A 47,111-nucleotide genomic window follows, 5' to 3' on the forward strand; every position below is an offset into this window, starting at 1 on the left:
TTAAAGCTTACAATTGTAAGATTTAAAGAATTTGTGCCGGGGGCATCACCGGATAGATCAGAAATATTGTAATTATTATTGGTAACGTTCCAAGTTCCGGTAGCCAGGTAATAGCCATCCCCGCAATCTTGCGTAATATTATTTTTAGCAAATGAGGCCGTATTCGTTCCACCGCAATAAATACCTGTTTTACAGTTTTGAATTGTATTATTATACAAATACCCTGTTCCAGCATCAAATACGATAGCAGTATTAGTATATGAACCATTAACAAAATCATAAATAATATTATTAAGCAGATAATGAGTAGCATTAAAAGTTCTCAGCCAAAAGGCTTTAGTATTTTCAGTAGTACCTGAAAAACTGTTGCCGCGTATAATATTTTTGTAACTTCTTATCCATCCCACAGTTGCCGGTTGATATTTAATACCAAATCCCCAAGAACCATTTGCGACTTTAATCTGAACTCCTTCTATTTTAGCGTAAAGAGTACTTATATCAAAACCGGTTGTTGCGACTATTCTATATTTCGTATCATCCCACTTTCCTGCATGTCTTGCAGTTGCATCCGTATAAACATATACATAATTTGTCGCGCTTGTCGTCCAATTAGTATTTATTGTAGTCCCTGTTGAGTCCTGGAAGGCGAAACACACTGCAGACGCTATTGCCGTATCCCCTATACTTGAAAGCGTCACGGTTCTTGAGGCATCAGCAGTCTTCTGAACTATTTCTCCTGAAGAAAAAGTACCGACAATGTTCTTTATGAGAATCTGGCTGTTATTGGTAGTTTGGGATACATGGATACACGTCCCGGTAGCTCCTGAGGTCAGACCGGTAACAGCAGCTCCATCTTCTATAGTTGTACCGGAATTGGCAGATATTGAGAATACCTGAGTTGTAGAGGCAGTGAGATCACACCTGACTGCGGTTGACCAGGCATTTACTCCGGCATAATCACCGCCTGATGATTTTATATTACATTTGAATTCAGTTACGGCAAAAAGGCAGGAAGAAAAGGGGAGAAACACAAATAATACTAAAAGGAGGTGTGTTTTTATAATCATGTTTTGCAAAAGACCCTTAAAATCACCCATCATTTTTTTGGCAAAGCTCCCTGACATTACTGTCAGACTTATATCAAAACTAATATACACATGTATATTAGTAAATTCTGCTAACTTTGTCAAGAGGCTATAATGTATTACTATTTATACACTTTTGTTATTCAAAGTAAAACTCATAGGAATATCTATATTTTCAAGAGATGCTCCGTCTTTGCAGATATTATCCGGAAGAAATGTTGCAGTATTCCGCCCGGATCCGTTTTCGCCTCTTATAGTATTATAAGCACCGTATTTTCCTTCCCTTATAAAGATATTCTTTGTGAATTATGATATCCGCCGGAATCCCGTAATGGTCGAAAAGCACAACATTTTGGGTCGTGCTTACAACCATATTATTTTCTTTAGCCCATTCTTCAAAAACAGGTTTATTCTCTTCAGCAAACATTTGGGACAAAAAAGCGGTCAGCAAAACTATAACTGAAACTCTTGTTTCCATTCTTCTTTTCTCCTATTATTTAAACTGCGGCAAATAAGCTTTATGAACCTCATACATTTCTTTTAAGACTTTTTCAAGTGTATCAAGATCCTTAACCGAAGAATGCAGCATGGCAGCCTGGACTACCTTGTTTCTATCCCCTGTTAACGCCGCATCTACAGTCAGCTCCTGATGATCAAGCTGGCTCCTTACAACGGAATAGACAGACTTTGGAAACGCGCCTGCCGCCAGAGGAATCGCTCCATGAGCTCCGACAAAGCAGGAAACTTCAACAATCGCAGAGTCCGGAAGGTTGGATACGGCACCATTATTTATAACATTCCAAATATGCATCTCTTTCGCATCAGCAACCATCGCACGTATAACACTGATAGCCTGATCCCCATGCGCCGCATCCGAGGCATCCATCCGGCCCAAGTCCCCGTTATTTTCTTCGAGTTTTTCACTGATGAATTTTCTGATGTTTACAGCTCTATTTTTCAGCATTTGAGAACGGAATTCGTGACCGGGAGTTTTAAACATCTTCAGCGTAGTTTCAAGACAATAAAAATATCTGGCGTAATAAATAGACCCCGGAATAATCAAGAAGACGGCAGGCAAATTGCTGCATATCATCCATCTTGCTCTTATCTGCTTTTTTTATTAATTTATCCAGTCCGGCATAAATATCCTTTCCTTTGTAAAACATCTTCAATGTCCACGTGCAGTGATTTACCCCCTCCACATAGGTTTTTATCTCGCGGCTCTCTTCTACGGGAAGGCCGAGCAGTTTTGCAATATACCATTTAACGCCGAACACCCCGTCACAAAGCCCCAGTGTTTTTACCGGAGCAATTCTTCTTGCTGCATCACAAACAAAATTTGTAGGATTTGCATAATTTATCAGCCAGGCATCAGGACAGCTTTTTTCCATCTGTTTTACCAGCTTGACTATTTCCGGTATACATCTAAAAGCCATAAACATTCCGCCGACACCCGTTGTTTCCTGGCCAAGAATTCCATATTTCAAAGGAACCGTCTCATCCAGATATCTTCCGTCTAACCCGCCTGTCCTGAAAGTCGTTAAAACAAAATCAGCCCCGTCCAGGGCTTTCTTTAAATCCATAGTATCTTCGACTTTAAAAGGAACTTTCATATCTCTCATGACTATTCTTCCAAAATCCGCCATTGGTTTTAAATTCTCTTTATTAACATCATAAAGCATTATGGTAGATCCCTTAAAATCATCCTTGTACTTTACAAGAGTATTCAGCATTGAAACCGTATACACACTTCCCCCGCCGATTATTGCTAACTTTATTCCTGCCATAATTTAGATCCTCCTAACTATCAATTGTAGTTGCCCAATTCATTGGGCGTTTCTCTAAAACGCCTGATACCTTTTTGCCCTCCAATCTTTAAGGAGGGAATCAGGCAACTACTTTTTCATAAAATCCAAAACTACTTTACTTCAACTTCTTCTTTATCTGTGTACTCCAATTTACAACGTACTGTCCGGTTGGCATATTCATCCGTTATAAAAAGCAGGTCTTTCCATACTGCCATACCCGTAGGCCTTGTCAGAGGAATTTCCGGGTCAATTACTATATTTGTTCCCGCAAGTTTTTTATTTCCGCCGCCGCCTTTGCAGTCTTCATTGCCGTAAACTCCGACCCTGAGCATTAAATTACCCGCGGCATCCAGAGCTTTAACATTATAAACTGCCGCATCGTGGCACCATACTCTATCATCCTCATCTACCGAAATTTGAGCAGTGTGGCATTCATAATAGCCGCAAGACCAACCACCGGTACCGGAAATACCCGCATGCTCCCATTCAGTATCTGATTTACCCGGACTCTTTTGCCCGCCCTTTGGCGGAAATTTTACAAGCTTATCTTCAGTAGAATAACGCCACCTGGAAGGTTCTGACAAATTTTTATTTTCCCAATATTTTCTCACAAGAGGACTTCCATTGTGAGCATGAGCATCTACCGTATAAATACTTCCGTCTCTGGCTACAGCCACGCCATTAGAAGCCCCATGGCCATTATGATACCAGAACAGATATTTGTCACCGCGAAGCATAATATTAAATTCATCTATTAATTTTACTTTGCCTTTTTCTTTTAAATTACCGTCTTTATCGTAAACATCTATACGGCTTATAGTTATAGGCATATTTTTATTTACAAAAGGTTTCATCTCTTCCTGAGGCCTGTCATCAGAGGTAGTAATAGAAAGATAAATATCTTTATTCGGACCTATCCATAGTCCTCTGACCACTAAGACGTCAGGTTCAAGGGTTATCGAGTCTTTACTTCCAAATTTAATACGGTTACCCATGTGATCATATTTTTGTAAAATATCTTGTTTTCTCCAGTCTAATTGAACCCCCACATATAAATTACCTTCACTATCCAGGCAGCTTTGTCCGGATCCTTCCTGCCGTCCATAATTTCCGATAATCTTTTTACAATTTTTTCCATCCAGGTCACTGACGAAAACTGCATTTTCAACGGCACTTGTACAATAAAACTTCCCATCTCCCACACTCGGATATGTCGGAAAAGAAACGCTTAAATCTTTTTTTCCTTTAATAATTTGCAAATCAAAACTTTTCCCCGTATCTAAAGCTCTGACAAGAGTATCCTTACCCGCACCATTCATAACCCACACTATATTATTTACGGAATCAACTGCTATTTGGCTGATTTTTTCCGGAATATTACACTCATATACAACAGCTAGCGTCTCGGATGACTCTATTTTTTGAAGTTTACTTCCTTTACAAATATATACCGCTCCTGTTTTTAAATTGCAGCCCAGCTGACCGTTAATTTCTTTATTATTCTTGATTATTTTTCCGTTTTTATCAAAAATAGTTAAACCGGTTTTATCTGTCACCCAGATATTGCCGTTTGGCTGGACAGCGACTGAAACCGGCGCTTGCATCTTTATCATAAAATCACCGCTAAAACTTTTTACCGGCTCCAAAGTTTCCCCGTGTATATGAGACAATACATTAAGATCACGGTCAATAATATAAAAATCACGGTCGGGACCAATCGCCACACGAATATGTTTTGATTCACGTACTTTTAGGCCAACAGCCCAGGGGAATGTAATAGCAACTCCCTGGAAAGGAAAACCATCTTTCATAACCCAGAACTGAGGACCGCCCCAACACCAGTTTCCCAGAGCAACGCCATAAGGACTTATACCCATTCCTGTTGCTTGTGTATAAAAATAATAAGCCGCCGAATGGTTTATTGATATCGGAACGGTATTCCCTTCGTAGTCAGGAACTCCGGCAGGAACAGGGATTCCTCTGACAAATTTGCTATTGTAAAATTCTACCGTGCCTTTCAACGCGGGACTGTAAGGCCAATCTCTTCTTAAATATTTTCCGTCTTTATCAAAAACGCGCAAGCTTGAATCGTGCACACCTGAACTACCGGATATATACAACTCCCCTTTAGAATTTACCGCAATCGCACCAATAGCAATAAAAGCATCAGGATTGTACAATAAATATTTATCGAATTTTGCGTTCATACCAGCACCGACTGAAACTTTACACTTTTCCGTTACATTCTTCCCTTTATCATCATTTCCGTCCCACACAATGGTTTGAGAAAGAGATTTTGGATGAAAAGGCTTTGCCGCTTTATCACCGCCTACAAAACCGCTGGCTAAATGACGTACAACTTCACCTTTTTCATTAACAATTCGTACAGTAACATCGGTAGCCTTTTTAACACTAAATGACACCTCATACCCTTTATCGGATTTTTTAACTGACGGTTTGTCTTTTATAAGTTTTACGGAAGCGGACTTGCTTGATTGATCTGCTGATTTCTGAGCAAAAATACTTTCACCGCCGGCAACAAAAAAGGACATAAGAACTACCACTGTAAAAACCGTTATTTTTTTCCATATCATCATAGTTTACTCCTCCAGTAATGAAATATTCTCCTATTTATTTCTAATTATTCAGCAGGTTATTTAAAACCCGGATATTTCAAATCCTGCTTTAGTATACAAACAGATATGCTTTTCGTCAAGGGTACTATTACGGTTATTACTTGACTTATAGCGTGATATTTTTATCCAGGGCTTACTTTTGTCTGTATTTGGTGGGATTTAAACCGTACCTCTTTTTGAACAAACGGGAGAAATACGAAATACTTGAATATCCGGTTTTTCTTGTTATTTCTCCTATATGTATATACATTTTTTATTATTTTCCAGGCTGCTCTTTAAAAATTGCAAACCAAACATGGTTTTTCCGGTTCCTGAATGGCCTTCGATAAGAGTAATACTACCCTCAATAATTCCGCCACGCAGCATTTTGTCCAAACCGGGAATCCCAGATCTTATTCTATTTAGTTTGTCCATTTTTATCACCTTAATAATAATAGTATGAAATAAATAATTGATTTTGGGAAGAGATGATTATTCCGTGCGATGCCAAAAGTCTTAAACCTATCGTAGCTGCTCTACTCCCTGCATAAAGTCAGTTTCAATCTGCCTATTCCTCAACTACGACGCCTTCCATTTCAGCAACCAGATCTGTTATCATCTTCGAAAATGCCTGAGTATAAGAAGAACCGGGGTCTGTTGCAAGGTATACAGATAAATTATCAAGAAACTTTTCAGCATTGTCATATTTACTGAGTATCCTGTAATTTGTCAGATAAATATTCATCGGCATATGCTGAGGGGGGGTCCTTCTGAAACTATTTGCATATATAACTCTGGCGCTGCTCGAATTAAGAACTTCATCTGAAAGTTTTTTTGTCAGCGCATCCGCTACGACATTACTATCAATGCAATGATAAAGACTTCCAACAATAGTTGGCGCAGTCGCATAAAGACCTGTATTATAGTTATTGGTGTTAAACTCCGGACGGAATCCGCTAGCCATACCAAGCATTCCCAATCTGTCAGAATCAGAAGTCGATACGGGAGGCGGTTCTCTTAAAGAATGATATATCGCAACTTTATTTAATGTAACGCTGGCTCCTATGCCCGGGAAAAACATACTGCTTGGCGTTGTTCCGGAGACCCCCAGCGAAAAATCATAAAAAAGAATTCCGCTGGTAATTATACCAACAGGATTTGCATCTTTCGAATCTTCAACAAGGTTTGGATCTTTTGGAATCCACCACTTACTTATATCATTCGGATCCAGCTGCGCCGCATTTATCGGACCGACATACAAGTCCTTAGTACATACAATAGTAACAGGAACTTTTGGAGTGCCCCAAACGACCAAAGGAACTTCGGAAAAGATAACACCATACTTTTGCCTGTCTATCGGAATAATACTACTTTTGTATTTTGGATCCCTCGGACAGTTTGCCTCGGTTATAGTATTTAAATCAAGCTTTACTACCTTCTGTTTATCACTTATCCAGGCTTCAACCCCCTGGGAAACATCAAAATCATGGCTATATACAATTTCTATTATATGATCTTTATCAGCATCCAGACACTTTCCACCAGGAATCGAGGAAGAACCAAGTTTTATTGTTCCTGCTGCATAATCAACTTCATAGTAATGATCAACCGGGTGAGTAACTAAAGTGCTTCCTGTTGCACTCAAATCATTATCCGGAGCTTGAGTCCATAAAAACTCGCTTGCCCCCCCGACATCATATACCAAAACCGGATGCTGGCTGGGTTCATTTACTATCCCTTTTCCTATTGGATACCCCATAAGCGCAAGAGGACTTATGACTTTGTTTTGCACCGATAAGACAGTTGCGCCTGATAAGACTGTTGCGCCTACTGAATGGCCTGGGATGCCTCTTTGTTTCCTGCCTCTCCAATCATTTGGGGAAGCAGTTCCCCAATAACCCGGAGGGGATTTAAACTCAAAGGTATCTATAAACGTAGGAAAATTTAGTTTAATCTTTTTGCCTGACCTGTCAATCGTAAAACTGTTATACGTCCCCTGTACAGGCCCAACCGGTCCGAGAAAAACACTCCGTGTGGCTTTTAATTTCAAAAACAAAAGCTTGATATAATTCATATCTCTTTCAGCCGGTACCGGTATATCCGCGCCGTTCAGACCAAAATTTACACTATCTGCTATCTTCTCCCTGTGCGGTGCGTCTTCGGCGGTGCCAATACCATATCCGCCTCCAACGACACCCCCTGCTCCGTAAGGGTCAATTGTATACATCATTTCATTTGTAATATTCGCAACCGTACCTTTCGGATTATCCCAGGTAATATTCCAATCCGGATCTATGACACTCCTATAACTGTCATACGTTATTTCGTTTACTTTGGGAAGTTTAATCTCCCTGCCGCCGGTATCTTTGTCATCTATCAGGTTGTATTCATACTTACTTCCATCCGCTCTTTCCTTTTTTACTACCAGGTCGTCACCAAATTGATTTGCATTATATGGCCATATCGCGCCATGTGTCGAAATCCATCCGGGCCAGCCGCCTGATTGCGGACCTACAGGAGTAACATAATATTTAGCCGTATAATTACTAATATCAAATAAAAATGGTACCGGTATTGTACCTTCTCCAACCATTAAAAAATTATCAATAGAGTCAGGCTCCGAATGACCAGGAGTCCAATCCGCAGCATTGTAAAGTTTGCCTGAAACTTCCAGGGCCGGACCGTATTCATCTTTTGATTTAACAAAAAATTCATTACCCCAGGATCTTCCGATTATACAATCACCATTAACATGTACAGGACCCGCAAACGGTGTTCTATAATATGGACGGGTAACTCCGATATCACTGAAATGCAGATAGTCTGTCGAGGTATTCATCGAAACTTCCGCTATCAGCGCATATTTTGAAATATTCGTTACATCCGTACTTTCAAGCGGATATTGACCTACCGATACAGCTAAGGTATTATGATAACCGCGTCCTATAAGTGTCGCGCTTCCTACTCTGTACTTACCCCCTCCAAATTCCTTTTCACCGCTATACTGTTCGTAAAGATTATAGTATTGTCTCAAATTATATATTAATTCCGCGATACCTGCTTTTGCTATCCAGAATGCTTTTTGCCTTTCACTGTCTTTTTGCAGCAATTTAATATTCCCAACAGTCATTGTAAGGAATATTCCCCCCAATAACGTTACCACCGTAAGCAAAAACATTGACAAAATCAAAATCGAACCTTTTCGTTTACTCATATTACCTCACTGAATCAAAAAAATAACAAGCCGGCTTTAATAATACATGCCGGAACAGCTTATATTTCTTTATTTATTATATATCGGATTTATGTCATTGTCAACTGGTACTTGCCGTTTTGCCCGGAGGTTGTTTCTTCCTATGAAAACGTAAACTGTATGCAGAAAAAACATACCTCACAACCCCTCAAATTAAAACATTTTGATAAGGCGAATTACAACAGGGCCAAATATCACGATAAATATAACAGGGAAAATAAATAAAACAAGAGGCAGCATAAGTTTCACCGGAGCCTGCATAGCCTGCTTTTCAATTCTTTGTACTCTTTTAGTACGAATTTGACGGGTTTGAAGCCTTAGAGTTCCGGCAATACTTGTCCCCAGTCTTTCCGATTGGATTATAGAAGAAATAAAAGATGAGAAATCAGACATGTTGACCCGCAAAGACATGTCTTTCAGCGCATCTCCCCTTTGTCTTCCGATTTTTACATCCTTGAGGTAGTTCTCAAACTCCTCTCTTAACACCGAGATCCTCGCTTTTGAAACATACTTTATTATGGCATTATCAAAGGTAAGACCGGCCTCAACACATACGGTAATAATATCCAGGGCAAAAGGTAATTCTTTGAATATTTGTTTCTCGTAATTATCTTTATTACTTTTAATTTTGATATCAGGGTATACAAACAATCCGAGAGTAACTCCGACAGTATAAATATTTACGGAATCAAAGAGCAGAAAAACAACAAGGAATCCGGAGAGAGCCATAAGTTCTTTATAAGCCAAAAATTCATCAGGATTATATTTTTTATCAGATTTACACTCTATCAGCTTTCTTCTAATTTTCCCGCGATATTTTTCTACCGGCAGGTAAGAATTGAGAGCTGCAATAGTTTTCACTATAAACTTTAACAACTCTGAAATACCGGAAGTTTTGACACCTCCGGTACCGGCAACTCTCCTGCTAACAAGTATAGTGTTATAACCAAACTGAAGATGCCTTATCACAAGAAATATTGCCGCTGAAAATATTATTGTCACCGCAATTACCATTTTTCCGCCTAAATTTTGAAGTGATTCCACTGATTTCCGGTCAAAAGTCTATTTTAGTGATTTTTCTGATGAAAAACGCGCCGATCAGTTCCATTGTCAGGGCTGCTATCATTAATAACATTCCCAAAACTGTATTAAACATTGGAAGAATTAAATCCCTGTCAATCAAAGAAAGAAAAAACAACAAAACAAACGGGAGAGCTCCGACAATAATACCTGAAAGTTTTCCCTGAGAAGTCAAGGTCTTTATCTGCCCCTCCAACCTGGCATTTTCCCTCATATTTTCTGAGACTTTCGATAATACTTCAGCCAGATTGCCTCCGGCTTCTCTTGAGATTATTACAGAAGTTACGAACAACTCCAGATTATCATCTTTATGCTTTTGACTTAACTCAATGAGAGCCTTTTCAACATTAGAGCCCAGCATTATTTTATCCTGTACTTCTTTAAACTCTCCGGCCAACGGTTGCGGCAGTTCTTTAACGAGATATGCCACCGCCTGTTGAAAGGTCATGCCCGAACGAAGTGAACCCGCAATTAATTCCACCCCGTCAAGTAATTGACTTCTAAATTTATCATTGATCAGCTGTTTTTTCCGGTACTCAAGGAATTTCGGCAGGCCAAAAACTAAAGCGGAAATAATGAAAGCAAAAAGCAGATTAGAAATTAATAATAATCCGAAAAATAAAGCTACAGACACGTATATTAATGATCTCCCCTTGAGTATCATAATACATAATATCGAAGTTCATACTAGAAGTCAATATTATTTTTGTTACGGGTGAAAACAAGAACAAACTCGAAATTCTAAAAACCAAAAGCTGTAAATCAACAGGCAGAAACAAGAACACCAGACTGGATCCCGTGTCCTGGCACGGGATGACAGAAAATAGTATTTTCTGTTTTTGCCAAGCCTCTAAGCCTCAAACCATCCAACCTTCGGAGCCTTCGGCTCCCTATCCCAGTTTCTTCCTGAATCTCATCGAGCTTAAAGTAAATATAACTACACCAAAAATAATAAGCGCTGCTATCTCCGGCCAAAGTATTTCAATACCGTTACCTTTAAGGATTATTCCTCTGATTATAGTTAAAAAGTACCTTAAGGGTATTAAATAAGTCAGATATTGGGCCGGCTCCGGCATATTTGTAACAGGGAAAACAAATCCCGAAAGGATCATTGCGGGAAAGATGAACATGAAGGTTGTTAACATCGCCTGCTGCTGTGTCCTGGAAATAGTGGAGATAAATAGACCTATACCCAGCGTACTCATGATGAATATAAGGGAGCATACGGCAAGAAGCCAAACACTGCCAAGAATCGGAATATTAAAGACGACAATACCTCCGGTTATTACCAATACTACATCTACCATCCCTATTATAACAAAAGGAAGCGTCTTCCCGAGTATTATTTCGTAGGGTTTCAACGGCGACACGACAAGTTGCTCAAGCGTCCCATTTTCTTTCTCTTTTGTAATAGACATCGAAGTTAAAAGCATCGTCATAAGCGTAAGAATTAACGCCATAACACCGGGAACCATATAATTCGCGCTTTTTAACTCCGGGTTGTACATTATTTTTACTTCAGGACTTACCCGGGGAAATGAGATGCTTTTCCCAAGTAAACCGGCCCGGCTATTCATTATTTTGTCCCTGATCTCTTTGTTTTTTCTTTGAACAATCTCATTTAAATAATTAAGTCCTATGCCTGTAAGTGTTGCATCGCTCCCGTCCGCTATTACTTGAAAAGACGCTTTTTTATTCATCTTGATGTTCTTACTGTAGTTTGGCGGTACATACAAGACAAAATCCGCTTTTCCTGATCTTAAAGCTTCTTCAATCTCACTTTCTTTTTCAACACCCTGTTTTAAGTCAAAATATCCGCTATTTAAAGCGGCTCCCACCAGTTCCCTGCTTTCAACAGAGTTATCACGGTCTATAACCGCAAGATAAATATGCTTTACATCTGTTGTAACGGCATAACCAAGAAGAATGAGCTGAATTACGGGAGCTACAAAGATAACAGGAAGCATCTTTTTATCCCTGAACGTCTGAATAAACTCTTTTTTTGCAAGATTAAATATTTTTTTCATCTACACTCTCATCCTTAAAATGAATTATAACTATTCAAATCAAAACTTTTTAAAACCTATATTCCTGTTTGATAATCAGTGGAATCCAATAGTTTTGCAATCTCTTCAAAAGATCCACCCGATATAATTGGTGGAAGCGGAATCGAACCCGAAATTCCTTGTTTCTGATTTCGGGTCTCACTTTAATTTCTTTTTGAAATTCTTTGAGGCAATTAACATAAACAGAAAACCAAATACCGTCAATACAACAAGTTCTCCAAAAAGAACGACCAACCCGCTGCCTTTCAGGAAGATCCCGCGAAGCACCAGAAGGAAATACTTGGCCGGAACAATAACAGTAACCGCCTGAATAATCACAGGCATGCTTTTGACCGGGAACATGAAACCCGAAAGTATAAATACAGGAAGAAAGGAAATCAGCATGGCTACCTGATTGGCAACTTGCTGGGTATTTGCCAGAGCCGATACTACAAGCCCTATTCCCAGTCCTGAGAAAGCAAATATTCCGGTCATGAAAAACAGCAAAATAATATTTCCTTTAAGCGGAACCCCAAAGACGAGAGTACCGACAAGAACGACCAGAAACATATCAAACATTCCAAGGACCCAATACGGTATTATTTTCCCTATTATAACTTCATGCGGTTTAACAGGAGTGACTATAAGCTGTTCAAAGGTCCCTTTTTCTTTTTCCCGAACAATAGTCAAAGAAGTAAGGATACCCATTATAACGCTCATTATAACGGCTATCAACCCCGGAATAATAAAATTCCTGCTCTTCATCTCCTGATTGTAAAATATTTTAATATTTGATTCTATTCCCGGAGTCTGCTTAATTTTTGCCAGTCCATTTTTATTAAGAGTTTCTACGGTAAGCTTAGCCGTATAGAGAAAAGAGATACCCCTTACGTAACCGACTGCAATATTCGTACTATTGGTATCCGCACCGTCCACCACCACTTGTATTTTAGTCTCTTTATTTTTTATAAGTTTATCTGAAAACCCGGCAGGAATAATAAGACCTGCCTTTGCCTCTCCCTTATCTAAAGAAAGCACCAGATCATTTTCCCTGTCTGTATAACTGATAATATTAAAGTAGCCGCTTGCCGTGAATCCGGAAATGTACTCTCTGCTCTTTGCCGTCTTATCATGATTACACACTACTATTTTTACGTTATCTATATCCATATTTATGGCGTAACCGAAAAGAACTATAAATATCATAGGCATACCAATCGCCATAAACAAAGATCTGGGATCCCTTATAATATGAAGAATCTCTTTTTTCATTATGGCATATATTTTAGAATTCATCTTACTATTGAGCTCCTAAATATTAATCACTAAAAATATAATCAATTACTAAGATCTAAGCACTAAATTCTAAACAATTACTAAATACTAAATTCTAATAACTAAACTAAATCATTGTAATTATTTTAATAAACTTCCTTACGTTTAGTGCTTTAATCTTAGTCATTGCTTTTCTTAGTGCTTAGTGCTTTAATCTTAGTCATTGCTTTTCTTAGTGCTTAGTGCTTTAATCTTAGTCATTGTTTTTCAGTGTATTTCCTAATTGAATTAACAAAAAGTTCTTCCAGACTGTCTGTATTATTAGCTGCTTTAAGCTCCGCGGGGCTTCCCATTGCAATAATATCTCCGGTATAAACGAGCGCAAGACGGTTACAATTTTCCACCTCATCCATATAATGCGTGGTTACAAATACCGTTGTACCTTCTTCTGCCAACTTTCGAATTAGTCTCCAGAAATCCCTGCGGGATAAAGGATCTACCCCGGCCGTAGGTTCATCCAGAAAAAGTACTTTTGGCCTGTGAATAATCGAACAACCAAGAGCCAGCCTCTGTCTCCAGCCGCCTGACAATAATGAAGTAATGATCTTTTCTCGCCCCTTAAGTCCTGCCATCTCAAGTATCTCAGTTTTCCGGGCAGCAAATTCTCCTGAGGCAACATTATGAATACCCGCAAAAAATTCTATATTTTCTTCCACAGTCAAATCGTTATACAAGGAGAACTTTTGCGACATGTAACCTATTATTTCTTTTATCTTATCGGACGCCGTATCCACGTCAAAACCTTCAACGGTCGCGCTTCCTTTTGTAGGAGCCAAAATACCGCAAAGAATTCTTATGGTTGTGGATTTACCGGCTCCGTTTGGACCTATAAAACCAAATATTTCTCCGCGTCTAACTTGAAAACTTATACTATTAACGGCAATAAAGCTTCCAAAGGTCTTAGTAAGCTTATTTGCTTCTACTGAAAATATACCGTTTTCAATCATTTCTCCAGTCCTTGTATTTTCTCTATGAAATACTCTTCAAAAGAGCCGGGTTTTTCTTTTGGTTTCTCTTCCGAGATAAACTTCCCTTTATATATCAAGGCCACCCTGTCAAAACGGTTAACTTCATCCATGTAATTAGTAGTCACAAGTATAGTTATCCCGGAAATTTTATTTAATTCTTCAAGCATTTCCCATAACTCCTGTCTGGAAAGAGGGTCCACACCGATAGTCGGTTCGTCCAGTATTAATATTTTAGGGAAATTTATCAGAGCACAGGTTAAAGCAAGTTTCTTCTGCATTCCGCCTGACAAAAACTGAGCCTGACGGTCTTTGAATTTTTCAAGATGGCTGAATTTATAAAGCTCTGCTATTCTTTCAGCTCTTGCCTTTTTTTTAATACCGTAAATATCTGCAAAAAAATTAATGTTTTCCTCTACAGAAAGGTCTTCATACAGGGAGAATCTTTGCGGCATATACCCTATAAGATTTCTTGCTTCTTCCAGGTTTTTTTTAATATCTATCCCTGAAATAGAAACCTCTCCGGAGGTTACATCAATTATTCCGGAGACTAACCTTACAGTAGTAGTCTTACCCGCTCCGTCCGGACCCACGATACCGTATATTTCCCCTTCCTCTACAGAGAAGGAAACCTTATCTATAACTTTGATTCCGGAGTAATCCTTTATAATGTCTTTAACTTCAATTATCTTTGACATTTATTACCGCATCCGCAGGCATTCCCGGTTTTAGTTCGTCCTTTACATTATCAAGGAGTATTTTTACCGCAAAAACCAATCTTGTCCGTTCATCTTTAGTCTGAATATTTTTTGGTGTAAACTCCGACTGCGAGGCAATATTCACTACTTTCCCTTCATACTTTTTCCCCGGAAACGAATCATTTGTTACTTCAGCTTTCTGTCCGAGTTTTACTTTACCTAGTTCCGTCTCTGCAATATAAATTTTTAAATATGGCTTTTCTGTGTTCCCGACAGTTGCAACTGCCATTCCGGGGCTAAGCATCTCGCCTTCTTCTGCATTCTTACTCAGTATCACACCGTCTATCGGTGACTTTAGATAACAATTATCGATCATAGCTGAAATATAGGAAACCTGAGCTTCTGTCTGGTTTTTCTGTTCTGTACTTGATTTAAGTTGGGACTCAAGAACTTTGTATTGGGTCTCAAGCTGGTCAAACTGTTGCTTGGAAGCGGAACCGGCCTTTAATAGCTCTCCTGCTCTCTTATAATTATCCTCAGCATTCTTGTACTGCGCCCTTATCTGTACCATAACCTCAGAAGCACCATTCAGGGAGGCTTTGGCTTGTTTAAGCTGAGCATTTAATTCATCGTGCGCCAGTTCAGCTACAAGACCGCCCCTGTTAATCCTTCCTCCTTCTTCCACCGTCATCTTTTCAATCTTCCCCATTATCTTGGATGAGATGTCAACCTGCGTTACCTCAATGGTTCCGGAACCGGAAAGACCGTTACGCCTTGAATTATTTATACCGCTGATTACGAAATAAGCGGAAATACCTAAAACCAGAACTATTGGAACTATTATCCTGCGTTTATCCATAAAACCCCCTTTAAAATCAATTACTAAGATTTAAGCACTAAATTCTAAACAATTACTAAATGCTAAATTCTAACAACTAAACTAATAAAATCAATTACTAAGATCTAAGCACTAAATTCTAAACAATCACTAATACTTAATAATTAAATCTTAAAATAAATCATTGTAATTATATTAATAAACTTCCTTACGTTTAGTGCTTAGTGCTTTAATCTTAGTCATTGCTTTTCTTAGTGCTTAGTGCTTAATTCTTAGTTATTGTTTAGTATTTAGTGCTTTAATCTTAGTCATTGCTTTACCGTAGTTCTCCTGTTGCTTTCAAAAACGCGGCTTTCGCTATCGTCAGATCGTACAGTGCCTGCAGGTATGCAGTTCTGGCCGTAAGAAGGCTCAGGTGCGCATCCATTACGTCATAATTAGTATTTATACCGCTCGTATAGCTGGCTTCTGCTATTTTGTAATACTCCTCCGCCTGCTTTACGCTGTCTGACTGAGAGAGTATCCTTTCATTTGCTTCGTTCATGTTCAAAACCGCCTGTTTAACCTCTAGCTCTATCATATTTTCTATCTGCGCTTTTGCAAGCTCAGAGGACTTTACCGCGGCTTCACCCTGTTTATATTTCCCGGCCGTAGAAAAGCCGTCAAAAAGAGGAATTGTAAGGAACACACCTGCATTCCAGCTCTCCACCCAGGCAAGCTGGGAATAATACGGATTTTGATAATTATAGCTCAAAGCACCCGTAAGCAAGGGTTTATCCTGCGTGGCGGTTAAAGCAAGAGAGGCTTCTGTAATCTCTTTTCTCGCTTTTGCCTTCTTAAGCTCTACCCTGTCTGAAAGAGCTTTTTTAAGTGCAGGCTCAAAGCTCTCAGCTTTAAATTCAACACCTTCGACTTCTTTAAAATCTCCTTCTACTTTTATTTCCTGCGCCAGAGGAACTCCCAGAAGATTTTTAAGGTTCTGCTGCGCCAGCTCATAATTATTTCTGCTTTTCGCAAGGAGCGGTTTAATATTCGAACCCCTCACTTTTGCCCGGAGCGAGTCAAAAGAAGAGCCGGCTCCGGCTTTTAACCGCGAGTCCGCCATTTTAATATTTTCTTCAGATAATGTATATGACTCCTCGTTGGTCTCCAGTATTTTTTTCGAAAGGATAACGGAATAAAATGCCTGGTTGAGATTAAAAAGCGCCTGTGCTTTCACTTGTTCAAGTTCCAGCCTTCCGGCTTCCAGTCCTTTCCCGGCAACTTCGGGAGCTAAAAACATTCTTCCCCAGTCAAAGATGGTTTGATTTAACGATGCTTTAAATATCCAGTTGTCACTCGCACCAAATTGTATGGCTCTGTTTATAGGAGCCGGCATCTGGATAACAGGGACATTAGAGATGTAGTTATAACCTCCGGATAAAGAAAGCTTGGGCAAATATCCGGAAGATGCATCCGTAAATTTCCCCTCAGCATCAAGAACGCTTTGTTTTGCCAGAAGAATCTCGCGGTTCTTCTCAAAGAGAATATTTTTTGCTGCGTTATAATCCCAAGGCAACGTCCCTGCCCAGGCCGCAACCAGCATTATTAACACCATTAAAACAGCTTTCATAATTATACCTCCTGATTGAGAGATCATAAATTAAAGTAACGTCTTTTGTGTTTTGTTATTTTCACTTGCCTTTTTAAGTTCTTTTAGATTCTTTCTGCCTTTATCCGTAAGAACACCCTGAAACATCATGGTAATTATTACATCAAATACTTCTCCGACGCTGTATTCCATCTCGGAAAGCACTTGAGGGTTTATGACATTTTCAATTGCTGCAAGATAAATAATAATAACAAGTTTTTTGTCCAGGTCTGACCTTATTACTCCACTCTCAATACCTTCATCAACAACTTGTGTAAAATACTTAAGTACAAGATTCTTTCTCTTAGCACTGACCTCTTCCCAAAGTTCAGGAGCATTTTTTTTCATATCGCGGATAAAGACAGGCGTAATCTTTAAAGTACTTGCTATCAGGGTTTCACTTAGCCTCTTAAATCTTTCCATTAAGGGTGTCTTTCTGTCTGCAAGTATTTTTGAAACTTTTGCTTCTGTCATATTTATTTGAGAAAATATTGCAACGCGCAGCAGGGTCTTTTTATCCGTGAATATTTTATAAAATGTCTTCTTGCTCATTCCAAATTCCGAGGAAATATCCTCCACTGTCGTACCGGAAAACCCGGAAGAAAGGAAAAGCTCTCTGGAAATATTGATTATTTTCTCTTTAATATTCACTTGTACACTCCGGAAACTATATCGGTACTCCTAGTTTCCATTATAACAAGAGTTGCTCTTTTTGTCAACAGGGAAACATATTTCACCAAAGACTTACTCTATCTGTTTACAAGACTTTTCACTACATCATAAACTTGTTCTACGCTCACATTGTTCATGCATTTCAGATCAGCGCAGGCAGTTTTTTCACATCCTAAACAATCGAGCTTTGCAGATACGCTTATATTATTAGTATAGTCTTTTGGAGTTATCGCACTGTTATTTGTCGGCCCTATTATTGTAACTATCTTTTTGTTCAGCCCTACAGCTATATGCCTGATAAAACCGTCGTTAGTAACCAGCAGCTGTAATCTGGATACTATTTCTGCTATCTTTTTAATATCCGGCTGGGCCAGGATCAGATACTTCCCTGCCGGATTTATTTTATTAAGTTCATCAATTTCTTTTTGTCCTCCACCCAGAAGGGCAACAGTATATCCTTCATTAACAAGCTTATCCGTTAGTTTTAAATATTTTTCAACTGTCCATCTTTTAGTACGCCATGTCCCGAATATATTCACCCCGATTATTTTTTTCCCTGAAAGATCATTCTCGTTAAATATATTATCTATTTCTTTTTTATCAGATTCTCCGACATTAATACTGAATCTTTTATTCCCGGTCTCACAACCCGCTACTCTTACGATACTCAGCATAACATCAGAAATATATGTATCAAGAGGGGCTACGCCTGCTCTCATATTGTAAAAATACTTTCTTATTCTCCAGGAACCGCCGACCCTGTATTTTGCCCCGCTTAGAAATGAAATAAGCGCGCTTCTCATATTTCCAAAAAGATCAATTACCATTTCCGGACGCAAATCCATTATCCTTTCTATTAAATCCAGGTCTCTTATTAATGGTTTTCCCTTATTTTTATCAAAACAAATAATTTCATCAACTAGATCAAGTCCCGACAGTATATCCTCTGCTTCCTTATTGACAAGCATATATATTTTGCTCTTTGGATATTTTTCACGGACAGCCCTTAACGCAGACTGGGTCAAAAGAATATCCCCAAGCGCTTTGAACCTTATTATAACTATCTTTTTTATTTCTTCTTCAACTATCTGCAAAGCTTAAATACCCCCCTTATTATTCTTCTTATCTTTTCTGTCAAGCAGTTCAATAACTGAATTAAATACTCTTTCTCCGGTTATTTCAGTCATACATTTTGGGGAAGCACAGTCACTGCTTTTGCATACTTCACAACCGGTATTATTATCTATTACTTTAAACTTTGGATCTTTGTAGGGGAACCATAAATACGACTCGTCATACCTGTAAATACCCACAGTAGGGATATTTAAAGCGGCGGACATATGCACGGGACCGTGGTTATTTGTCACAAAGCAATCACAAATACTCATAACCGCTAAATCTTCGCGAATACTCCGGGTACTGACTATCACCGGTTTATTTTTCATTGCTTTTACAACCTCATCATTAACAACCTTATCTAAAGGTCCGCCAAAAAGCAGAACTTTGTTACCGGAGGTTATCAATCTGTCGGAAAGCTCTGCATATTTTTCTTTAGGCCAGGTAAACGATTCACCCCGCCTGCATCCCGGATGAATACCTATAATATTTGACGACTCCGGAAGGGAATGATCCTTCTTAAAAGCTTCCCCAAAGGCCTTTTCACTTTCAGACAAATATAACTTTGTTTCCCTTTCGCTCTTTTCTATCCCAAACATCCTGACAGCATCTTCATAGGCATCTATAGAATCACTCTTTAGGGAAGGATCAATAATATCCTTTCTTTCAATGAAAGTATTGTAACAAAAAGCCCTGCCGCGGATATTCCAGCCAATCCTGTATTCTGCTCCGGAAAGAAATGTCAGCAGGGCACTTCTTGGATTCCCAAATACATCTATCACAGCATCGTAACGTTTTTTTCTTATTTTCAATATATTCTTAAAAGTAAACAGGTTCCCTTTTTCCGCCTCTATCATATTATTTATGTCAGGGTTATTTTCCAGCATTTTTAGCGGTATCTTTTCCGCGAGATAATCCAGCTTCATTTCCGGGAATCTCTTTTTAAGGTCTCTAATAATGGCAGTAGAAATTATGACATCTCCAATGAATCGCAATCTTACGAAAAGCACCTTTTTTATATCCTCTGTTTTAAGAAGTTTCACTTTTTAATGTCCTTCAATATCCATTTTACCGCTTCCATCAAATCCTGAGCTATATAATCCGGCTGACATGAAATATCCTTCTTTTCTACTTTGCCGTAACCGGTAAGGACCAAAACACTCTTTCCTCCCGCTTTCCGCCCCATCTTAATATCGCAGACTTTATCACCGACAAAATATGAATGTTCCGTATCAATATTCAGTTCCTTACCTGCTTTTTCTATCATACCGAGCTGTGGCTTTCTGCAAGCGCACTTATCTTTTGGAGTATGGGGACAAAAGTAAACACAGTCAATGACCGCACCGGCTTCTTTCTTTAGCATTTTCGCCAATTTTAAATGAATATTATTAAGCGTTTCAATTGTAAACATTCCACGGCCTATACCTGACTGGTTAGTCACGACTACTACAGGGATCCCTGCATCATTTAATTCTTTTATTGCTTTTGCCGACTTGGAGTAAAGTTCCAGCTGTTTGGGATCAGAAAGATATTCTTTCTCAATATTAATAGTCCCATCCCTGTCTAAAAATACTCCCGCCTTATTCATCATGTCTTCTTCTCCAGGCTCTACAAGCTTCCCTAAAGCCCCTGAACCAAATATACCATGGGGCAATTTTTCTTTTAAAATCAACAAGACTATCGGTAGGTTTAATAAATACTCTTCGTATTTCAAAATAATCCTGAAGAACAGTGCGTTTGGAGGAAGCTATTGCAATCCCGAACATATATCCGGCTTTGGAGGCACAACTCTTCACATTTTCATTATAATTTCCGTAAGGATAAAAAACAGCCCGCACCTTTTTTCCTGTAATACTTTCCAGAGTATTTTTTGAGTTTACCAGGTCTCTTTCAGCATCCTGAACACTACACATTGCAAGATAGGCATGATTTTCGGTGTGTGATTCAAAAGATACTAATGTTCCCGTATATTTTTGTATTTGTTCTTCTGAAATGGTCAAAGAACCGTCAATTTCCTTTTCCCAATTGCTCTTTTTACCGATACATCCGGTTACTACTGAAAACACACTTTTTAGTTTTCGTAAAGCAAGTATGGGGATAACATTATTTATAGTTTCCAAATAAGCATCATCAAAGGTTATCATAACAGGTTTCTCAGGAGACTCTTTTTGACCCTTAAGTATATTCTCTAAATCTTCAAAGTTCAAACAGGTATAACCCCTTTTAACCAGGATATCCATTTGTTTTTCAAACTGAATTGTCTCTACGTGAAAATTATTCCATTTTTTTGCCGTTTTTTTATCTATAACATTATGATACATCAAGACAGGCAAGTATCTTAACTTCTCCATTTAATTTCCTTTTTGTCAAATTTATACATTTCATAGAGCTTAAGTTCAGAAGAGAACACATAAAAGGCAGAGAAAGAGTGAAACAGCAAACCCCGTATGCCGTCTAATATTCCCAGTTTTACTATATAATATTTTAAAAATCTTATCGTCGGACGGATAAACACTCCGTACCAACTTGGTTTTTTATTCCTCCGAAATCGGCCTGAAGCTTCAAGATATGTATAGGAATTGAATTTATGGAAATATGCAGAAACCGAAGTATAGGAATAATGCAATACAGGATTTTTTAATTTAAAAACCATACCTTTGCCGATACTCACTGTTTCATGGACTTCTTTAATACCATAAGAAAACCTGCCTTTGCTTTTTTTAAACATCCTCAAATGGTAATCAGGATATTGACCGCCATACCTGAGCCATCTTCCCAGGAAAAAGTTCTTTATTGGGAATAAATATCCTTCTTTATCAAAATTCAAGGACTTAATTTCCTGTTTTAGCTCTTCCGATACTCTCTCATCAGCATCAAGACTCAGGATCCATTCATTTTTTGCCTTTGAGATGCCATAATTTTTCTGCGAGGCATAACCGTCCCATCTTCGTGTAAATATCTTTTTTGTATACCTTTTGGCTAAATATACTGTTTTATCACTGCTCTCTGAATCGACAATAATAATTTCATCCACAAAATCAAGCGTCTGCAGACAGTCAATAATATTATGTTCTTCATTCTTCGTTATAATAACAGCACTTATATTTGCAATCATTTAACCGCCTTTAAAACAACCTGTAGCACTTGATTCACTGTTATCGCATCAAGACACAGAGGCATATTGCAGTCATTTTTCCAGCAAGGCTTGCAATTCACATCAGCGCTAAGCGTATAATGCTTATCTTTAGAATTGTACGGATTAAATATTTGAGACTCTTCCGGTCCCACAATAGATATCGAAGGAACTCCAAGAGCAACGGCAGCATGCAGCAATCCTGAGTCATTTCCTATGAAGAGATTGAAGCCGGACAAGAGAGCCATAACTTTTCTCAAGTTTCGCTCACAAATCGTAAATGGTTTATTTTTCATTAATTTTATTACTTGTTCTAAAGCTTCAGGATTTTGAGGATCTTCAATAAATATTATTTTAAAACGTTCTTTTATCAATTTGTCTGCAAGATCCGCAAACCGTTCTTTAAACCACATTTTATTCTGCCTGCTGGCAGAAACATTTATCCCGATTATTTTATCACGTATTGAAAATCCAAATTTCCTGATATTAATCAGCTCGTTTTTCAAAAGTTTAACTTCCACTTTCCTTGTTTTAACCGGTATCCCTATTGCCCTCAAACAATCCAGATCTCTGTCAATTGCATCTTCATATTCTTCAGGTTTTCTCACTCTAAAACTGCTGAAATAATTTTTCCCGTTATGATTATTTACAACCTTATAGTCAGCTCCGGAAGCCGCAGCCAGCAATGCTGTTCTTAAACTTGCTTGCGGGCATAAAACCAAATCAAATTTACCGGCTTTAAATATTTTAAAAAAAGCATCAAAAATACCGTCAAAAGTTATAATTGCTTTAATGTTAGGATTGTTTTTAATAATTTCCCTGTTGGCCGGATATACAGCACATGTAATCGCTGCATCTTTATAGTACCTTTTAAGATTTGCCAAAAGCGGCGTCATAAGAACTGTATCACCTATACCCCTTAGCTTTATTACAAGAATTTTTCTAATATCCATTTTCTTAAGCACCGGTTTCAACGGGAACTCAGCCTGAGAGTATTTTCTTATCGAACCGCTAAAGACAGCACTCTCATTTCCTTTTTGCCAGACATACCTTTTATAAATTCTTGTTTCCAAGTCAGATTCAGGAATCCAGATATCCTTATAGTTTTTTACAATTTTAACTTTTACACGATCCTGGATTACACCGGACAACTTAGTTCTCATCTCTATCTTCAGGGGAATAGATATTTCCTCATCAGCATTCAGGACAACAACCCAATCTGCCTTTGAAGTTTTAATCCCCTTTTGTATCATTTTCTCCCGGTTATCATCAAATATCAATACTTTAACTTCATATTTTTTCATAATTTTTCTTTTTATTTTTGAGGATGAACTTGTAACCATTATTATTTCACTCGTCCAGCCATATATTGTTTTCAGGCATCTCTCAATATTCTCTGTTTTATCTTTCATTACTATAACAGCTGATATTTTCATAGAAAACCCTTTATGCCGGTAAGAACCTCGGCTACTTCAATATCAGAGCAGCGTTTTGCCGATATTACCTGAAGCTTACTTTTATCCTGTGGAGTCCAATTGAGATGGTCATTTTCCCCGTACAAACCAACCAAGGGTACTTCCATAGCCATTGCAGCATGAGCCGGTCCGGTATTTCCGCAAACAAGCAATTTAAATCTTTTCATCAAAGAAGCTAACTGCAGGATATCAGTTTCACAAGCCATATAAGCGTTAGCTCCAATATTCTTTACAATTTTTTCCGCAATAGTCTTATCTGCTTTTCCCCACGACACAATTATCTTAGCATTATATTCCGATGTTAGAATTTTCCCAAGAGCAATATATTTTTCCAAAGGCCACTCCCGCCTTTTTCTTCCGGTGCCCGGATTAAAGCCTATAACTAGATCTGTTTTTCCTATACCAACACTTTTAAAATATTCTAAAGACTGCTCAACTTCCTTACTTTCCGGGTATAATCTGCTTTTTATTACACCGGTTCCAAACCCAAGCTTTTCTATAAGATCCAAATTTCTAAGAAGCTCATATTTTGGAGCTTTATTTTTTTCTATTAATATATTAAAAAACTCTTCAGAATACTTATCCTTAAATCCGGCTCGATAAGCCGCACGGCTGAGATAACAAGCATAAGCGCCCTCAAGACTAAAATCATATATAAGACTGATGGCAAGATCATAATTACTATTCTTAAGTTTTTCCCTGTCATTATAATTGTCATACTCCAGGACTTCATCCACAAAAGGATTATTTTTCAATACTCCGGAATTATAGCTTCTGACTAAAGCGGATATTTTAACATCAGGAATTGTATTCTTTATATTTTCAAAAACCGGAGTTGAAAGAATGAGATCCCCTACCTTATCCAATCTTACGACTAAAACTCTCTTTACTTTTGAAATCCGGAATGATTCCGGATTTACTTTTTTTTTAAAATAACGTAAATAGTTAGCTAATAATACAGTCTTTATGCTTTTCCATGAATCCCGAAGTATTGAACTATGAAGTCTCAATTTCTCCTCCGTCGTTCCGGAGCAGCTTTCGAACAAAGGAATAATATCATAGCCGGTTCTCCCTTACCTTATAAAAATCCTTGACTTTATTATCCCTATTTTGGCTAAAGAGAATTTGAGAATTGACAGGAGAGTCTGAAGTCCGTAAACTAAACTGTTTTTAAAATTAATCGAAGACGCATCTTTCATGTATCTGGTAGGACAGGGAATTTCTGTAATTCTAAACCCAAAATATACAGTTTGAACTATAACCTCCGTATCAAATACAAAATTCTCCGAATTATTCATAAATGGAATGGTTGTCAGTAACTTCTTGCTGTATGCACGGTATCCGGTATGAAATTCCGATAATTTCTGACCTAAAAACAGATTTTCAAAAATAGTAAGGAACCTGTTACTTATGAACTTATATAGGGGCATCCCTCCCGAAATAGCAGTACCGCTTAAAAGTCTGGAAGCCAGCACCAGATCGGCTTTACCTTCAACTATAGGCTTAATAATTTCAGGAATTAATTTTGGATCATATTGATAGTCCGGATGCAGCATTATTACAATGTCAGCACCTTCTTTTAAAGCTTCAGTATAGCAGGTCTTCTGATTTCCGCCGTATCCCCTGTTTTCCGGATGAACAAATACTTTCAGCCCGAGTTCACGCGCTCTTTTCGCAGTTTCATCATGAGAAGCATCATCCACAAGTATTATTTCATCTACATATTTCCTGGGGATATCATCAAAAGTCACCTGCACTGTTTTAGCGGCATTATAAGCCGGCATCACAACTACTACTTTTGGTTTCATGTTTACATAATATCATAAAACCGCTTTGTAGTAAAGATTTTACTTACCAGAAATCTATCGAGACAAGCATATTTATCCCCGTATTATTCTATTTTAAAGTAATTAACCACGCCGCTTATTATGCATTTTACGGTAATTGCCCAAGGAAAACATACATAATTCAGAAAGGTCATATTTCTCTAAAAAGAAAAGCTGGCAGTAAAAAATAAAAAAACACCGACTTTACTGTCAAAATTAAATAGCGTGTAAAGGCTTTGGTTCTGAAAGATTAACAGTAATCCTGTGCGAATTTACTCCATCAACATAGCCTATAGGTAAAGTAAAAGAATAATCCAACCTCAAGTCAAGAAGTTTAGAAGGAAACAGGAGACTGAAACCCGCAGAAATATTTGAAAGACTTTTTGTACCCCTGACATAACCTGCCCTGACAGCGATACTTGAATCACCTAAACCAAACGATTCAAAAAACTTCGCATTAATAAAGTATTCTGAACCAACAGAGGCTTTAATTTCTCCGTTCCTCATATCACCCTGTACTGCAGCCGACAAATCTTTCATAATCTTATAAGAAACTCCCATCCTGTATACAGCTGCTACAGTATCCTGATATTTTATTGAGACATCCGGCTGATTCAAGTTTTCCAGAGACACACCCACAGCCATAGCATCTCCTAATTTTGTAAACCCGCTTAAACACAGACCAAACCCTGAAGCGTTCATTGTTGTGAACTCTGAATATGAAGGGGTAGAAACATCGGGAGAATAGCCTTTCATAAAAAATCTCACACCGGCTCCGATGTAAGAATTCTTTGCTAATGGGTAAGAATAACCAAGGGTTATAATATTCTCATTGTAATAAGGGGCAATTGTATCAGTCCAGCCGATACCTATTGCTCCCTTTTTATAAATTGGAACAACAAAAGCAGCATATCCTTCATAAAACTCTGCAAAATAAGAACTATAGGTTGCCGTAAAACTCATCTCTTTCATCTGTCCTATGCCTGATATATTATAGTACATCGCATTTGAATCATCCGCAATACCGGCAAAACTACCTCCAAGCCCTATTGACCGGGCCCCCGCTCCCATATCATAAAAAGCGCCGTAAAAGCAGGACGTAAAAACAAGGAATGCAATAAATATTTTCTTCATAAAGCCCCCAGTATAAAGCAAATTCGAAATTCTAAATTTAAAACTTGCGACAAAACAGACCTTGCTATGCCTTATCTTTTTCTCTTTTCAATTCTCTTTTTCAGTTTATACTTATTTCGTGCTTCGGATTTATTTTTATTTAAGCTCTCGTATTTACTTTGCAAGAACCATAGTGCCGCTTCCGGCTAATGTATTATCAACCGTAATCTGCCACATATAAATACCGCCCTCAACTATGCTTCCGCCGTTATTTGTCCCATCCCAATAAATTATTGTATCCGCGCCGGGAATAGTTCTCACCAGTACTCCGGTAGGCTGATAAACTTTTAACTCTGTCGCAGCACCTGAAGGATTATACACCGTAAATTGTATTTTATTTGCCGCACTATTTGCACTATTGGGCATAAAAGGATTATTTAAAACTTTAACTCCGGGATGCGGATTTGCATTAAGCTCAGCAGCAAATGCCAGAGGCAATTCATCAGTCGTTAACGTTCCCGTAGATGTTTTCGTAGAAATAACCGACGTGATCTTATAATAATATGAATTACCGTTTACAACATTCGTATCATTGTAGCTTGTACCTGTTGTAGAAGCATATGGAGTAGCACCGTAAGTTCCGGCGGTAGTACTTCTATAAATATTATAGCCTGCTATCTCACCAGCATAAGAATAACCCACTGTCCAGTTGATTTTCACTACACTATCCCCGCCATTAGCATTAGGTGATGTCGGCGCAGGAAGCACTTCTACATTATCGATAATGTATTTCTTGTCGCAACAAACACCGACGTACCCGCTCAAAACAGGATTTGTAAGATCAGAAACGATTGGTCCGGGGACCCATGTCAAGGGAGTCGTATTCGTCGCATAATAAGTTTTAATATTACTGCCATTTACCTCTGCTTTTAACCAGAAAGAATTACCGGTTAATACCGTCCCCGATGTATCAGCATCAAAAACAGCTGTGCTTGTAATAGTTAAAGTCGAAGTATCAGTATTGTTTTTCTTTATTTTCAACACGGCATTACTTCCTGATTTTGTCACAACAAATTTATAGTAATTACCGCTGATATATCTGAAAATAAGACTCGCATCATTATAAGCATTCGTATCATTTACTACCTTGAACTTTGCACTGTAAACAAAATCCTTGTACTGGGACTTAGTAAATAACTGAGGATTGGACGAATTTGAGCCGGAAGATTCGAGTTGAGAATATACAGTATCAGAATTAACTTTAAAGATCTCCCAGATTCCGCTTCCTTCATTCCAGACCCCTCCTGTAGTATTCCTGTTAGAAATAACACGGATATTCGAAATCTGCGCACCAAAAAATGTTGTAAGCTGAGGTGCCGTAATTTTTATACTGGCAGACTGTATACTCGAATAATCAAAAGCAGATCCCGATATTGACATTGCTGAAGATTTTAAATAAGTAAATCCCGTTGTAGCCGTATCAATTGTGATATTGATCGAACCTGTAAGCTTACTTCCAATGGTTATAACTGCCGAAGAAGTCAATTCAATTGATACCGGGGAAATACTACCTGTTATCGTCGGGACGCTGAGCAGACATGTGACATAACCATCATTCATCCCTGTGATATTCCTTTGATTTAATGACGCCGAAGGATAAATTCCATTGCCATTTATGGTCACGTTCGACCTTAAATTATTTTTATCAAATTGCAGAGATGTTACAGTCGTCGCCCCTGTACCGATTGCAAGATTTGCAGCCCCAGTAAGTGTTGTATCAGACACCCAACTCACAGAATGCGGTGCTAAGCTCACACAATTATCTATCACTTCATAATAACTTTCATACCCGGAAAAATCGTCATATAATGCATAAGATACCGCAGGAAGGAGAATTAACAGAGCAAGAAGATGCAGAAGCTTTTTCATAAAGTTCCTCCATTTCAATCAAGTTATTCATTTACACGGTAACATGTCTATTGAAAAAGTTCATCTAAATTTTAGCATTAATATACTTTTTTGTCAAAAGAATTACCACATTCATTTCCAATAGGATTAAAGACGATACAAAATCAAAAACTTAAGAACCCTTCTCCTCTCTTTTTTCTTTTTTTAAGAGTAATGAACCATAAAATATTATCAGGAAAGCAATAAAAAGTGAAACACTCGCACCTATATAGAATATCTTCGCATCCCATCTGAACTCAACATTATGTTTGCCTTTTGGCAGATATATCGACCTGAAAAGTCCAAAAGCCTGGTAAATCTTTGTCTCCTTCCCGTCAACATAAGCTTTCCACTCAGGATAATAAACCTCACTAATAAAGAGCATTGAATTTCCTGAACTTTCAACTTCTAAATCTATCTTATTTTCTTCATATTTTGTTATAACGGCTTCTTTCCCGTCGTATTTCACATTATCAAGAGTTTCCGGAATGCTTTCATTGAGCATTATAGCTTTTTGAGGTTCAAAAGATTGTTCCAGCATTTTAGCAAACATTTTTTCTTTTTCAAGCACAACAGCTTGAGAATATAGGAATGCCCGGGGCAATATTGAAATGTTTTGGTGGATTTTCACTTTACCGTCATTTACAAGCCGGAGGTATGGATGAGCTATTTGATTATCAGAGATGACATATTTCACATTAAGTAAACTGAGGAATCTGAAATCATTTAATAATCCTTTATTCTGCACTATAGTATAATTTTCAAGCGGAGCGCTGTGATATCCTCCGCAACTTTGAATTTTTTCGGAAACAAACCAATTTTTGGTAAACAAATCACCTACAGGCATCACCCGATAAAGGGAATTATCATTTTTCAAGAAATTATGAATATCCGTTTTTCTCGGATCTTCCTGATTTGCCGGTTCTGTTTTTACACATTGAACCTTATATTCACTTCCTGCAACATTGAAGGTTCTTGGAGCCATAAAACGTATTCCATTATCCAAAAATACCATCAGCAAACACCCTGCAAAGAACAATCCCTTCCCCAGCTTACCTTTAACCATAAGATAGATAAGAGACATCCCGATAGAAAAATACACGACAAAGAGGAACATATCATCTTTTATCATCTGATAAAGAATTTGAGCCACATAATCAAGATTCGGAGGAGGAAACCGTTTATTGAATTGCTCAAGTCCTTTTAGATCATTTACCATTGAGGACTGGTTTGAAGAGAATAATATATATACACTCAGGAATACTATAAGTATAACCATCAGCACGCGAAAAAATACACGCATCTTATTACTATTTTGCTCTTCCTTTTTAACCTTAAAATATTCTTTTATATACTCAAAACCGAAAGCTGCCAGAGTAATAATAGAAAAAGCAAAAAATCCCAGCCACCGCGTTGAGTTCCTGAAACCATTTATTACCGGAATTTTAAAAAGCAATTTATAAAGAGGAGTAAAACCTCCAAAAGCCAAAATCAAGGTACTTATTGCCATAAAGAGGAAGAATTTAACACGTTTATCTTTAAATACAAAATATATTGCAGCAAAAACAAAGATCCAAGGAATTATGCCGAGGTAGTCATTATGCAGCCAGAATTGACTTTTTCCCCAATAGGTCGATTCAAGAAATCCAAAAAATTTCGGATAAATATAAACAATAGTCTCCAAAGGATGAAATGACCAGGAGGTAAAAAATTCATAATTAACACCTGCTCTAAAAGTAAATTTAAGGAAATAGTAGGACTGAAAAAGCTGGATTGCTGCGGCAAATACGGTTGTTACTGCAGTCGCAAAATAATATAAGAGGTGCTTCGGTTTTTTTTTCTCTGTTATAAAAAGAAAAAGAAAATATGCAGTCATGCATGCGGCTGTATAAAAAGTAACCTGATACATGCAAACCAGGGATTGAAGACCCAGCATAAATCCGGCAAGCAGATAATAAATAAACTTATTCTCTTCTACTCCCTTTTTAATAAAGTAAAATATTATAGGAAGAAAAGCTAATGCAATCATAATAACGGCATGTCCGGGATTAATATAAGAAAAAAAGCTGCCGCAGGCTATAAAGAATACTCCGGAGATACAGGAGGTTAATTTAGAAAAATTCATACCGCGAATAAAAAGATACATAAAAATACCGGCAAGGACTATTCCGGTAAAACAATCATAAAGAAAGTATAAATGAACAGGTAAACCGAGTAAAAGTATAATCAGGGTAGTCGGAAAAAATACAATATTGGCATTCATTGAAGCCATATGAGGCATCCCTGCATTAATATAAGGATTCCAATAAGGCAGTCTTCCTTTGCTTATAACATCTTCCATAAAGGGTATTCCATCGCCCTGCAAAGCTACATCATGCCCAAAAAGCTGCCTGCCCGGCTGCTGAACAATAATAATGAATAAAAATCCTATTAACAGGAAGAGCATAAAAGACCACATATGTTCTTTTAAAAAACTTCTTACTGAAGAAATAATATTCCTAAATCCGGACATCTTCACTCCTATTGCTCTCATGATTAAATATCAATATTACAGCTTTGCCTATTTTCCTTCTTCAAAATTTATTCTTTCTTTTTCAACAACGAGCATACGTTTTTGTACGTGAGTGAATATAGCTCCTATATACTCTCCAAGTATTCCTATAAAAAAAAGCTGTACGGCCCCAAAGAAGAAAAGACCAATTACAAGCGGGGCTATACCAACAGTGAAACTATCCCAAAATATCAGTTTATACACAAAATATCCGGCAGCAATAAGTATACTTATAGTTGCGCCAAAAAACCCCATCATCGTGGCAAGTCTTAGAGGGACTTTTGAATGACTTGTAATGCCCAACATCGCCATGTCAAAGAGAGTATAAATATTGTTTTTGGTTTTACCTTTTTTTCTGACAGCCAGGTCGAATTCTATTTCTGCTCTTTCAAACCCTATTTCGCAGATCAATCCCCTGAAATACGGGTAAGGGTCGTTAACCTCTCTCAGTATTTCAATAACCTTCCTGTCATACAACCCGTATCCTCCAAAATTCTGTACAAGTTCTATATCTGCCATTTTCTTGACAAGCTTATAATACATTCTTCTTAAAAAAAACATCAATTTATTTTCGGCACTTTTTCTTTTAATTGCTATGACAATTTTATAGCCTGCCTCCCATTTTTTAATAAAATCATATATCAAAACAGGCGGTTCTTGAAGATCAGCAGCCAGAATAGTTGCAGCATCACCCTTGGTCTGCAAAAAAGCATGAAACGGTGAACGTATATGTCCAAAATTCCTTGAATTTACTATTACTTTCACCTTTTTATCTTCAGCGGCCATCTCTCTTAATACTTGCACAGTTTTATCCGTTGAAGCATTGTCAATAAATATATGTTCAAAAGTATACCCGGGAAGCCTTTCGAACACTTCTTTTACTTGTCTGTTAACTTCCCGTACATTTTCTTCTTCGTTATAACAAGGAGTTACAATACTTATCAGCTTCATAGCACGCTCCCTTTTAAGTTTTTTTCCTTATTTTTTTAAAAATTTAAATATACTCCGGTTCATCTCGAACCCATTATCTCCTCTATTTTCACAGGTAAATCTTTTCCATATGTTTTAGAAATATACTTTTCTATAAAATCCTTATCTTCAGACACTAAGCACTTTCTCTCGTTTTTAGAAAAATATTTCATACCCTTTTTCAATATATCTTTAAGCGGCTCTTTAAAGAAATTGCCAAGAGAAAAATACATCCATGGACAAGGAAGCACATCCCCCCATTTAGTTATAGAGATCATACCTTTAACAGCAAGACAGCCAAGATCCTGCCCGTACTTTGGACTGAGGTGATCATAGACATGATACTTTGAACTAAGTTCATGTATATATGCGATATCTTCCCCGGTTATTGCTAAATCCGTACGCCCTTCCCACTCTCCGACAAGCTTTGGGAACACAACAGACACGGCACATTCCTTTTTTCCGGCAAACTCCAAAAATTGAATAAACTCGTCAGAATGAACCCTTTGATGAGTCACCACTGTAGCCAGCTGCATATTCAGGCCTGCACTTTTTATTGCATCAATGGAACGGATTGCTTTATCAAAAGAACCAGGTTTCTTTCTAAAATCATCATGCTCCGCCCCGTTTAAATTATCCAGACTTAATTGTATCTTGTCAACACCAATACTTTTTAAATGTTTAGCGGCAACTTCGTCCATTAACCAGCCGTTAGTATCAACTTGGAGATAAAACTTATTAGGATCTATAGCTTCTATTACCTTGTCAAGATCTTTAAAAACCAAAGGCTCCCCGCCTGTCAAATCTAAATGACCCAAACCATATTCATCTGCCTGTCTGGATAATTCTTTTACATCGTCTATTTTAAAGAACCTTTCCCCTTTTTTATGCCTGAAGCTGCTGATTGAACAATGCTGGCAATGAAAGTTACAGGCATAATCATATTGAAACTGGATAATGGCAATACTTTCACCTTTAGCCAGTTTCTCATCATATTTCATTACCTTTTCAAATACCAAAGGTTTATTCTTTTTTAATTGATTTCTTTTTTCTATTTCTAATTTTGTCAATGGCCTGTTAATCATAAGTCCTCCGGTTTTCTATACTCTGATATTTGCAGTTTTGTAGTATTGTACCAGTTTTTCTATTGAATTGTTAATATTTTCGAATTGCATTTTTATTTCTTTTAATAACAAAGTATTATCCCCGGTATATTCTCTGTTAAGACCGGGTTTTAACACCTTAACACTAACCTTATTACCCGCTATTTGAATAACTTTATTAGCCAATTTAATTAAATCCTGCCCCTTCCCGGTACAAACATTATACGCCCTATATTTAAAATCTTTTTTAATAAACTGTCCGGTAATTGTAATCAGATCATCTACATACAAGTAATCAAATATCCTATTTTGATGAATTTCTATAACCTCTTTGCGAAGTACTTTGATAATACAATAAGAAATGAATCTTTTATTATCTTCATAAGGCCCAAACACACCAAATATTCGCAAATTATATATGTTCTGAAACTGACGGGCCTGCAAAAAATTTACATATTTGGACAGACCATAATCATCTTTCGGGATACTTAGGCTAAAATATGATTCATCCATCATGGATTTCCAATTATCCCTGTCAAATTCGGCGCCGCTGCCAAAGTATATTATTTTTTTAACCAAACTGCTGCATGAAGAGATATTAAAAAACATTTTCACATTATTTACAAAGACCATATCTTTAGTTTTACTTGAATTGGTATAAGAATTCCAGCAAGTGCAATCAACTATGACATCTATCCTGTTGTTTTTGATATAAGCAACTAAACTATCTCTATCTAAAAGATTCAGCTCCAAGGATCCGGGCGCAAATACAGTATAGCCCTGCAGCTTTTCATGCATATTCCTTCCGATAAAACCTGTAGCTCCGGTTAAAAGTAAATTCATTTATTTCTCCGACAAAATAATAGTTTCATTAATCAGCCCCATTTTACTAATCTGATTTTTGATATCCTGAGATCCATAGACCGAAGCTATTAATATTTTATTATCTGATTTAATATCTGACGGAGCCGTTACAATTTTACCGCCGAATTCCTTACCCCATTTATTCTTATCGTTATCAACAAACATTGAAATATTGCACTTATCCAGGCGGGTTTGCATATACAATCTCTGTGCAAAACTCCCGGTTCCCCACACAATAATTTCTTCACGTGTTTTTATCAATTTTTCTATTTCAGGGTAAGTTTTAATCAAACAATCCTTTACATATACCTTAACAAGATCTCGACATTTTTCAGATTTTTCTATTTTCGGAAAAGAAGCTAATACCCAGCAAGCAGGATAAAATTTATCTCCTCCTATGGCCCACTTCTTACTTCCATTCTCTAAAACTTTAAACCCATGCTGTATTGCCAGATTCACAAGAGAATAAACACCAAAATGGTTAATATGTTCCAGATCAAAATAATTAAACGGAGTTACACTGTTTGCCTTATATTGCTCCAGATCCGGAGTTTCAATATATATTTGGCCTCCATCTGCCAATAAATCTTTAATACTATTCATCGCGGCGGCTATATCCAATATATGCTCCATAACATGCGATAAAATAATTGCATCAAATTTTTTATTAACTGAATTATTATTAATACTGCCCCGAAACGCACTGATTCCATTTTTAATCAAAGAATCAACACAGGCCTTGCTGGGATCCAATCCGTAAACATATTTATAACCATCCTTTTTCAGCATCTGCAAAAGCTCGCCATTAGCAAATCCTATTTCCAGAACACTTTTACTTTTGTCAAATCTCCTGCGTAAACACTCAAAGATTATTCTGTATTTATCCATATCAGAAACACTTACACCATTTTCATATATACTATGATCCCTATAAAATATATCATATTGCGCTTGAGTTGCGCTTGTATCAGCATAAACAAAATAACATCTATTACAAATAACTATATCGTAATTATCAGGCAGGTCAACACCTTTTAATAATTTAAATTCTAGTTTATGCAGAATCTCTACATCTCTATTTCCGCAAACCGGACACGATCTATATTTCATTTAGCCTCCGGAACCGCTATCATATTGGAATTAAACTCCTGTCTATCGAGAAACGGGTACAAGTCCTCCATAGGCATTGATACAATTTTACCGTCAGGCATTACTTTTGAAGAGACTCTGGGTATAGTTTCCTGCATCGGGTCGACAAACACTTCGCATATTACCGGCTTATTTCCGCTCAATGTTTTTTTAATTCCTGATTTCAAACTTGTATTTTTGGTTATCTTCATGTATTTTATGTCATAAGCTTTAGCTACTTTTTTAAGTCTCGGCAGTGTTAGCCCGCTTGAAGGGTCGCAGGAAACAAGTCGGCCTTTAAAATGTCTATTCTGCATCATTCTAATGGAACCATACCCGTTATTATTTAATATAAATAACTTAAAAGGTATATTCAAGCGTTTTACTGTCTCCAGTTCTTGAATATTATGCTGCAACCCTCCGTCGCCTATAATACTTATTGTTTTCTTCCCGCTTGCAACACACGCCCCAATACCAGCCGGAAGACCAAAACCCATTGAACCCAACCCCGGGGTGTTCAGTATTCTTAGCCCTTTTTTAACTCTTATAGTTTGCATAGTTACTTCCGCACAGCTTCCTGAACTCCCGGGGACAATCACTTCCTTCCCTGTCAGACACTCAGAAAGCTCTTTAATAAACGCATACGTATTAATATATTTATTATTACTCTTCAAACTCTCCGGATCCGGCACCGAGTATTTATTTCTCATCCCACTGCACCATTCTCTCCATTCCTTTTTTTCTTTATTAAATATTTTCTCTTTATTTTTTTGTTTAGAATTTAGTGCTTTAGTCTTAGTTATTTGATTTAAGATTGCCTTTATGAATTGCCCCGCATCCATATTCACCGCAATTTTCTCAAAACCCAGCTTATTTATTTCATTCTTGTCTATATCCACAACTATCTTCTTGGCATTTTTTGCAAAGTTCCCATGATCAAATGCGGTCTGTGGCAGATCAAGCCGGGCTCCGATCGTTATAATTAAATCAGCATTTTGTTGGATGAAGTTAGCTGCTCTTTGCCCGACAGATCCAGGCCTGCCAAAATATAAAGGATGCATTTCTTCAAGAATATCCGAAGCCCTCCAGGTCAAAAGCACAGGTATTTTCAGTTTCTCTGCAAGTTTAACAAATTCCTTCTCCGCACCGGCAGCCCTAATTCCGTTCCCCGCCAGGATCACCGGTCTCTTCGCATTTTTCATCATCTCAACTATTCTTTTAATATTCTTTTGCCAACCATCCAACCTTCCAACCTTCAAATCCTCTTTCTTTTTTTGCTGCGCATCCGCGCCTCTGAGCCTCCGAGCATCTATCATCGCTCCCTGCACATCAAGCGGTATTTCCAGCCAGACCGGTCCCTGCCTTCCGGTTTTTGCCAGATAAACAGCTTTTTCTAGATGGTATCTGATACTGTTAGGATTCATTATTGTAACCGCATACTTTGTGATAGGTTTGACAAGAGAAACTACGTCAACTTCCTGAACTCCCATCTGACGGATACCTCTTCCTTTCAAAAGATCTTGCCTTTTGGCCTGCCCTGACATGAATAAAACAGGTGTAGAGTCAATCCAGGATGCAGCAACACCGGTTATAGTGTTAGTACCTCCCGGACCGGTAGTAACAAGCACAGCACCAATTTTTCGCAAGTATTGAGCATCAGCATCCGCCGCAATCGCCGCTGCTTGTTCATGCAAAACCGTAATTTTATTCAATTTTTTGTTTTTGCCCAGGGAGTCAACCAAGTGCATACATCCTCCCCCGGGAAGAAGAAATACATCTTTAGTACAATTTCTTTCAACAAACTTGATAACATAATCCGACAATTTTATCATTTTAATTTCGCATCCTCCATCCAATCTGCCCAAAAAGTCATTACTGTCTTTCTATCTTTATTGTTTACTATTTTTTCGTCGTCATAGAAAGAGTCTGATGCATAATGTGTCGTAGAAACTTCCTCGAAAATAGTTCCGGTCTTTGAAGTAAAACTGTGTTTTACTCCCCGTTCGACCACAATAATATCTCCTCTTTTATATTCAGTTGTTTCTCCGTTCATCTCTAAAATAAAATCACCATAAAGCACCTGAAAAGTCTCTTCTTTCTTCTGATGAGAATGAACGGGATTTGTCTGCCCGGGGAGGGTTATTATTATAGTTTTACAATACTCGCGGTTAATACATCTTATTATGGTTGCACCATACTTCTCAAAGCTCTCTATACCATAATGGTGTGATAGTTCAAATTCAAATTTACTCGGAAGCGGGACATTGCTCTTTATTAAAATATCCCGGATGCTTTTTACGATTTGCATAAAGCGTCCTCTGAGGTTTTTAACTTCCAGATTAGAGCTCATAATCGGAGAATCGGCAGAAATATCATTCTTCACAGTATACTCAGTATATTTCGAAAGTTCACTGGGAAGCAACTGTCCTTCTATGTTTGGTATTGCAAAATAGATATTATTATTTGTTAATTTTTCGCCTTTTTTAATATTGCTCTTTGCAAAAACACCTCTTTTAAGGCCGGTCAAGTCATTTTTTTCTTTCTCAGATATATTCCGCCGCTTGTTTTTTACACCGGCCATTATATACGCTTCTTTTGCAGAAGCAAGCCAGTTATCTATTTGCAAAGGAGTAGAAGAATAGGCATTGATAGAATATTTTTCCGTTTTCAACCCGACATGACGTTCGAATACCTCGGCACCTTCTCCGACAGCTATTTTAATAGAATCAGTATCATCCGGCGGTTCATGGGTTGAATAACCAATTACTAGATTTGGGTATCTTGCTTTAAGAAAGGCAATTTGATTTAATTCGAAATTTTCTTTTGCAGTCGGATATTCCCCCACACAATGCATTATTGCAAACTTTTTCTCGCGATGGTCAAAAAAAGCAAAAACCCGGTCAATATCATTTTGAACGGCTCCGGCGGTTGAAAGGATCACCGGCTTATCCGTTTTTACTATCTTTTCCAGTAATGGCCAGTCCGTAAAAGAACAGCTGCCAATTTTTATTATGTCGTACCCGTGTTCAACAATAAGGTTAACCGAATTCTCATCAAAGGGTGTACAAATAGCAACAAAACCCTGCCCGATAATTTCATCTTTAAGCTTCTTAAAATCTGAATGACTAAGCCGGGTCTCTTCAAATCTCTTAACATATTTTATATCTTTATTGCCTTTGTATTTCGAATGAATAAAAGTATCCAAGTCCCTATATTGCAATTTAAAAGCAAAAGTAAATTCAGGGTACTTCACTGTTACTTTTTTAAATTCCCTGATAATATTCAAACCGTGTTCCGGATCACCCATGTGATTATTTGCCATTTCAAGAATAAACAGTTTATTAAATTCAATACTTTTCATATATACCTCCATGGTAATATAGTTACGAGTGTCGGGTTACGAGTTACGGGTGAAAACTTTTCTGTTCTTGCTGGTTATCCAGACCTTTATATTTTCTTTTCGCTACTCGTCACTCGCTACTCGCTACCGTTTTCTAATAAAATCTTTGATTTTGTTCGCGATGTAGACAGCCATTTTTTCCGTAATACCGGGATAGACTCCCAGCCAGAAAGTATTGTTCATAATCAGGTCCGTATTCTTTAGACTTCCGACAACTCTGTAGCCTTTTCCGCTCTTTCTCATATCATCAAAACACGGGTGTTTTAAAATGTTACCCGCAAAAAGCATTCTTGTTTGGATCTTTTCGCTCTCAATGAAATTCACTATTTTTTCTCTTGTAAAACGCGAGCCTTCTCTTACTGTAAGTAAAAAACCGAACCAACTCGGGTCTGAATTCTCCGTAGCTTCAGGTAATATAAAAACATCATCAAGCCCTTTCAATATCTCAGAATAAGTGCCAAAGTTTCTTTTTCTGGCAGCAGTAAAACCATCCAATTTTTCCAGCTGAGCGCATCCGATCGCAGCTTGCAGATCTGTTGCCTTTAAATTATAACCAAAATGAGAGTAGATATATTTATGGTCATATCCATACGGGAGTTCGCCCAATTGCCATTTAAACCTTTTATTACATACATTATCCTTGCCTGACGGACACCAACAATCTTTTCCCCAATCCCTGAAGGATTCAATTAATCTTTTCAAAATAATATCACCGGTATAGACAGCTCCGCCTTCTCCCATTGTCATATGATGGGGAGGATAAAAACTTGAAGTTCCAATATCCCCGAATGTCCCGGTATGCTGCCATTTCCCGTTTAACTTATATCTTGATCCCAAAGAATCACAATTATCTTCTATTAGCCAAAGATCATGTTTAGCGCAAAATTTCTTTACTTTTTCAATATTAAAAGGATTTCCGAGAGTGTGGGCCAGCATTACTGCTTTTGTCTTTGAACTTTTCGCGTTTTCAAGCTGGGAACAATCAATATTGTACGTCGGGAGTGTAACATCCACAAAAACAGGAACAGCGCCATATTGAATTATAGGTGTGACCGTTGTGGGAAAACCCGCCGCGACTGTTATTACTTCATCCCCCGGCCGTATCATCCTTTCTTTTAATTTTGGAGAAGTTAAAGCCATAAAAGCCAGCAAATTAGCGGAGGATCCCGAATTGACCAAAGAACAATATTTTATCTTTAAGTACTCCGAAAGTTTCCCCTCAAACTCCAGGGAATATTTTCCTGTAGTCAACCAAAAATCCAGTGAAGCATCAATCAGGTTAGTAATCTCCTTTTTATTAAATATTCTTCCCCCGTAAGGAATCCTATCTCCCGGCTTAAACGCTCTTTTCGAATGAAACGACTTAAAGTGTTCGCCTACAAGTTTCATTATACTCTTTCGTAATGCTTTCTCATCCATCTTTGCCATAATCCCCTCTCTATTTGAAGTTTGGATGGTTTGATGTTTAGATGTTTGGCAAAAACAACAAACAATCCTAAATGCATCATCACTTAACTAACCATCCGATCTTCGAACCTTCTAATCATCAGCCTTTCAGCAAACCCTATAACCTTCCAACTCTCCGACCTTCGAAATCTCGTATCTGCCTCTCCGAGATTTCCCTTACATCTATTCCCGCTTCATAAGCTTTCGTCCACTCCACCACTCTCGAAATAGCTTCATTAATATCCCATTTCGGATACCAGCCAAGTTGTTTTTTTGCTTTTGAGTTGTCTAATTTTAAAAAATGAGCTTCATGAGGATGTTTACCTTTTTGAATAGAACATGACTTTGACGAACCCCATAACTCGCAGAATCTTTCTGCTATCCACCCTACAGATTTGCAGTCTTTTAAATCCGGACCAATGTTCCAAGCCCCTGCATATTTGGGACCGTTGTTGTAAAGCCTCTCGCAAATCATCAGATAACCGTTAAGAGGGTCCAGTACATGCTGCCAAGGACGTGTTGCACCCGGATTTCTTATCTCTATCTTCCCATCGGATAAAACCGCCCTGACAAAATCCGGAACAAGCCTATCAGAAGCCCAATCCCCGCCGCCAATAACATTCCCTGCACGCGCTGTGGCAACTGCTACTCCATGATTATTAAATTCTAAAGGATTAAAAAAAGAAGATCTATAAGCTGCCGTGACAATCTCCGAACACGCTTTACTGCTTGAATAAGGATCATACCCCCCAAGAGGCTCTCCCTCTTTAAAACTCTTTCCGAGCTCTCTATTTTCATAAACTTTATCAGTCGTCACATTAATAAAAACCCGGACATTTTTACAGCTTCGCACAGCTTCTAAAACATTAACTGTCCCCATAACATTTGTTTCATAGGTCTCTACCGGAATTCTATATGACTCTCTGACAATCGGTTGAGCCGCCATATGTATAACAATATCAGGATTTGCATTTTTAATCTCTCTTTTAACACGTTCCAAATCCCTGATATCCGCAATAACAGAGTTCATATCTTTTTTTAACTTCAACAATTCAAACAAACTTGGAGTAGTAGGAGGTTTCAGAGCATATCCTGTAACCTTAGCCCCCATTTTAATAAGCCAGAGCGTGAGCCAGGAACCCTTAAAACCGGTATGTCCGGAAAGGAAAACCCTTCGATTTTTCCAAAATCGCTGATGCGCAGATGCTCGGATGCTCGGATGCTCAGTCATTCTAATTGCTCCTTTGGAGCTTATTTCGTAAAGCATTTATTCTTCTACCAAGTACAAATATTTTTTCCCTTAACAATTTATCCTCCTGGATAAACCCAAGCACTTCACAAATAGACAGTATTGCTTCAACTTCAGATAATGAACCATTCGCTATTACAAGAAAGTTGCTAAAATCTTTTGCTGTTTTCCTGCTTTTTCCCTCTGCGATGTTCAACGCAACTGATACTATTGACCGCTTCAATTGCTGCTTTAAATTATATTCTTCATTTTTCGGTAGTAAATCTGCAACTTTGTATACATCTTTAATCAAAGAAACACTTTCCTGCCAAATTTCCAGCTCTTTATACATATTCATTATATCATTCCCCCTATCTATCTTTAACCCAGCTACCCCCGTAGCCTATTTTTCATCTCTTACCGCTCCTCTGAACATCCGCTCTTTAGCCGCACCTTTAGCCGCACATCTGCGCCTCTGAGCCTCCGCGCATCTAATACGCCCCGTCTCGCTTAAACACCGCCTTTACTGTCCTAATAAGTATAACAACATCCAACCACAACGACCAGTTACTGACATACCAGACATCCAAACTCACGCGTTTCTTGTAATCCACTCCGCTTCTTCCGCTTACCTGCCATAATCCGGTAAGCCCGGGATAGACATCATAATAATATTCGCTATATTCACCATAATACTTGTCCAGCTCTTCCTGTAAAACAGGCCGAGGCCCGACCAGGCTCATCTGTCCCATAAAAATATTAAAAAGCTGGGGAATTTCATCCAGACTCGTCTTTCTAAGAAAACCGCCTATTTTCGTTATCCTTGGATCATTTACAATCTTGTAATTCTTTTCCCACTCCTTCCTCGCTGTCTCATCTTTTTCCAGCAGTTCTTTAAGCCTCAAATCCGAATCAAAATACATCGTTCTAAATTTCAGACATTTAAATTTCTTCCCGTTATGTCCGATTCTTTCATGTCCATATATAGGATTGCCCCTGGAATTTACTCTGATTAGAATTGAAATCAGCAAAATAAACGGTAAAGCGATTGACATTATAAGCAAACTTAAGATTAAATCAAATGTATTTTTGACAACTCTGTTAAATTCGCTTTTAAGTGTATTTCTGACATTTAAAAGTAAAACCTGGTTATCAAAAAAGAAATCCATATCACTCTGTAAAAACGGTATTCCAAACAGATCCGGGACAAAAGAAACTTTTTTAACTTTCTTTTGCAGCAGGTTTACCAAATGAACCATTTTTTCAGAGGCCATCCCCGGAATTGCGACTACAACCTCTATTCCTGGTGAAAGATAGCTGTCTATTTCTGATATTTTTCCCAGAACTTTTACATTATTTACAGCTGTCCCCTTTTTTTTCTCGTCGTCGTCAAGAAAGCCTATAACGTCATAGCCTATTGTTTTCTCTTTGCGTATTGATTTAAGAAAAAGTTCTCCGGTCAATCCCGCCCCGATTATAATAATTTTTCTTTTCCCTATTCCCATACCAAAAGCTGCTCGTTTTCCCAGCAACCGTGCCATTGGAACTATCCAGAGAGAGTTCAGAAAAGTAAAAATCAGAACAGTTCTGGAAACCTCATCACTTAATTTCCCTATAGATACAATAGAAAAACCGGCAAGAGAGGCCAGCAAAGAAGCTTTGCAGATCTGTCTTATTTCCTCCCAAAAAGGGTACTTTCTGGAGTATAACTGTTCAAACCAATAAAAAAACAGGAAAAGCAATGGCAGCCAGATAGGATTAACAAGAACAAAAGGCAGCGGTTCAGGAAAGGGAAATGTAATAAGTTTTGGTAATATACCCGTCCTAACCAGATAGGCTAATTGATAAGAGCATAAAACCGCAACCAGATCGATGAGTATCAAAATAAAGACAATCATTGTACCATTATAATTAGAAACCCATTGAAAATCAATGTTTTTTGTATAGAATTAACGGTTAATATATTATTATATCCGGAATCATTCGAAAATGCTTGATATTTTCAGTTACCAATACAAGACCATGAATATTGCAGGTAGCAGCAATTAATATATCAGCAAGTCCAAGAGAATTAATAATATTTTTATCCCTTGCGTAATCAGCGGCTTTTTTTGCTATTTCAGAACTTATTTGAATCCTGCCAAAGAATGAAAGACTTTTTTCCAATGCTGCAATTTGATTTTCATTGTGTATTCCCCTGAAAAGCTCATATTCATTAATAACACTTATGTATATATACTCCGTTTCGTTTACTACCGCAGATAATTTATTGCTTCCTGCCTTTAATTGGTTTATCAAAACATCGGTATCAATAAGGTATTTTCTTTCTTTCCGTGTACTCATTTCTTATTCCCCCTGCCAATCAATTAAAAAAAACCTATCTTTTCCGTTTTTCTTTCTTGCCAAGCCTCTGAGCCTCCGACCATCCACGCATCTATCTGCCTCTGTTCATCCCTTTATTTGATTCTTCACGGACATTATCTATCCCGGTATCCGCAAACAGACCTTTCATATATTTTGTTGCCTCTTTTATATTTTTGGGACCGCTTTTGTATCTTCCTATAAGCTCATGCACAGCTTCTTTGATAATCCCGGACTGGGATTTTGACATAGCATGAGCCACAGCTTCAAGCTGTTTCTTTTCATCTTCATCGAAAGTAATTGTCAACCCTTTTCTCATATACCCTCCATAATAGTACTTTCTTATACTATTATAGTATATTATTATAGTAATGTCAATATAGCATAGAATTACTAAGAAACACTCGTAGTTGCCTGATCAATCAGGCTTTATCTTACAACCTTTTCAATGCTATATATTCCGATATTCTTTCCTTGAATTTTTCTTTGGAAAATTTTTCAGACTGTTTTATGATCTCTTTTTTATCAAATTTCATATTTCTACTTTTATTTATTGCCTTTATTAATTCCGTTTCTGTCTGGGGGAAGAAAAGCACCCCTGTTTTTCCGTCAATAACTGTCTCTAAAGCCCCGCCTTTACTATAAGCAATTACAGGAGTGCCGCAAGCCATTGCTTCCACCGGTACTATACCAAAATCTTCTTCTCCGGGAAAAACAAGGGCTTTACAGTTAATATAATTTTCTTTGATAATGTCATCTGTTTGCCAACCCAAAAACTCTACATTATTTTTTGCCATTCCCTTTAATCTATTTTCATCCTGTCCGTTACCGACTATTTTCAGTTTATATCCAAGCTCATTAAACGCTTTTACCGCAATGTCAATCCTTTTGTAAGGCGCAAACGCAGAAACCACCAGATAAAACTCCTTATTTTTTTCGAATTTCGAAGTTAGAATTTCGGGTTTGTACTTATTAGTATCAACCGGAGGATATATCACAACAGAATCACGGGAATACGTTCTTTTTATTCTGCCTGCAATAAAATCTGAGATTGCAATAAAATGGTCAACCCGCTTTGAGCTCTTTACATCCCACTTCCTTAAAAACGGCCTTATTATTCTCATTACGACTCTGACCGGAAAACCTGCTTTACCCGTACCAAAATAATCATTATACACATCCCAGATATAACGCATCGGAGTATAGCAATAGCAAATATGTACCGCATCTTTTCCCGGTTTCACACCCTTAGCAACACAATGACTGGAAGAAATTACAAGATTGTAGCCTTCCAGGTTAAACCGCTCAATTGCAAAAGGCATTAACGGAAGATAATACCTGTATTTAGTTTCAACAAAAGGCATTCGTTGGAGAAAAGAAGTAAATATTTTATGGCTTTCTATTGTTATTGAAACAGAACCTTTGATATGTATCAATGAAAATATATCAGCATCAGGATAAAGTTCACAAAGCGCCTCTAGAACCTTCTCCCCGCCCCGCATTCCTGTCAGCCAATCATGTACAATTGCTATTTTCATTTAGATCCTCTTTTTCTTCCCCATTTAACTGCCTTTTCAAAATCCTCTATGCCCATTTCTGATCTTTCAATTTTTGCCCTTATTTTTTTAGAATATATTTATTTACGCCTTCGTAACCTTCCTTCATCAAGTCCCCGGCTTTAAGATATGTTATCTTATATTTTACGCCGCCGGCTTCAGCTTCGACATCAACAGATTTATTTAAATTAATAACAAAAAGGTTGTCGCAATCTAAAGTTTTTGAAGCCCACACCAAGCCCTTTATTTCCCTTTCTTCCGCAGTCTTATTGCTTAAGTCATAGCATACCTGAATCAATGCAACTACTTTATTCGCTTTCTTTAAAACAAAATCTACTTCATGCTTGTTTTCACTTTTCCAAAAGAAAACCTCAAACATGCTCTCGTATTCACATCTTTTAAAATATGAAGCAATTGTATTTTCCAGGAGTTTCCCGGAATCGCGACTGATTGAGAATCCTTTTGCCGCAATAAAACCGTTATCAAAAGAGTATATTTTTTTGTTTGACTGAATTTGTTCCTTCACCTTAAAAGAATATTTTGGAAGAGTAAACAGGATAAGAGCTTCCTCAAGATAGTCAATATATCTTGCTATAGTATTTTTGCTTTTTATTTCCAGAGTTTTAGCGATATTTCGCGAAGAATACTCTGACGACACATTCGAGAGCAGATAATATGTCAGTTCTTCTATAGTTTTTGAGTAGCGAATTTTAAATCTTTTAATAATATCCTTATAAATTATTGACTCAAGCAGAGTCCCCAGATAATTTTTTAAATCTAATCCTGACAAAACCGGTTCAGGGTATCCGCCTTTATGTAAGAATTGATCCAAATATTCTTGTGTTTCTGCCTCAGTAAAGCTCCGGCCATTAATTATTTCCTTGAGGCCAAAGGGAAAAACAAAAACAGAATTATATCTTCCTGTCAGATGAGTGGCTAATTCCGTACCGAGAAGATTGGCATTACTTCCCGTCAAGACTATTTTATAATTCCGCCGTTGAAGTTTATTGACAAACAGTTCCCAATTCGGCAAATTTTGAATTTCATCAAAAAACAATATTTTAGGATCCGCATAAACACTTTTTATCGCTGTAATAATTTCATCATAATTTTCTATTTTAAACAAGCTTTCATCGTCAAAATTTGCGTAACCAAATTTGCCTTGTTTTAGAAGAGAATGCATGCAAAAATATGACTTTCCTGCCCTTCTTGGACCAATTACAACATTGATAAGCGAAGATTTGAAATCCAGGTTAACGCCATCCCTTTCAACGTAAACCTTATCCTTATAGGCTTCAAGCTCACTCTTTTGGTTTTGGATAATATCTTTTACCGTATTAGCCATAATACTCCTATTTTGGCTATTTGCAATAGCCATATTAAAGATTATAACCTAAGTTTAAGTAGTTGTCAATATGCAATATTCAGAATTATTTCTTTCATTGCAACATTTCTATTGGACAAAACAAGGCAGGATTTTTCCGATTTTGGCTATTAGATTCATTCATAATAGCCAAAATCCGAATTTCAAAATAACTCATATTACATCTTGTGTTTTCTTAGGCGGATTTTGCAAAGATTTATGGTATATATTAAAGCTTTGATCAACTGCCTTTACCGACCTCTGTCCTCCGACTTTTTCAGACCTCAGTCTTTTCCATCTCCCGCTAAGCAGACGAATTTCAGATTTCGAATTTGATCTTTCCGCCCTCAGGCTCGCCCCCATCCCTTTCTGTTGTTATTTATTGCTTATCACGATATGAAAACGATTTGGTTTAAATTATTAGTAATTCAGACTGTGTCGCAATTAAATTACTAACATGATATAATATGGCATATTCACTCCAAAGGAGCAAGCCATGTATCGCACT

Annotated in this window: 41 protein-coding genes and 1 pseudogene; all 42 read right to left on the reverse strand. The window is 37.6% G+C overall.

Annotation, left to right across the window (positions count from 1 at the left end; genetic code table 11):
* The 42 genes and pseudogenes from A2536_11510 to A2536_11715 all read right to left on the reverse strand — a co-directional run bounded on the left by A2536_11510 (position 1) and on the right by A2536_11715 (position 46,966).
* Positions 1 to 1,100, reverse strand: a pseudogene (locus A2536_11510) (hypothetical protein).
* A 244-nt stretch (positions 1,101 to 1,344) separates the two neighbouring features.
* Positions 1,345 to 1,563 carry a hypothetical protein gene (locus tag A2536_11515; GenBank protein OGF48026.1) on the reverse strand — a complete coding sequence of 73 codons (219 nt, stop codon included), beginning with the start codon at positions 1,561 to 1,563 and terminating at the stop codon, positions 1,345 to 1,347.
* Positions 1,564 to 1,578: 15 nt separating this feature from the next.
* A complete protein-coding gene (locus A2536_11520) occupies positions 1,579 to 2,148 on the reverse strand; it encodes a hypothetical protein (protein ID OGF48027.1) in 570 nt (189 codons plus the stop codon).
* Positions 2,099 to 2,872, reverse strand: coding sequence for a hypothetical protein (locus tag A2536_11525; GenBank protein OGF48028.1), 774 nt, complete (start codon positions 2,870 to 2,872; stop codon positions 2,099 to 2,101). The genes A2536_11520 and A2536_11525 overlap by 50 nt, the downstream gene beginning before the upstream one ends.
* 131 nt (positions 2,873 to 3,003) lie before the next feature.
* Positions 3,004 to 5,490 (reverse strand): hypothetical protein, encoded by a 2,487-nt coding sequence (locus A2536_11530; GenBank protein ID OGF48029.1) that lies wholly within the window; start codon positions 5,488 to 5,490, stop codon positions 3,004 to 3,006.
* Between the two features lie 273 nt (positions 5,491 to 5,763).
* On the reverse strand, positions 5,764 to 5,943 hold the full coding sequence (locus tag A2536_11535; protein ID OGF48030.1) for a hypothetical protein: 180 nt from the start codon (positions 5,941 to 5,943) through the stop codon (positions 5,764 to 5,766).
* 133 nt (positions 5,944 to 6,076) lie between these two features.
* Entirely contained in the window at positions 6,077 to 8,722 is a 2,646-nt protein-coding gene (locus A2536_11540; protein OGF48031.1) for a hypothetical protein, read from the reverse strand.
* Positions 8,723 to 8,914: 192 nt separating this feature from the next.
* The gene (locus tag A2536_11545) at positions 8,915 to 9,775 is read right to left on the reverse strand and encodes a hypothetical protein (protein ID OGF48032.1); all 861 of its coding nucleotides are present in this window, start codon (positions 9,773 to 9,775) and stop codon (positions 8,915 to 8,917) included.
* Between the two features lie 40 nt (positions 9,776 to 9,815).
* Positions 9,816 to 10,475: a hypothetical protein gene (locus A2536_11550; GenBank protein ID OGF48033.1), complete on the reverse strand. Its 660-nt coding sequence runs from the start codon at positions 10,473 to 10,475 to the stop codon at positions 9,816 to 9,818.
* Positions 10,476 to 10,731: 256 nt separating this feature from the next.
* Positions 10,732 to 11,868: an ABC transporter permease gene (locus A2536_11555; GenBank protein OGF48034.1), complete on the reverse strand. Its 1,137-nt coding sequence runs from the start codon at positions 11,866 to 11,868 to the stop codon at positions 10,732 to 10,734.
* A gap of 177 nt (positions 11,869 to 12,045) precedes the next feature.
* Positions 12,046 to 13,182, reverse strand: a complete 1,137-nt coding sequence (locus A2536_11560) for a hypothetical protein (protein OGF48035.1) — start codon at positions 13,180 to 13,182, stop codon at positions 12,046 to 12,048.
* Between the two features lie 236 nt (positions 13,183 to 13,418).
* The gene (locus A2536_11565; GenBank protein OGF48063.1) at positions 13,419 to 14,153 is read right to left on the reverse strand and encodes an ABC transporter ATP-binding protein; all 735 of its coding nucleotides are present in this window, start codon (positions 14,151 to 14,153) and stop codon (positions 13,419 to 13,421) included.
* Positions 14,154 to 14,164: 11 nt separating this feature from the next.
* Positions 14,165 to 14,884 carry a hypothetical protein gene (locus A2536_11570; GenBank protein ID OGF48036.1) on the reverse strand — a complete coding sequence of 240 codons (720 nt, stop codon included), beginning with the start codon at positions 14,882 to 14,884 and terminating at the stop codon, positions 14,165 to 14,167.
* The gene (locus A2536_11575; GenBank protein ID OGF48037.1) at positions 14,868 to 15,743 is read right to left on the reverse strand and encodes a hypothetical protein; all 876 of its coding nucleotides are present in this window, start codon (positions 15,741 to 15,743) and stop codon (positions 14,868 to 14,870) included. Before A2536_11575 ends, A2536_11570 begins: the two co-directional genes overlap by 17 nt.
* Positions 15,744 to 16,038: 295 nt before the next feature.
* Positions 16,039 to 17,334 carry a hypothetical protein gene (locus A2536_11580; protein OGF48038.1) on the reverse strand — a complete coding sequence of 432 codons (1,296 nt, stop codon included), beginning with the start codon at positions 17,332 to 17,334 and terminating at the stop codon, positions 16,039 to 16,041.
* A 30-nt stretch (positions 17,335 to 17,364) separates the two neighbouring features.
* Positions 17,365 to 18,003, reverse strand: coding sequence for a hypothetical protein (locus A2536_11585; GenBank protein OGF48039.1), 639 nt, complete (start codon positions 18,001 to 18,003; stop codon positions 17,365 to 17,367).
* Positions 18,004 to 18,101: 98 nt separating this feature from the next.
* A complete protein-coding gene (locus A2536_11590; protein OGF48040.1) occupies positions 18,102 to 19,118 on the reverse strand; it encodes a hypothetical protein in 1,017 nt (338 codons plus the stop codon).
* A gap of 3 nt (positions 19,119 to 19,121) precedes the next feature.
* The gene (locus A2536_11595) at positions 19,122 to 20,183 is read right to left on the reverse strand and encodes a hypothetical protein (protein OGF48041.1); all 1,062 of its coding nucleotides are present in this window, start codon (positions 20,181 to 20,183) and stop codon (positions 19,122 to 19,124) included.
* Positions 20,180 to 20,728: a hypothetical protein gene (locus A2536_11600; GenBank protein OGF48064.1), complete on the reverse strand. Its 549-nt coding sequence runs from the start codon at positions 20,726 to 20,728 to the stop codon at positions 20,180 to 20,182. Before A2536_11600 ends, A2536_11595 begins: the two co-directional genes overlap by 4 nt.
* Positions 20,721 to 21,491 carry a hypothetical protein gene (locus A2536_11605; protein ID OGF48042.1) on the reverse strand — a complete coding sequence of 257 codons (771 nt, stop codon included), beginning with the start codon at positions 21,489 to 21,491 and terminating at the stop codon, positions 20,721 to 20,723. Before A2536_11605 ends, A2536_11600 begins: the two co-directional genes overlap by 8 nt.
* Positions 21,479 to 22,255 (reverse strand): hypothetical protein, encoded by a 777-nt coding sequence (locus tag A2536_11610; GenBank protein OGF48043.1) that lies wholly within the window; start codon positions 22,253 to 22,255, stop codon positions 21,479 to 21,481. Before A2536_11610 ends, A2536_11605 begins: the two co-directional genes overlap by 13 nt.
* Positions 22,252 to 23,709 carry a hypothetical protein gene (locus A2536_11615; GenBank protein OGF48044.1) on the reverse strand — a complete coding sequence of 486 codons (1,458 nt, stop codon included), beginning with the start codon at positions 23,707 to 23,709 and terminating at the stop codon, positions 22,252 to 22,254. The genes A2536_11610 and A2536_11615 overlap by 4 nt, the downstream gene beginning before the upstream one ends.
* Positions 23,706 to 24,758, reverse strand: a complete 1,053-nt coding sequence (locus A2536_11620) for a hypothetical protein (protein ID OGF48045.1) — start codon at positions 24,756 to 24,758, stop codon at positions 23,706 to 23,708. The genes A2536_11615 and A2536_11620 overlap by 4 nt, the downstream gene beginning before the upstream one ends.
* Before the next feature lie 63 nt (positions 24,759 to 24,821).
* Positions 24,822 to 25,556 carry a glycosyl transferase family 2 gene (locus A2536_11625; GenBank protein OGF48046.1) on the reverse strand — a complete coding sequence of 245 codons (735 nt, stop codon included), beginning with the start codon at positions 25,554 to 25,556 and terminating at the stop codon, positions 24,822 to 24,824.
* 234 nt (positions 25,557 to 25,790) lie between these two features.
* Positions 25,791 to 26,708, reverse strand: coding sequence for a hypothetical protein (locus tag A2536_11630; GenBank protein OGF48047.1), 918 nt, complete (start codon positions 26,706 to 26,708; stop codon positions 25,791 to 25,793).
* A gap of 153 nt (positions 26,709 to 26,861) precedes the next feature.
* Complete coding sequence (locus tag A2536_11635; protein ID OGF48048.1) at positions 26,862 to 28,616, reverse strand: hypothetical protein; 1,755 nt, start codon at positions 28,614 to 28,616, stop codon at positions 26,862 to 26,864.
* A 151-nt stretch (positions 28,617 to 28,767) separates the two neighbouring features.
* Entirely contained in the window at positions 28,768 to 31,146 is a 2,379-nt protein-coding gene (locus A2536_11640) for a hypothetical protein (protein OGF48049.1), read from the reverse strand.
* Positions 31,147 to 31,194: 48 nt separating this feature from the next.
* Entirely contained in the window at positions 31,195 to 32,136 is a 942-nt protein-coding gene (locus A2536_11645) for a dolichol monophosphate mannose synthase (protein ID OGF48050.1), read from the reverse strand.
* Between the two features lie 59 nt (positions 32,137 to 32,195).
* Positions 32,196 to 33,155, reverse strand: a complete 960-nt coding sequence (locus A2536_11650) for a hypothetical protein (protein OGF48065.1) — start codon at positions 33,153 to 33,155, stop codon at positions 32,196 to 32,198.
* 99 nt (positions 33,156 to 33,254) lie between these two features.
* A complete protein-coding gene (locus A2536_11655; protein OGF48051.1) occupies positions 33,255 to 34,100 on the reverse strand; it encodes a hypothetical protein in 846 nt (281 codons plus the stop codon).
* Positions 34,101 to 35,231 carry a hypothetical protein gene (locus A2536_11660; GenBank protein OGF48052.1) on the reverse strand — a complete coding sequence of 377 codons (1,131 nt, stop codon included), beginning with the start codon at positions 35,229 to 35,231 and terminating at the stop codon, positions 34,101 to 34,103.
* On the reverse strand, positions 35,228 to 37,081 hold the full coding sequence (locus A2536_11665; protein ID OGF48053.1) for a hypothetical protein: 1,854 nt from the start codon (positions 37,079 to 37,081) through the stop codon (positions 35,228 to 35,230). The genes A2536_11660 and A2536_11665 overlap by 4 nt, the downstream gene beginning before the upstream one ends.
* Positions 37,078 to 38,610, reverse strand: coding sequence for a spore coat protein (locus tag A2536_11670; GenBank protein OGF48054.1), 1,533 nt, complete (start codon positions 38,608 to 38,610; stop codon positions 37,078 to 37,080). Before A2536_11670 ends, A2536_11665 begins: the two co-directional genes overlap by 4 nt.
* 123 nt (positions 38,611 to 38,733) lie before the next feature.
* Complete coding sequence (locus A2536_11675; GenBank protein OGF48055.1) at positions 38,734 to 40,077, reverse strand: lipopolysaccharide biosynthesis protein RfbH; 1,344 nt, start codon at positions 40,075 to 40,077, stop codon at positions 38,734 to 38,736.
* Positions 40,078 to 40,213: 136 nt separating this feature from the next.
* A complete protein-coding gene (locus A2536_11680; GenBank protein ID OGF48056.1) occupies positions 40,214 to 41,326 on the reverse strand; it encodes a CDP-glucose 4,6-dehydratase in 1,113 nt (370 codons plus the stop codon).
* A gap of 1 nt (position 41,327) precedes the next feature.
* Positions 41,328 to 41,681, reverse strand: coding sequence for a hypothetical protein (locus A2536_11685; GenBank protein OGF48057.1), 354 nt, complete (start codon positions 41,679 to 41,681; stop codon positions 41,328 to 41,330).
* 133 nt (positions 41,682 to 41,814) lie between these two features.
* Positions 41,815 to 43,221 carry a hypothetical protein gene (locus tag A2536_11690; protein OGF48058.1) on the reverse strand — a complete coding sequence of 469 codons (1,407 nt, stop codon included), beginning with the start codon at positions 43,219 to 43,221 and terminating at the stop codon, positions 41,815 to 41,817.
* 58 nt (positions 43,222 to 43,279) lie between these two features.
* Positions 43,280 to 43,666, reverse strand: coding sequence for a hypothetical protein (locus A2536_11695; protein ID OGF48059.1), 387 nt, complete (start codon positions 43,664 to 43,666; stop codon positions 43,280 to 43,282).
* A 91-nt stretch (positions 43,667 to 43,757) separates the two neighbouring features.
* A complete protein-coding gene (locus A2536_11700) occupies positions 43,758 to 44,003 on the reverse strand; it encodes a hypothetical protein (GenBank protein OGF48060.1) in 246 nt (81 codons plus the stop codon).
* A gap of 115 nt (positions 44,004 to 44,118) precedes the next feature.
* On the reverse strand, positions 44,119 to 45,186 hold the full coding sequence (locus tag A2536_11705; GenBank protein ID OGF48066.1) for a hypothetical protein: 1,068 nt from the start codon (positions 45,184 to 45,186) through the stop codon (positions 44,119 to 44,121).
* Between the two features lie 115 nt (positions 45,187 to 45,301).
* Positions 45,302 to 46,585 carry a hypothetical protein gene (locus tag A2536_11710; GenBank protein OGF48061.1) on the reverse strand — a complete coding sequence of 428 codons (1,284 nt, stop codon included), beginning with the start codon at positions 46,583 to 46,585 and terminating at the stop codon, positions 45,302 to 45,304.
* Positions 46,586 to 46,777: 192 nt separating this feature from the next.
* The gene (locus A2536_11715; protein ID OGF48062.1) at positions 46,778 to 46,966 is read right to left on the reverse strand and encodes a hypothetical protein; all 189 of its coding nucleotides are present in this window, start codon (positions 46,964 to 46,966) and stop codon (positions 46,778 to 46,780) included.
* Positions 46,967 to 47,111 lie beyond the last annotated feature (145 nt).

It is taken from the genome of Candidatus Firestonebacteria bacterium RIFOXYD2_FULL_39_29 (genome assembly GCA_001778375.1).
Classification (GTDB): domain Bacteria; phylum Oederibacteriota; class D2-FULL-39-29; order D2-FULL-39-29; family D2-FULL-39-29; genus D2-FULL-39-29.

What these genes read in the sequence shown, in the direction of transcription:
- A2536_11560 (OGF48035.1), bottom strand. Translation starts at nt 13,182, where the DNA reads ATGAATTCTAAAATATATGCCATAATGAAAAAAGAGATTCTTCATATT.
- A2536_11640 (OGF48049.1), bottom strand. Translation starts at nt 31,146, where the DNA reads ATGTCCGGATTTAGGAATATTATTTCTTCAGTAAGAAGTTTTTTAAAA.
- A2536_11695 (OGF48059.1), bottom strand. Translation starts at nt 43,666, where the DNA reads ATGAGTACACGGAAAGAAAGAAAATACCTTATTGATACCGATGTTTTG.
- A2536_11525 (OGF48028.1), bottom strand. Translation starts at nt 2,872, where the DNA reads ATGGCAGGAATAAAGTTAGCAATAATCGGCGGGGGAAGTGTGTATACG.
- A2536_11685 (OGF48057.1), bottom strand. Translation starts at nt 41,681, where the DNA reads ATGAATATGTATAAAGAGCTGGAAATTTGGCAGGAAAGTGTTTCTTTG.
- A2536_11570 (OGF48036.1), bottom strand. Translation starts at nt 14,884, where the DNA reads ATGTCAAAGATAATTGAAGTTAAAGACATTATAAAGGATTACTCCGGA.
- A2536_11705 (OGF48066.1), bottom strand. Translation starts at nt 45,186, where the DNA reads ATGCGGGGCGGGGAGAAGGTTCTAGAGGCGCTTTGTGAACTTTATCCT.
- A2536_11615 (OGF48044.1), bottom strand. Translation starts at nt 23,709, where the DNA reads ATGAAAATATCAGCTGTTATAGTAATGAAAGATAAAACAGAGAATATT.
- A2536_11680 (OGF48056.1), bottom strand. Translation starts at nt 41,326, where the DNA reads ATGACTGAGCATCCGAGCATCCGAGCATCTGCGCATCAGCGATTTTGG.
- A2536_11580 (OGF48038.1), bottom strand. Translation starts at nt 17,334, where the DNA reads ATGAAAGCTGTTTTAATGGTGTTAATAATGCTGGTTGCGGCCTGGGCA.
- A2536_11545 (OGF48032.1), bottom strand. Translation starts at nt 9,775, where the DNA reads ATGGTAATTGCGGTGACAATAATATTTTCAGCGGCAATATTTCTTGTG.
- A2536_11715 (OGF48062.1), bottom strand. Translation starts at nt 46,966, where the DNA reads ATGGGGGCGAGCCTGAGGGCGGAAAGATCAAATTCGAAATCTGAAATT.
- A2536_11630 (OGF48047.1), bottom strand. Translation starts at nt 26,708, where the DNA reads ATGAAGAAAATATTTATTGCATTCCTTGTTTTTACGTCCTGCTTTTAC.
- A2536_11700 (OGF48060.1), bottom strand. Translation starts at nt 44,003, where the DNA reads ATGAGAAAAGGGTTGACAATTACTTTCGATGAAGATGAAAAGAAACAG.
- A2536_11710 (OGF48061.1), bottom strand. Translation starts at nt 46,585, where the DNA reads ATGGCTAATACGGTAAAAGATATTATCCAAAACCAAAAGAGTGAGCTT.
- A2536_11670 (OGF48054.1), bottom strand. Translation starts at nt 38,610, where the DNA reads ATGAAAAGTATTGAATTTAATAAACTGTTTATTCTTGAAATGGCAAAT.
- A2536_11515 (OGF48026.1), bottom strand. Translation starts at nt 1,563, where the DNA reads ATGGAAACAAGAGTTTCAGTTATAGTTTTGCTGACCGCTTTTTTGTCC.
- A2536_11650 (OGF48065.1), bottom strand. Translation starts at nt 33,155, where the DNA reads ATGAAATATGATGAGAAACTGGCTAAAGGTGAAAGTATTGCCATTATC.
- A2536_11610 (OGF48043.1), bottom strand. Translation starts at nt 22,255, where the DNA reads ATGATTGCAAATATAAGTGCTGTTATTATAACGAAGAATGAAGAACAT.
- A2536_11675 (OGF48055.1), bottom strand. Translation starts at nt 40,077, where the DNA reads ATGGCAAAGATGGATGAGAAAGCATTACGAAAGAGTATAATGAAACTT.
- A2536_11605 (OGF48042.1), bottom strand. Translation starts at nt 21,491, where the DNA reads ATGGAGAAGTTAAGATACTTGCCTGTCTTGATGTATCATAATGTTATA.
- A2536_11600 (OGF48064.1), bottom strand. Translation starts at nt 20,728, where the DNA reads ATGAATAAGGCGGGAGTATTTTTAGACAGGGATGGGACTATTAATATT.
- A2536_11530 (OGF48029.1), bottom strand. Translation starts at nt 5,490, where the DNA reads ATGATGATATGGAAAAAAATAACGGTTTTTACAGTGGTAGTTCTTATG.
- A2536_11625 (OGF48046.1), bottom strand. Translation starts at nt 25,556, where the DNA reads ATGAAACCAAAAGTAGTAGTTGTGATGCCGGCTTATAATGCCGCTAAA.
- A2536_11575 (OGF48037.1), bottom strand. Translation starts at nt 15,743, where the DNA reads ATGGATAAACGCAGGATAATAGTTCCAATAGTTCTGGTTTTAGGTATT.
- A2536_11665 (OGF48053.1), bottom strand. Translation starts at nt 37,081, where the DNA reads ATGATAAAATTGTCGGATTATGTTATCAAGTTTGTTGAAAGAAATTGT.
- A2536_11635 (OGF48048.1), bottom strand. Translation starts at nt 28,616, where the DNA reads ATGAAAAAGCTTCTGCATCTTCTTGCTCTGTTAATTCTCCTTCCTGCG.
- A2536_11555 (OGF48034.1), bottom strand. Translation starts at nt 11,868, where the DNA reads ATGAAAAAAATATTTAATCTTGCAAAAAAAGAGTTTATTCAGACGTTC.
- A2536_11535 (OGF48030.1), bottom strand. Translation starts at nt 5,943, where the DNA reads ATGGACAAACTAAATAGAATAAGATCTGGGATTCCCGGTTTGGACAAA.
- A2536_11660 (OGF48052.1), bottom strand. Translation starts at nt 35,231, where the DNA reads ATGAAATATAGATCGTGTCCGGTTTGCGGAAATAGAGATGTAGAGATT.
- A2536_11540 (OGF48031.1), bottom strand. Translation starts at nt 8,722, where the DNA reads ATGAGTAAACGAAAAGGTTCGATTTTGATTTTGTCAATGTTTTTGCTT.
- A2536_11690 (OGF48058.1), bottom strand. Translation starts at nt 43,221, where the DNA reads ATGATTGTCTTTATTTTGATACTCATCGATCTGGTTGCGGTTTTATGC.
- A2536_11645 (OGF48050.1), bottom strand. Translation starts at nt 32,136, where the DNA reads ATGAAGCTGATAAGTATTGTAACTCCTTGTTATAACGAAGAAGAAAAT.
- A2536_11655 (OGF48051.1), bottom strand. Translation starts at nt 34,100, where the DNA reads ATGAATTTACTTTTAACCGGAGCTACAGGTTTTATCGGAAGGAATATG.